51 protein-coding genes (1 of these 51 running past the window's edge) are annotated in these 57,671 nt (G+C 53.7%); 32 read left to right on the forward strand and 19 right to left on the reverse strand.

Features of this window, described 5'->3' with window-relative positions; translation table 11 throughout:
• Nucleotides 1-440: PD-(D/E)XK nuclease domain-containing protein (locus tag BR04_RS08905; RefSeq protein ID WP_496355648.1), on the forward strand; the 440-nt coding region annotated here is incomplete at its 5' end.
• Nucleotides 441-786: 346 nt separating this feature from the next.
• Here BR04_RS08905 and BR04_RS08910 read toward each other — a convergent pair.
• The 6 genes from BR04_RS08910 to pilM form a co-directional block, all read right to left on the reverse strand.
• Entirely contained in the window at nucleotides 787-2,760 is a 1,974-nt protein-coding gene (locus tag BR04_RS08910) for an Ig-like domain-containing protein (RefSeq protein WP_496355649.1), read from the reverse strand.
• Nucleotides 2,761-2,835: 75 nt separating this feature from the next.
• A complete protein-coding gene (locus BR04_RS08915) occupies nucleotides 2,836-5,502 on the reverse strand; it encodes a type IV pilus secretin PilQ (protein WP_496355650.1) in 2,667 nt (888 codons plus the stop codon).
• A gap of 21 nt (nucleotides 5,503-5,523) precedes the next feature.
• Nucleotides 5,524-6,318 (reverse strand): pilus assembly protein PilP, encoded by a 795-nt coding sequence (locus BR04_RS08920; RefSeq protein ID WP_496355651.1) that lies wholly within the window; start codon nucleotides 6,316-6,318, stop codon nucleotides 5,524-5,526.
• Between the two features lie 92 nt (nucleotides 6,319-6,410).
• Nucleotides 6,411-7,085, reverse strand: coding sequence for a type IV pilus inner membrane component PilO (locus BR04_RS08925; protein WP_496355652.1), 675 nt, complete (start codon nucleotides 7,083-7,085; stop codon nucleotides 6,411-6,413).
• 82 nt (nucleotides 7,086-7,167) lie between these two features.
• Nucleotides 7,168-7,719: a PilN domain-containing protein gene (locus BR04_RS08930; protein ID WP_496355653.1), complete on the reverse strand. Its 552-nt coding sequence runs from the start codon at nucleotides 7,717-7,719 to the stop codon at nucleotides 7,168-7,170.
• Nucleotides 7,716-8,771 carry a type IV pilus biogenesis protein PilM gene (gene pilM, locus BR04_RS08935; RefSeq protein WP_496355654.1) on the reverse strand — a complete coding sequence of 352 codons (1,056 nt, stop codon included), beginning with the start codon at nucleotides 8,769-8,771 and terminating at the stop codon, nucleotides 7,716-7,718. The genes BR04_RS08930 and pilM overlap by 4 nt, the downstream gene beginning before the upstream one ends.
• A gap of 709 nt (nucleotides 8,772-9,480) precedes the next feature.
• On the opposite strand from pilM, the gene BR04_RS08940 reads away from it, so the two are divergent.
• On the forward strand, nucleotides 9,481-10,962 hold the full coding sequence (locus BR04_RS08940) for a sensor histidine kinase (RefSeq protein ID WP_496355655.1): 1,482 nt from the start codon (nucleotides 9,481-9,483) through the stop codon (nucleotides 10,960-10,962).
• Between the two features lie 2 nt (nucleotides 10,963-10,964).
• On the forward strand, nucleotides 10,965-12,341 hold the full coding sequence (locus BR04_RS08945) for a sigma-54-dependent transcriptional regulator (RefSeq protein WP_496355656.1): 1,377 nt from the start codon (nucleotides 10,965-10,967) through the stop codon (nucleotides 12,339-12,341).
• A 381-nt stretch (nucleotides 12,342-12,722) separates the two neighbouring features.
• Here BR04_RS08945 and BR04_RS08950 read toward each other — a convergent pair whose 3' ends face one another.
• The 11 genes from BR04_RS08950 to BR04_RS09000 all read right to left on the reverse strand — a co-directional run bounded on the left by BR04_RS08950 (nucleotide 12,723) and on the right by BR04_RS09000 (nucleotide 24,890).
• A complete protein-coding gene (locus BR04_RS08950) occupies nucleotides 12,723-13,394 on the reverse strand; it encodes a tetratricopeptide repeat protein (protein ID WP_496355657.1) in 672 nt (223 codons plus the stop codon).
• 14 nt (nucleotides 13,395-13,408) lie between these two features.
• On the reverse strand, nucleotides 13,409-14,440 hold the full coding sequence (locus BR04_RS08955) for an adenosine kinase (RefSeq protein WP_496355658.1): 1,032 nt from the start codon (nucleotides 14,438-14,440) through the stop codon (nucleotides 13,409-13,411).
• A 148-nt stretch (nucleotides 14,441-14,588) separates the two neighbouring features.
• Nucleotides 14,589-15,053 (reverse strand): SH3 domain-containing protein, encoded by a 465-nt coding sequence (locus tag BR04_RS08960; protein WP_496355659.1) that lies wholly within the window; start codon nucleotides 15,051-15,053, stop codon nucleotides 14,589-14,591.
• Nucleotides 15,054-15,187: 134 nt separating this feature from the next.
• Nucleotides 15,188-16,198 carry a FeoA domain-containing protein gene (locus BR04_RS08965; protein ID WP_496355660.1) on the reverse strand — a complete coding sequence of 337 codons (1,011 nt, stop codon included), beginning with the start codon at nucleotides 16,196-16,198 and terminating at the stop codon, nucleotides 15,188-15,190.
• 113 nt (nucleotides 16,199-16,311) lie between these two features.
• The gene (locus tag BR04_RS08970) at nucleotides 16,312-17,493 is read right to left on the reverse strand and encodes a hypothetical protein (protein ID WP_496355661.1); all 1,182 of its coding nucleotides are present in this window, start codon (nucleotides 17,491-17,493) and stop codon (nucleotides 16,312-16,314) included.
• A 39-nt stretch (nucleotides 17,494-17,532) separates the two neighbouring features.
• Complete coding sequence (locus BR04_RS08975; RefSeq protein ID WP_496355662.1) at nucleotides 17,533-18,510, reverse strand: polyprenyl synthetase family protein; 978 nt, start codon at nucleotides 18,508-18,510, stop codon at nucleotides 17,533-17,535.
• Nucleotides 18,498-19,844 carry a 30S ribosomal protein S12 methylthiotransferase RimO gene (gene rimO / locus BR04_RS08980; protein WP_496355663.1) on the reverse strand — a complete coding sequence of 449 codons (1,347 nt, stop codon included), beginning with the start codon at nucleotides 19,842-19,844 and terminating at the stop codon, nucleotides 18,498-18,500. The genes BR04_RS08975 and rimO overlap by 13 nt, the downstream gene beginning before the upstream one ends.
• Nucleotides 19,845-20,004: 160 nt before the next feature.
• Complete coding sequence (locus tag BR04_RS08985; RefSeq protein WP_496355664.1) at nucleotides 20,005-20,823, reverse strand: crotonase/enoyl-CoA hydratase family protein; 819 nt, start codon at nucleotides 20,821-20,823, stop codon at nucleotides 20,005-20,007.
• 106 nt (nucleotides 20,824-20,929) lie between these two features.
• The gene (locus BR04_RS08990; protein WP_496355665.1) at nucleotides 20,930-21,967 is read right to left on the reverse strand and encodes an FAD:protein FMN transferase; all 1,038 of its coding nucleotides are present in this window, start codon (nucleotides 21,965-21,967) and stop codon (nucleotides 20,930-20,932) included.
• Entirely contained in the window at nucleotides 21,967-23,982 is a 2,016-nt protein-coding gene (locus tag BR04_RS08995; protein ID WP_496355666.1) for an ATP-binding protein, read from the reverse strand. The genes BR04_RS08990 and BR04_RS08995 overlap by 1 nt, the downstream gene beginning before the upstream one ends.
• Nucleotides 23,983-23,996: 14 nt before the next feature.
• The gene (locus BR04_RS09000; RefSeq protein ID WP_496355667.1) at nucleotides 23,997-24,890 is read right to left on the reverse strand and encodes a molybdopterin-dependent oxidoreductase; all 894 of its coding nucleotides are present in this window, start codon (nucleotides 24,888-24,890) and stop codon (nucleotides 23,997-23,999) included.
• A 161-nt stretch (nucleotides 24,891-25,051) separates the two neighbouring features.
• Between BR04_RS09000 and BR04_RS09005 the strand changes: the two genes are divergently transcribed.
• The 24 genes from BR04_RS09005 (at nucleotide 25,052) to BR04_RS09120 (ending at nucleotide 50,203) form a co-directional block, all read left to right on the forward strand.
• Nucleotides 25,052-26,116, forward strand: a complete 1,065-nt coding sequence (locus BR04_RS09005) for a tRNA dihydrouridine synthase (RefSeq protein WP_496355668.1) — start codon at nucleotides 25,052-25,054, stop codon at nucleotides 26,114-26,116.
• A gap of 221 nt (nucleotides 26,117-26,337) precedes the next feature.
• The gene (locus BR04_RS09010) at nucleotides 26,338-27,720 is read left to right on the forward strand and encodes a sigma-54 interaction domain-containing protein (protein WP_496355669.1); all 1,383 of its coding nucleotides are present in this window, start codon (nucleotides 26,338-26,340) and stop codon (nucleotides 27,718-27,720) included.
• Between the two features lie 10 nt (nucleotides 27,721-27,730).
• Complete coding sequence (locus tag BR04_RS09015) at nucleotides 27,731-28,096, forward strand: NifB/NifX family molybdenum-iron cluster-binding protein (RefSeq protein ID WP_496355670.1); 366 nt, start codon at nucleotides 27,731-27,733, stop codon at nucleotides 28,094-28,096.
• A complete protein-coding gene (locus tag BR04_RS09020) occupies nucleotides 28,089-29,843 on the forward strand; it encodes a sensor histidine kinase (RefSeq protein WP_496355671.1) in 1,755 nt (584 codons plus the stop codon). Before BR04_RS09015 ends, BR04_RS09020 begins: the two co-directional genes overlap by 8 nt.
• Nucleotides 29,840-30,211 (forward strand): response regulator, encoded by a 372-nt coding sequence (locus BR04_RS09025; RefSeq protein ID WP_496355672.1) that lies wholly within the window; start codon nucleotides 29,840-29,842, stop codon nucleotides 30,209-30,211. Before BR04_RS09020 ends, BR04_RS09025 begins: the two co-directional genes overlap by 4 nt.
• Before the next feature lie 337 nt (nucleotides 30,212-30,548).
• Nucleotides 30,549-31,766, forward strand: a complete 1,218-nt coding sequence (locus BR04_RS09030; protein WP_496355673.1) for a response regulator — start codon at nucleotides 30,549-30,551, stop codon at nucleotides 31,764-31,766.
• A 120-nt stretch (nucleotides 31,767-31,886) separates the two neighbouring features.
• A complete protein-coding gene (locus BR04_RS09035; RefSeq protein WP_496355674.1) occupies nucleotides 31,887-32,321 on the forward strand; it encodes a response regulator in 435 nt (144 codons plus the stop codon).
• A 123-nt stretch (nucleotides 32,322-32,444) separates the two neighbouring features.
• A complete protein-coding gene (locus BR04_RS09040) occupies nucleotides 32,445-33,920 on the forward strand; it encodes an SLC13 family permease (protein ID WP_496355675.1) in 1,476 nt (491 codons plus the stop codon).
• A 75-nt stretch (nucleotides 33,921-33,995) separates the two neighbouring features.
• A complete protein-coding gene (locus BR04_RS09045; protein ID WP_496355676.1) occupies nucleotides 33,996-35,507 on the forward strand; it encodes an ATP-binding protein in 1,512 nt (503 codons plus the stop codon).
• Nucleotides 35,507-36,952 (forward strand): sigma-54-dependent transcriptional regulator, encoded by a 1,446-nt coding sequence (locus BR04_RS09050; RefSeq protein ID WP_496355677.1) that lies wholly within the window; start codon nucleotides 35,507-35,509, stop codon nucleotides 36,950-36,952. Before BR04_RS09045 ends, BR04_RS09050 begins: the two co-directional genes overlap by 1 nt.
• Nucleotides 36,953-37,188: 236 nt before the next feature.
• Nucleotides 37,189-37,740 (forward strand): CBS domain-containing protein, encoded by a 552-nt coding sequence (locus BR04_RS09055; RefSeq protein ID WP_496355678.1) that lies wholly within the window; start codon nucleotides 37,189-37,191, stop codon nucleotides 37,738-37,740.
• 93 nt (nucleotides 37,741-37,833) lie between these two features.
• Entirely contained in the window at nucleotides 37,834-39,288 is a 1,455-nt protein-coding gene (locus tag BR04_RS09060) for an SLC13 family permease (RefSeq protein WP_496355679.1), read from the forward strand.
• A 116-nt stretch (nucleotides 39,289-39,404) separates the two neighbouring features.
• Nucleotides 39,405-39,848, forward strand: coding sequence for a response regulator (locus tag BR04_RS09065; RefSeq protein WP_496355680.1), 444 nt, complete (start codon nucleotides 39,405-39,407; stop codon nucleotides 39,846-39,848).
• 697 nt (nucleotides 39,849-40,545) lie between these two features.
• The gene (locus tag BR04_RS09070; RefSeq protein ID WP_496355681.1) at nucleotides 40,546-40,767 is read left to right on the forward strand and encodes a hypothetical protein; all 222 of its coding nucleotides are present in this window, start codon (nucleotides 40,546-40,548) and stop codon (nucleotides 40,765-40,767) included.
• Nucleotides 40,755-41,156 carry a type II toxin-antitoxin system VapC family toxin gene (locus BR04_RS09075; RefSeq protein ID WP_496355682.1) on the forward strand — a complete coding sequence of 134 codons (402 nt, stop codon included), beginning with the start codon at nucleotides 40,755-40,757 and terminating at the stop codon, nucleotides 41,154-41,156. The genes BR04_RS09070 and BR04_RS09075 overlap by 13 nt, the downstream gene beginning before the upstream one ends.
• A 376-nt stretch (nucleotides 41,157-41,532) precedes the next feature.
• Complete coding sequence (locus BR04_RS09080) at nucleotides 41,533-42,996, forward strand: SLC13 family permease (RefSeq protein WP_496355683.1); 1,464 nt, start codon at nucleotides 41,533-41,535, stop codon at nucleotides 42,994-42,996.
• 18 nt (nucleotides 42,997-43,014) lie between these two features.
• Complete coding sequence (locus BR04_RS09085) at nucleotides 43,015-43,254, forward strand: hypothetical protein (RefSeq protein ID WP_496355684.1); 240 nt, start codon at nucleotides 43,015-43,017, stop codon at nucleotides 43,252-43,254.
• A gap of 58 nt (nucleotides 43,255-43,312) precedes the next feature.
• Entirely contained in the window at nucleotides 43,313-43,756 is a 444-nt protein-coding gene (locus tag BR04_RS09090; protein WP_496355685.1) for a response regulator, read from the forward strand.
• 143 nt (nucleotides 43,757-43,899) lie between these two features.
• Nucleotides 43,900-45,564 carry a SulP family inorganic anion transporter gene (locus BR04_RS09095; RefSeq protein WP_496355686.1) on the forward strand — a complete coding sequence of 555 codons (1,665 nt, stop codon included), beginning with the start codon at nucleotides 43,900-43,902 and terminating at the stop codon, nucleotides 45,562-45,564.
• A 467-nt stretch (nucleotides 45,565-46,031) separates the two neighbouring features.
• On the forward strand, nucleotides 46,032-46,433 hold the full coding sequence (locus BR04_RS09100; protein WP_496355687.1) for a hypothetical protein: 402 nt from the start codon (nucleotides 46,032-46,034) through the stop codon (nucleotides 46,431-46,433).
• Nucleotides 46,430-48,166 (forward strand): sensor histidine kinase, encoded by a 1,737-nt coding sequence (locus BR04_RS09105; RefSeq protein WP_496355688.1) that lies wholly within the window; start codon nucleotides 46,430-46,432, stop codon nucleotides 48,164-48,166. The genes BR04_RS09100 and BR04_RS09105 overlap by 4 nt, the downstream gene beginning before the upstream one ends.
• A 63-nt stretch (nucleotides 48,167-48,229) precedes the next feature.
• Complete coding sequence (locus BR04_RS09110) at nucleotides 48,230-48,664, forward strand: response regulator (RefSeq protein WP_496355689.1); 435 nt, start codon at nucleotides 48,230-48,232, stop codon at nucleotides 48,662-48,664.
• Nucleotides 48,664-49,029 carry a response regulator gene (locus tag BR04_RS09115; RefSeq protein WP_496355690.1) on the forward strand — a complete coding sequence of 122 codons (366 nt, stop codon included), beginning with the start codon at nucleotides 48,664-48,666 and terminating at the stop codon, nucleotides 49,027-49,029. The genes BR04_RS09110 and BR04_RS09115 overlap by 1 nt, the downstream gene beginning before the upstream one ends.
• A gap of 10 nt (nucleotides 49,030-49,039) precedes the next feature.
• Entirely contained in the window at nucleotides 49,040-50,203 is a 1,164-nt protein-coding gene (locus tag BR04_RS09120; RefSeq protein WP_496355691.1) for a hybrid sensor histidine kinase/response regulator, read from the forward strand.
• A gap of 103 nt (nucleotides 50,204-50,306) precedes the next feature.
• Here the strand turns inward: BR04_RS09120 and BR04_RS09125 are convergent, their stop codons facing one another.
• Nucleotides 50,307-51,725, reverse strand: coding sequence for a transferase (locus tag BR04_RS09125; RefSeq protein WP_496355692.1), 1,419 nt, complete (start codon nucleotides 51,723-51,725; stop codon nucleotides 50,307-50,309).
• Between the two features lie 24 nt (nucleotides 51,726-51,749).
• Nucleotides 51,750-53,903 (reverse strand): SulP family inorganic anion transporter, encoded by a 2,154-nt coding sequence (locus BR04_RS09130; protein WP_496355693.1) that lies wholly within the window; start codon nucleotides 53,901-53,903, stop codon nucleotides 51,750-51,752.
• Between the two features lie 407 nt (nucleotides 53,904-54,310).
• Between BR04_RS09130 and BR04_RS09135 the strand changes: the two genes are divergently transcribed.
• The 5 genes from BR04_RS09135 to BR04_RS09155 all read left to right on the forward strand — a co-directional run.
• Nucleotides 54,311-54,532, forward strand: a complete 222-nt coding sequence (locus tag BR04_RS09135; protein WP_496355694.1) for a hypothetical protein — start codon at nucleotides 54,311-54,313, stop codon at nucleotides 54,530-54,532.
• Complete coding sequence (locus BR04_RS09140; protein ID WP_496355695.1) at nucleotides 54,522-56,264, forward strand: sensor histidine kinase; 1,743 nt, start codon at nucleotides 54,522-54,524, stop codon at nucleotides 56,262-56,264. Before BR04_RS09135 ends, BR04_RS09140 begins: the two co-directional genes overlap by 11 nt.
• Nucleotides 56,261-56,635 (forward strand): response regulator, encoded by a 375-nt coding sequence (locus BR04_RS09145; protein WP_496355696.1) that lies wholly within the window; start codon nucleotides 56,261-56,263, stop codon nucleotides 56,633-56,635. Before BR04_RS09140 ends, BR04_RS09145 begins: the two co-directional genes overlap by 4 nt.
• An 18-nt stretch (nucleotides 56,636-56,653) precedes the next feature.
• The gene (locus tag BR04_RS09150; RefSeq protein ID WP_496355697.1) at nucleotides 56,654-57,265 is read left to right on the forward strand and encodes a hypothetical protein; all 612 of its coding nucleotides are present in this window, start codon (nucleotides 56,654-56,656) and stop codon (nucleotides 57,263-57,265) included.
• Nucleotides 57,266-57,517: 252 nt separating this feature from the next.
• A protein-coding gene (locus BR04_RS09155) for a response regulator (RefSeq protein WP_496355698.1) crosses the window boundary here: on the forward strand, nucleotides 57,518-57,671 show its 5' portion. 1,061 nt of this gene lie beyond the right edge of the window; the window shows 154 of its 1,215 coding nt (coding positions 1-154); the start codon lies at nucleotides 57,518-57,520; its stop codon lies beyond the right edge, outside the window.

Below are 57,671 nucleotides of genomic sequence, written 5' to 3' on the forward strand. Positions count from 1 at the left end.
ATCCGCGGGAAGCCGCAAGAATCCCCCTCTATGAGAGCATTCTTCAGGGAGATCCGGATACCCTGCACAGGCATTTTCACGCCCTGCTCGCCTCCATCCCCCACGACTGGTACAGAAAAAACGGCATTGAGGCCTGTGAAGGCCACTATGCTTCCGTCTTTTACAGTTATTTCGCCTCCATGGGGCTGGATATCACACCGGAAGACAGGACAAACAAAGGAAGCATGGACTTAAGCCTGCGAACAGAAGACAAGGTCTATATTTTTGAATTCAAAATGACGACAAAGGGAAAAGGGGCAGAAACGGCCCTGCAGCAGATCAAAGACAGGGGATACCCTGAAAAATACCGGGGGGACGGCAGAAAACTCTATCTCGTGGGCCTGGCCTTTTCCGCAGAGGAAAGAAATATTGTGGAGTTCTGCTGGGAGCTTCTGGTATGAGTCAAAAAACAAACGGATTCGTATTTTGTTTCACCTATCAATCCTATGCTCCAGCGTGGGAATGCCGTACCGGGAGCTCCTTCCGCCAATGCCACCATCTACCTCAGCACTCCTAAAAAAAATGTTGAATATTCGATCCTGACGGGGTAGGGCTTCGGTTTATACGAAGAAACCGGAAGGGGCTTCCCCCTTCCGGCTGTTTTGTCACGTATTATCACATAAAAAATTTTGCTCGTTTGATACCTGAAACCAAACAGAAAAGAACGGTAGAGAAGGTAAAAGCCTGCAGGCTTTTTGTGTGTTTCATCACCACGCCGACATGGCTATACCAAAGCATCAATAAAACTTAGTTTCTAAAAGGTGATGGGGGCATATATTTTGCGTCTTTTTCAAGAATGGGCAAAACAAAAGACAGCGCTGACATGGTTTCTGTACCATAAACTTTTGTAGATGCCGAAACCTCAACTCCAAGCCAGACAGCATACATTTTCTGATAAATATAAGAAAACTGGGCAAGGCCATGCTCATCCGTTACAACAGAAAAAGGCACTGTTCCCGCAGTCGATGCTGCTGGATCCAGCTGACCGTTTCCATGTGCAGGATTTCCCCCTGCATCCTCACCAGGATCCAGAATTCCATTTCTATTCACGTCCTCATTCGGATAAGAACCTATCGAAATCACTTTGCCATCCGGATCCAAGCCATCAATATAATATTCTTTTGGCCAGACGGAAAGATACACGGTCTGTCCCTTTACAGGGTTTCCCTTTGCATCCGTAACAAGGACAGACATGGGCATGTCATACGCCGTATCCTCATGTTCCTTGGCCAGCAGAGCTCTGGCAATAGAGACAGAGCTTGCCTCTCCACTAATGACAACCCTCTGCTCTGCCGTACTCGGTGTTCCGTTATTTTTTAATACGGAGGCCACACAACCAACACCATTGGCGGAGGAGACAAGAGATCCTGCAAAGAATGTAGCCTGTGCTTCTCCGGCACTGTTTGTATACACCACAGCAGGATCGATATACTCTCCTCCTCCTGTTGTATCTTTCAAAGAAAACCATACCGGAGCCCCGGCAACCACCCCCCCTTTATCATCCTTTACCTTTGCGTAAAGAGTGGCCGTATTTTTCAGATCGACCCCGACACTGGGGGGTATACGATCCTGACTGGCCTGAAGTTCGACCGTATGTGCCCTGTCAGCCGATGAAACCATGGCAATCCGCACGGAATGGCTGCGTTCCTTAGCCTCACCATCCTTTGTGAAAACAGTTATAGTCGCCACACCCGCATTCTGTGAATATAGTGACAGCTTGGCAGCACCATTTCCATCCGGGGCAACTGTCCTGTTGGCAAGTCCTGCTGGAGAAAGAGCCTCCCAGGTACCAAGTGAGGTATAAAAATCAACAGGATTGCCATAGGGCGTTACCACCTCAATTTCTGAAACAAGACCGTTAGCCTGAATATTTTTTGTGATATTCTCTCCCGCAGGGGATGTTATTCTTAATGATGACTGGGCCGCCACAACCTCAATATCCCGTTTTGCCTCTGCCCCCAGGGCCAGGGCATAAAGGAAACCCTTCACAGCAGAGGCCCCTCCCTTGACAGTAAATCTGACTTCACCATTGATATCCGAAAAAATACTGCCTTTCAAACTGCCGCTCTCCGTTGCCTCAGGCTGCGTGGCAAAATCCCATCCAGAAACAGAAGAAAAAAGAATTCCTTTTCCCTCAAGAACAACTTCCGTCTTATATACGGGCGCGTCACTACCATCCTTCACAGTAAGCGTCACACTCTGTTCTTCCCCGATCTGAAGGGTTGTACTGGAAAGGCTCATTTCCAGTTTGGAACCACCAATCTTGATAGGGATGGATGCCTGCTTTCCATTGGTCGTTCCCGCTGTAACCGTAACAACCTGATTGGTCTTTTCAAAAAGACCCGTAGAAAAGGTTATCGAGGCCTTCCCAGACGTGTCTGTCTGTACGCTTGAAGCACTTATCTGGCCTCCTGTTGTAGAAAAAGAGACAGGGATACTGGCTAGAGGTACTCTTTTTTCATCCAAAGCGGTCACTGATATTTCGGTACTATCGTTCCCATCCGTCTTCAAAGAAAGACTTGAGGCCCCAATTGCAAGATATGCAACCGCTGGGCTCTCTGTTTGTCCTGGGGTCTCCCCACTGCCCGGGGTTTCCGGAACTACCGGAGACTGAGTGACAGACTTACTTCCATCCGCTCCACACCCAGTCAGCAATAAACAAATAAAAATGGTCAGCAAAAATGCAGCCCACTGTTTACATTCTTTCCCCATCGTATCCATAAGATCCCCTCTTCATTTATACCAGTTCTGCGATGCAGAAAAAGTGACAGAGCAAGTCTCAACCATAATGTTTACTTATATCTTTGAATTTTCCAGCTGCACAATCCTCGGTGTCAAAAAGATCAAAAGTTCCGACTTGGTTTCCTTTTTCGTGGAACTCTGAAAAAGCCATCCCAGAAGGGGAATATTACTTAAAAAGGGAATCCGGTTATTGGATGTTGCCAGATCCGAGGTCACGACACCACCGATCACAATGGTATCCCCATCATTAACCAGAAGCTCTGTCTCCACCTTCTTGGTTCTCAGGGCAGGGCCATCCGTAGTCATGGTATGGATGTCATTTTTATCAATGCTGACCTTCAGGGAAACACGGTTGTCCGCAGTTACATGGGGAGTTACTTCCAGCTTCAAATCCACATTTTTAAAAGCCGTGACCACATCCCCATCCTTGTTACGGGTGGTATAGGGATATTCAAAACCCTGATTGATGGTAGCGGTTTTATTATCCAGGGTAACAATACGGGGGGAAGAGACAATCTTTGTTTCCCCGCGCTGTTCACTGAGGTTCAACTGGGCATTCAGAGCCAGTTGGGATCCCGCAATGCGTGCAAAATGAAGCCCGATGTTCCCGGCGCCCGTGGGAGTGTTTAAAGAAACATTATAACCATACTTACCGGAAAGAGAATCTTTCTGAACTGTTGCATAGGGACTCTGATTCAATCCGCCCGTATTCCCCTGCCAGTTCACTCCCATGTCCCGTCCGAAATCATCACTGGCTTCCACAATTCTGGCTTCAATCACCACCTGGGGTGTAATTTTATCAATACGTGCAATAATGGCTCTGGCCTTTGCTATGGCTTCCGCCGTATCCGTCAGGATCAGCTGGTTGTTGCGTGTATCCGCACTGGCCTTTCCCCTGTCCGTCAGAACATTTTGGATATGGGGCATAATTTCCCCCGTCACATTGGAATAATTGATCAGAATATATTCTGTCATCAGGGGCGCAAGATCCACTTCCCTGCGTTCATTCTCAAGCCTTGCATTCAAAACTGCCTGACGGACGCTTTCCTCCCTGCGCAGGGTGTCCAAAGTGGCAATACGGACGATATTCCCTTCTTCCATCATACCAAGACCATTCATGCGCATCACAAGATCCATGATCTGATCCCAGGGGACAGGATGCTCAAGACTCATGGTTACCTTGCCGGAAACATCCTTATCAATGGCAAAATTGCGTCCGCTGATATGCTGTAAAATTCTGAATACATTTTTAATATCGGTTTCATAGAAATCAATGGAAATAGGCGTTCCTGAAAACACCTTGCCCCTGCCCCCGGACGCTGTCATGGGCGCATCCTGAACCTCGGGGACAATCCCTTCTTCCACAGAATCTTCTGCCGTCTGATCTGGAGAAGTCAGAATCTGATCCGGTAACATCACCTGAGAAACAGAGGCACTTTCGGAAGGATCTTCTGAAATCCCCCCCACAAAAGCCCCTTCAATATCACGGGGTCCTATGCCGCTCGCCTCAAAACGAAGCTCCAGGCGATTGCCCTGATGGTTAAGGACATAAGGGACAGCCTCTCGAAGCTCCACAAGAAAAACAGCGTCTCCCTTGGTTCCCACTGCTGGCACGACCTGATCCAAAGCACTTTCAAAACCTTTGGTGATCAGTGGGCGCTGATGCCTTGCAGGCAGTTCTGTATTGGAAAGAACAAGCCGAAGGCGCTTGGTATCCTCCTGTACAATCTCATGCGCTACAGGTTGGGTCGTCTGGATAAAAAACTGAGATCGTCCCTCTGGCAAGGGCGTAAACCCCATATCTTTCACCTCAGCCACTCCCAGAGGCTTTGATGGAAGAACAGATTCCGCTTTCAGTGCAGACACACCGGCAACAAAAACTGCATACCCATCCTCCGCAGTCAGGGCTTCATAAGCGGCCATGCCTTCTTTTGTGGTATCCAGAACCACACGCACCTTGTCGGGATACGCATAATGTCGCACCGTACGTACCTGGGGGGTGCCCACTTCAAGACGCTGTTCTCCCTTGAAGGGTGAAAGCAATCCTGCAATATCCAGAACAATTCTGGGAGGATCCGAAATGGTAAAGGCATGTACATCCTGAAGGGGCGCACTGGCAAGGATCTTTATGCGAACACCGCCTTCCTCCGCCCTTGCCCTTATATCCTGAAGCTGAAGAATCCCCCCCTGTGCCTGGGGAACAGGCTGTACCCCATCCGCATCCACGGTAAGCGGTACCTCCGTGATACCGCTTTGCCTATCCATATGAGAGACCGTATCCTGATGGCTCCCTTTTCCGGAATCAATCACAATGCGAAGGGCAGTATCTCCTTCATTTTTCACCTCGTAGGGAAATTCAGCCTTTAGAATAAGGGCAAGACGCACCTCTTCTTCAGAAATATTCTCCGCAAAAAAAGAGAGGACATCTCCACCATAGGTTTCCTGCGGTAAGGCATTGGAATCAAGAACGGTATCGGGGAAATACAGACGTAAACCCGGAGGATCATTTTCCTTGATTGCCGTATAGGCAAGATGGGCATTTGCCCGCACCAGAAGACTGGTCTCCCCCTCAACGACATGCAACTCCATTTTCTCTATCCGGGTAAGGGGTTTTTCAGGCTCAGGCTTCAGAGCGACCGCATCCCCTCCGGACTTTGGAGTACAGGCCAGCAAAAAACCGGAAACGAGAATACCTGCCATCACAACTATTTTTTTTTTCACCTTCTTCACCCCCCACATAATCTATTCTCCGGTCGGCTTCTGGAGTCTCAGTTCACGTCTCTCTTCACGGATTTCCCCGGAAAGCGTCTCAACAATTTCCGTAACCACAAGACGCTCCCCCTCAATGGCCGTAACCTTACCCGAATTCAGCCCCATATAAGTCCCCACCACCACGACATAACCACGCCCACTGGATTCTTCCACCATAGCCCTTGGCCCCATGGGGGAACGAATAATCCCCACAAGCTTCAACTGGCTTAAATCCACCTTTTCAAGGGGAGTCTGGGGTACCCGTCGCTCCACCTGCCTGTCTTCTTCCCGCTTCACCTCAGGTTTTTCCTGAATCAGGGTTCGAAAAGGATCCAGGCGACCCTCAGCAATATAGACAACCGCATCCGGGATGACGGCTGTCAAAACGGCTTCTTCACCTTCTCTCGCCTGATCTGGATGCGGCATGACCTTAAGTTCTCCAGAAAGACTTTCCTCTTCCATAATCAAGGACGCCATAGCAGGATGCGCCGGAGTTCCTCCCTCTGAGAGCATGACCTCATCCACCGCTTTTTTATCCACACTTCCAGCATCGGCTTTTTCAGATTTTTTTGCCTCCGGATCTGCCACCATGGAAGGATCCGGCAATACTACAACCCGATCCGGAATTTTCTCCCCGGAAACAACCGGAGCTTCCACGGAAGTCTTCCCTTCCGTTTCAGCTACCGCAGAAAGATTCTCGGAAGAAGGACGGACCGCATCCCGAGAGTCGTCCTCTTCAGATGCAAGAATAATACGACGGACAACGGTCGGCTTTTCTTCGGGCAAAGGCGGTGGTGCCTCCTCTTTGCAGGCTGAAAAAATTAAAAAAATCAAACCGATACAAATCGTAGTCAGGTTCTTTTTTTTTCCGAAACGTATCATTTTTTCCTGCCCCCCTTCGCAGGCGGCTGTATTTCCGGTTCCACAAAACGGTAGGTCACAATCTGACACCGTGTCCGCAGCATCCCTGCCCCATCTTTACCCCGCTGTACCTGCATATCCACATTGCGCACATTGACCACTCTGTGCATGCGGGCAAGAAAATCCAAAAAGGTAACCGTCTCATGAAAGCCCCCCTGCATCTCAACGGATACGGGAATTTCCGCATAGAAATCCCTGCGTGCTTCGGCTTCTGGTTTAAAAAGCAGAAAATCCAGCCCTGCCTCCCTTCCCGATGCAGAAATACTGGCAAGAAACATGGGGATTTCCCGACTCTCCGGCAGAGCACGCATGGCTTCCTTGAAAGCCAGCTCCTTCTCCGCCTTCTTTTCCTGCAAAGGTTTCAACTGACGCAGCTCTTTCTGTGCCGCCTGAATATTTCCATCCGCCTTGCGGATATCCTCTCCAAGCTTTGCAAGAATCTGCATCTTGGGCATATAAAAAAAATAAAAAAAGCCTCCACAGAGCAGACCTATGGTCAGAACAACAGCCAGAATCCGCTGGGATCGTGTCAGTCCATTGATCTGATCCAGCAAAGGCTGCAACTGGGCGGAAACCTGTGCCACCTGTTCCCTGAAAAGCGCACTGGCCTTCTTTTTCTGATCTTTTGTCATATTTTCTGCCTTTACGTAAGGAACCCTTCCAAAAGAGTCCCTTCCTTATAATAAAAGAAGAACCCTGCCCTGAATGCCTCTCTCAGGAATCATTCCTTTTCCTCTGACATACCAGAGAAAAAGCCCGTAAAGCCACCTTTCCCTGTATCTGCTGACGGACACTTTCAAGGCTTACGGAGGAAAAATATCCGTTCTTTTCAAGATTGGTCATAAAATCTGCAACAGTCTTATCATCCAGTGCAAGACCCGACATGTTCACCTTATTGACATCTCCCTTATACGATAAGAGCCACATCCGCTGGGGAATCACATCCTCCGTAAGCGCCTCAAAAATTTCTACGGGCAGTCTCCGTCCCTTTTCAAGGGATTCCAGGACATTGAGTTTTTTTTCAAGAACTTCAAGTTCTTTACGGATTACAGCAACCTGACTGGCCTTCTTTTTTAAATCGGCAGCTTCCTTCTGCTTTTTTGCCAAGGTGTCCCGTTGTTCCTGAATCTGAACATCCATACGGTAAACGACAACACCCATAACAAGAAAAACAAGCATCAGGGAAAGAAGAAACACCGATACCTGACGCCGGATATTTTCCTTTTTCCGTGCAGCCCGGAAGGGCAAAAGATTGATACGTATCATTTATCTTCCACCCTTCTCAATGCAAGTCCGATACATACGGCGGCCTGCGGCCCTATCCTGCGGACACTCTCTTCATCCAGGCCGGATTCTTCCATCTCAAGACTCGCAAAAGGATCCAGAACCGAAACATCAGAACCCGTCTGCAAAGCCAGTGCCTCCACAAAGGAAGCAACATGGGCCCCCCCCCCCGAAAGCACAATTTTCTCCACCCGCTCGCCAGGGTATGTTGAATAGAAAAAATCCATGGCACGGCCAATCTCTGTACACCACTGTCCCACCACCTCACCAACAAGAATTTCGTAGTCACTGGTCGAGAGTTGTGTGCCTCCGCCGGAAAGCTTCAAGGCTTCCGCCTCTTCTTCACTGCACCCTGTACGTGCACGGATTTTGGAATTGATCTGCCGGGAACCCAGAGAAACATCCCGCATAAAAATAGAATCTCCCCCTTTGACAATATTGAGAGACATTTTAGATGCACCCACATGCAGCAACACCACCTCCTCTGCCAAAGAACCATGAATCATCTCATGGACATTCTGTACGGCAAAGGCATCCACGTCCACAACCACAGGCAAAAGATCCGCAAGCTCCACCACATCGACATACTGGGTTACCAGATCCTTTTTTGCGGCAACCAGCAGAATATTCAACTGGTTGCTGTTGTTTTCCGAAGTCCCCATAACCTGAAAATCCATACGGATGTCTTTAATATCAAACGGAATATACTGTTCAGCCTCCACAAGAATACTTTTCTGAAGACTTTCTTCATCCATGACGGGCATGTGGATTTTCTTCACTATGGCGGAATAGCCCCCGATGGAAAGGGCAACCTTTTCAGTTCGAACCTTATGCTGGGAAAAAAGATTCCGGATAACACTGGCCACATGATCCGGATCCCGGAGAACACCGTCTTCCACAGCCCCCACATTCAGAGGCAACACCCCAAAATGCTTAAGCATCCTGCCTTTTTTTGAGGTCACAATCTCTGCAACCTTCACCGTGGAAGAGCCAATATCCAGCCCTACAAGATGATGCTTATCACCAAAAAACATGGCTGCCTTTCTTCTGCTCTTTTCGAGGGGATCATGTTTTTACAAAAAATCGTTGGGGCAAAGAAAACAAGCCTGGGATATACAAGCTGCTTTTTCCGGAAAAAGGGCTATTTTTTATCAAGGCATCCCTATAAAAACAGCCGTTACCCCATAATAACCCATACGATGTTGGCCAATATTCCGACAAAACATGGTTCAAGTCAATATCTTTACAAGAATTTCCCCCTATCCTGTCATAAATACAAAAAAAAAATTCTAGCAGTTACCATGCCACGAAAACAATTCGAGCACGACTCTTCCCCAGCCCTTGCAGCTCAGGTCTTCTTCGGTTCCAGCCTCCATCCCTCAGACATGAGATGAGGCGTAAAATTTATCTTCACAGACATTGAACCGATCTTTCCCGAGCTCCAGTCTGGAAAGATAAAAAAAACGATAGTTCCAGCAAAATAATCATCCATAAAAACAGGTATTGTTTGCACATTTTTTTCCGCTTGAGGAAAATAAGTCCGGACAAATTATCCTGCCCCACAATCTGCCTGAATTCATTTTGAACTTTTCAGAATAATTAAAAAACGTCTTTTTTTGTTAAAAAAAGACAAAATTTGACAAGATACTACCTTCTTCCTTGAGATTCACATGCAAATCCTCTACAGAAAGCTCAGATTCTCAGCTCGGCACACCGTGCCACAACAACAGGAAATAACCTCCCATGGGCAACTTCAAACTCATCTCCAGCCCTGAAGAAAGGGCAACAAACACCGCAACAACCCGACATTCTTTCACCCTGGTAAAATATTTTACGCTGAGCAGCCTCATCCTCATGTTCATCGGTGCCCTGATCCTCTCCACCCTGCATACCCACCTTGTACGCAATATCCTTGTCCAGAAAAGCGAAGAGTATGCCAGACTTCTGGTAGAAAATCTCAATCATCAGATCTTCATGCAGTTTCTGATCCCAGTTTATTTTCAGTACGGCCAGATCCAGCTCAAGGATCCGGAACAATTTCAGCGAATGGACGCCGTTGTCCGCAACACCCTGCACAGCTTTCATCCGGATATGGTCAACATATATGATCTGGATAACATCATTTCCTACAGCTTCAATCCCGAAATTATTGGTGAAAAAAATCTGGGGGGCACAGGGTATCAAAGGGCCATGGACGGAGAATCCACCACATCCCTTGTACAGATCGGGAACGCCTGGGAGCTTCTCCTGCGCTTCCCGGAAGTGACCCGCATCACAACCTTTGCCCCCCTTCGCATGGAAGGTGCAACGGCATCCCTTTCAGGCCCCATCATCGGCGTGGTTGAAATCATACAGAATGTTTCCGATGATTATAAAAAAATTTTCCGGCTTCAAATTCTGGTACTGCTGACAAGCAGTCTTGTCATGGGCATACTTTTTCTGATCCTCCGGGCCATTGTCAAACATGGTGAGACCATAATCGCGCAAAAAAACCAGGAAGAAATACGACTACGGGAAGAGGTTAACCAGAATCGCCATCTGTCAGCCATCGGCGAAATGACGGCTTCCATTTCCCACGAAATCCGGAATCCCCTTGGAATTATAAGCAGTTCTGCCGAACTGCTGAAAAAAAAGATAAAACGGTTCGAACCGGACAACCCCATTGCCGACGTTATCATCGAGGAAGCAGGACGTATGAATGCCATCATCACCGACTTCCTCACCTATGCCCGCCCGCGCTCCATGAATCCAAGACTATGCCATGCCCTCGATATTGTAAAAAAAAATCAGATTTTCCTTTCTCCGGAACTGGAAAAGGGGCACTATGACCTCCAGATTTACTGTGCCCCGAAAGTCAAAGAGTTTACCGCAGATCCGGATATGCTGTACCAGGCGTTTTTAAATCTCATACTGAACGCCATGCAGGCCATGCCCAATGGCGGAAAAATACGCATCAGTATCCACAATGCCACAAAAGAGATTCATATCCTCTTTGAGGACAACGGGCCTGGTATCCCTGAAGAGCTGCTCAGCAAAATACGGGAGCCTTTCTTCACAACAAAAGATAAAGGAACGGGCCTGGGACTGGGGCTTGTGGAAAAAATTCTTTCTGCACACAGTGGAAAAATGGAAATCACCAACAGGCAGGAAGGAGGCCTCAGGGTCAAAGTCATCCTGCCCGCCACAGCAACGGTATCCCTGAGGCCGGAAAGATTGGATCTGTAGCCATGGAAACCATACTCATTGTGGATGATGAAAAAAACTATCCCAGAATCCTCAGTGCAATACTTCAGGACGAGGGCTATGAAACCCTCTGCTGCCACTCCGGTGAAGACGCGCTACAGATTCTGGGACAATCCGATGTGGATCTGGTACTGACAGACATGCGGATGCCCGGCATGGATGGTATCTCCCTCCTTGCCGCAATCAAAACCAGAATACCGGATCTGCCTGTCATCATGATGACCGCCCATGGCAGTGTGGAAAAGGCTGTGGAGGCCATGCAGCAGGGTGCCTACACCTATATCCTCAAGCCCTTTGAAAATGAAAACCTGGTGCAGCATGTGGCCAAAGCCCTGGATCTCTACAGGGTGGTACGCGAAAACCGCAGGCTACAGGCCATGATCACCGAACGCTTTTCCTTTTCCTGTCTTATTGGCAAGAGCACGGCCATGCAGGAAATTTATGAGAACATCCGAAAAGTGGCCCCCTCCTCAGCCTCGGTACTCATTGAGGGAGAATCGGGAACAGGCAAGGAGCTTGTGGCAAGGGCACTGCATTTCAACAGTCCGAGGAAAGACCAGGCCTTTATTGCCGTCAACTGTGCAGCCCTCTCGGAAAATCTCCTGGAATCCGAACTTTTTGGCCATGAAAAGGGGGCTTTTACCGGTGCCATTGCCACCCGAAAAGGCCGCTTTGAAATGGCAGATGGCGGTACGCTGTTTCTGGATGAAGTCGGAGAAATCAGCCCTGCCATGCAGGTGAAACTTCTCCGCGTCCTCCAGGAAAAAACCATAGAACGGGTTGGCGGAACACGGAGTATCCCTGTGGACTTCCGGCTGATGGCCGCCACCAACAAAACCCTCAGGAAAGAAGTACCCGCAGGCAGATTCCGGGAAGACCTCTATTACAGACTGAATGTCATCCATCTTAAAATCCCTCCCCTGCGGGAAAGAGACAATGACATCCTCCTCCTTGCCCAGCATTTTCTACAAAAGTATGCCGGACAACGTCCTGAAGGAGAAAATCTGACCGGTATCAGTACCTCCTGCCGCAGAGCCCTTCTGGAATACACCTGGCCTGGCAATGTACGCCAACTGGAAAATGTCATGGAAAGGGCCGCACTTCTGGCACCTGGCCCCCTGATCGGGAAGGAAGATCTTCCGGGAGAACTGCGGAATATCGGTGAGAGTCAGGCCATTTCCATACAGCTTCCCGATACTTCTCTGGGAGAAGCCCTGGCCCATGCGGAAAGAATCCTCATCGAACGGGCACTGAAGGTCTGCGATGATGTACAGGCCCATGCCGCAGCCCGACTGGGTATCACCAAAAGTGGCCTGCATCAGAAAATCAGAAAATATGGCATTGCCATTGGACGCCGATAAGCCGGATCCAAAAGAGAGCGGTTTCCATGAAGGGCAGCGCCCAAAAGTTCATAAAAATAAACTTTATAAAAAGCCATTAAATTAAATCCTTACACAAAAACATCCCGCTTAGGAAATCCAAACGGGTTCATTTTTATGAACCCATCTCCAGACAAATCCTCCATACTTCCTTGTTTTCTGCCTGAATCCCCGCATCAAAAAAAGAATAAATGCTTGTTTTAAAAACATAAAAAAGCAATAAATCCAAACCCGGAAAGGTCTGGCATCTTTATTGCTTTAACAAAATACTAACAAACAGCGTGTTTTCTCCCAAGGAAAAGCGAACCGACTGACCCCGGTTCGCTTTCTTATTGCCCGCAGAATCTGCAAGTAAAAACCCGCCTATAGAAGGCCCGTATCTTTGTAGGGAGAATCGGGGTACTGCTCCAGAAGACGATCAAGGGCCACCCGTGCCGCATCCTGCCTTCCCAACTCAAATTCCAGGCGAGCAATATGAAACAGAGCAGATTCTTCCAGAAATCCCTTATGGCTTGAAGCCTTCCTGAAGTCCGTCAGAGCGGCTTCCCTGTTCCCCAGAGCCATATGCACATAAGCCCTTTCCCAGACGATAATGTCCCCCCAGGAGTTGTCACTTCCCAGTGTGGCAAGGGCCGTATCATAGGCCGCAAGAGCCGAAGACAAATCGCCCTCCTTAAGAAGAAGCCGGGCCTCATACAGACGGGCCATGCGCCCTCCCAGGGTTCCCGGTTGTGATGCGGCAAGATCCCGAACCTCCCCAAGAAATACGGAAAGGGCATCCTGTGTCCCCGCTTCCGAAGCCTGCTGGGCAAGACCAAGCCGGGCAAAAGCCTCCCGCTCTCCCGCCGCTTTCCAGTTGATATACGAAACGCCTCCTGACACGGCAAGAACCAGAGCCAGCCCTGTAAAAATCACCTCCCTGGCATGAAGATAACAAAAATCCCAGGCCCGTGTGAAAAGACGGGACATGGGATCATCCTGCACCAGGTCAAAGGGAATCTCCGGTGTATCGCCTTTGGATTTTTTCTCTTCCATATCCGATGCTCTCCTCAAGAAAGATTCAGAACCACCCCGCCATCCGGGGATAAAAAACGGGACCGGATCCGCTTCCAGCCTTCTTCTGCAATCTGTGCACCGATCACACAACAGACTTCATACCCGCAGGCCGAAGCCAGGGCACCGCAGGCCTGCAGATCAGCCCCTTCCACCAGGCCATACAAAAAGCCCGCAGCCCACAGATCACCGGCTCCCGTTGTATCCACAACGTCCTTTCCCGCGTACGCGGGAATCACAAACGTTTCATTGCCAAGCCGGACACGGCTGCCTTCTGACCCGAGCTTCAGCACCACCAGTTCTGCGTCGGCAGCCATGGCGTCCAGGGCTTTTTCCGGTTCCGAAAATCCCGTATAGGCCAAGGCTTCATCCTCATTGGCAATGAGAATATCCACAAAGGTCTTCACCCGCTCATGAAGAAGTGCCCCTGCGGCTTCAACCACCGTAAAACTTGCAAGATCCATGGCGATAACAGCCCCGGCACTACGGGCCTTTTCCAGCACAGCCAGCGCCAGATCCGGATTAAAAAAAAGATAGCCTTCCATGAAAACCAGGCTGACTCCCCGAAAAAGCTCCTCGGGAAGGTTCTCCGGAAGCAGTTCCGAAGAAGCTCCCAGAAACGTAAACATGGATCTCTGGGCATCGGGAGTAATGAGGGAAAGAACCCTGCCAGAGGATGTCACGGATGTGGAAAGAAAGGGTACCACACCTGAAGCCTGCAACGCCGACTCAAAGGATGTTCCCGTAGCATCCATCCCCCTTTTCCCCACAAAAAAAGCATGTCCCCCCAGACGGGCCAGTCCCTGCATGGTGTTGCAGGCAGCACCTCCGGGGACAATTTCCGGAATCTGGGGAATGCGGGACAGACAGGCATCCAGAAATGCCGAATCCACAAGGGTCATCCCCCCCTTTACCTCACTGATGCTGCGCAGCACCGCATCTGAAGTCTGTACAAGAATATCCGTAAGGGCCGATCCCACACCCACAATGCCCTTCCCTCTGGCCTGAATACGGCCTCTCACATCCATACGATCCCCTTCTTCCCATACGCCATGCTGAACAAGACGCCGACATACCGACATAAGACCCGACAAAAAACCGTTTCGCATTTCTGGTCATACCTGCGAAAACGCACCGTTCCGACAAAAAAACAGCTCCGGAAAACCTGCCCTGAAATCACCACACAAGGCTGCTATGGAGCCAGCCCTCATCTCCATCTGCATGCCGGACACGTATCCAGGCATCCTGCCTGCCCAGCACCCGAAACGGCACGCCCTTTTCCGAAGTAAAAACAACGGAGTGCTGGGTTCCCGGCCCGGAGCGAACATTGGCTTTGGGATTTTTCACAACCACGGAAGGGGTACGGCCCATCAGTTTTTCAGAAACCCAGCCTTCGTAGCCCTCAAAATCCCGAAAGCGTACCCAGCCGTTTTTCTTCTCCAGCACTTCCACAGGATAATTGGCCTCAGCCTGCCAGAGTACGGAATGCTCTGTTCCCGGGCCGGAGCGGATATTCACCATGGCTCCTTCCACCGTCATCCGCTCTGCGGCAAAAGCCATGGAAAACAAGCCGAAGAAACAAACGATAAGCCCTACAAACCGCCATCCTGTTCCTTTGTGCCTTTCCGTTTCCTGGGTCAAGATTGCCTCCTTTATGCCTTTTTCCGTTAAAAAAATATCTGTACGCCATGATTTTCGTCAGGGTAAAGGAATCACCAGAAAAATCAAGGCAAGGGGAAGAAATCCCCCAAAAAACAGCCCCACAGCCAAAAGGGCTATACAACCGTTGAGGTCTCTCCCCATTCTTTTTCCATCAGGATATGACGCGCCTCACTGACCCGAAGAGAAACGGGAATCCCCCGCACATCCACCTCCATGGGATTGCGCAGGGGAAGGTATTTTTCCACACGCACAGGAGTGCCCGGAACCAGCCCCATCTCCAGCATACGCCGCTGCACCATACTGCACCCGCCGACCCTGACAATCCGTCCCTGCTCCCCTTCCTTCATACTGGAAAGAAATACCTGACGGGCGTCTGCGGTCTCTTCCGGGAACCTGTGAGGGCAGTTTTCCCGTGTTATCAGGCCGGGAACCGGACAGCTCGTATCAGGCCTTGTCCTGCGTACAAGAATTTTCTCCGTAATACCTGTCCCCAGAGAATAGCGGCGTCCTTCCACAGCCACCACCACATGCCCCCGGCCCTGGCTGCTGATCACCTCGATGGGGTCTCCCACCCGGAGTCCCATGCTGAGAAGCCGCATACGGCAGGTACTGCCTCCAAGAAAGGCATCAATAAAAAGCCTTTCCCCTATTCTGGCCTGGGCCAGAGTCATGCCCCCATCCCTCTCCAGGTTACAGCTTTCGCAAAGCCCATAAAGCTCCATGCGATGCTGCAGCAGGATAAAACCATGGCGAGTTGCAATACGCTCCTGCAGGGCCTCAAGATCCGCATCTTCAAATTCAAGAATCTTTCCACAGCGGTTACAGATCAGGTGGTCATGGTGCTGCCCGATATGATGGTGCTCAAAGCGTAAGGGTTCACCTTCCAGATGCAGCTTGCGGACAAACCCGAAACGATGCATGAGATCCAGGGTTTCGGACACAAACAGGGGATCAAGATCCGGACGCAGGGCACGGACTTTCCGGTGCAACTCATCGAAGGTGGGATGCGTTTCCGTATCCAGAAAGGTATCCATGACAAAAAGACGCCCCTCAATCTGATCAATCCCTTCCTGAAGAAACAGCTTTTCAAGCTGTCGTTTTTCCTGATCATGGATATGCTTCATGACACCCTGTTCTCCGGCGGAGAGTAAGAAAGACAAAAAACATGATAATTCAGATTTTTATGGTAAATCCGATATTTTTTTTTACAGAAGCCCATCCTTGCTGACGGGCAGGCCTAAGGCGCGGCATGCAGTGTAACCCGCAGGCTGTTTTCTTCTACTTCAGAAATCTGAATCCCCAGACGGTCATATTTTTTCCCAAGAAGAGCTGCGGCAAGGGCAGCGGCACTCCCCTGATAACGAACCCGGATTTCCATCCCCCTGGCCGTGATCTCCCGCCTTTCGATGGAGACAACCCCTTCCGTCTCCGCAAGAATTTTGCGGAAAGAAACGAAACGGGAAAGATAATTGTCCCCCCGGATTTCCATACGAATCTCGGAAACCGCCGTCTTCAGGGCGGCTCTGTGCAACCAGGCCGTTTGCAGCTCTGTGGCCATACGGCTCCCAACCCTTGTTCCTGCCTGATAAAGGGCTTCCCTTTCCCCTGCAGCGGCAGAGGCATTGAGAACCACCTGAGAATCCTCCACCTCAGCCAGAATATCACCTGTCTCCGTATCCAGGGCAACCAGAAAAAGGCCCCCCCTGAAAGCTTCCAGCCCTTCCCCCATACGGCCTTCAGACACCGCCTCTGCCCGGCCCACAAGCACAACCGGTGCCCCGAAAAGGGCGGCAATACGCCGGGCTTCACGGTTGTCCAGCACGGCGGAAGGGCTGCTCCCATCCGCAAAAAGGGAACGGTCATCGGGTATCAGGACGTTGAATCCCGCATTCCCCATCGCCGTCACCAGAGCCTCCATGGAACGCCCCCCTGTCCTGGAAATTCGGGCATCCGGATCCCACCATCTGCGTGGCTCCGCATCTTCCAGCCCCTGTTCCGAAACCATGAACAGGATTCCCGGCAGGCGGGAAAAGCCCAGCCCCATATCCTCCATGCGCCGGGTCAGACCTCCCGCATCCACGGAAACCCTTGCCACAAGACGATAGCTCTCCCCTTCCTGAACCGTACCCAGAATACGAAAATCCCGGACATAGGTGCCGGGATCCTCCAGCAGAAGGGGAGTCAGGCGGCTCAGTCCCTCCTGCATCCGGTCTTCCGGAAGGTTTTCCAGAATAAAACGCTCCACAGCCTGGCGCAGGGCTTTCTGCTCCGCCTGATTTCTGAGATCCACAGCCCCCTGGCTTTGGGTACTGACCGTAACCATCACGAGAAAGGATCCGGTCACCTGTTCCTGAGCCGAAGCCCCCAAAAACCCAAGAAGAAGCAGTATCAGAATACATTCCCAATATTTTTTCACCATATTCCGCTCCGCTAAATTGAAAGTGATTACCACCTTCTCTCAGTTCCTGCGCAGGAGAGCATACTCCGCCAGCAGAATCAGGGTCTCCCTTTCCGCACTCTGGGGCAGACTCTCCAGCGCACGTTTTGCCGCATCCACATGGGCGCGGGCCCGTCTGTGGGTCCAGTCCAGGCCTCCTGAGGCCATCACCCCCGCCTTCACGCGGATAAAATCCTCTGCGGAAAACTCCGTTCCCGCAATCCTGCGCAAAAAGGCGGAGAACTCCGAATCCGCCGTTTCCAGGGTACGGATAAGGGGCAGGGTGGCCTTGCCTTCCCGCAGATCCGCACCGGGTCTTTTCCCCAGGGTCTGCTCATCTTCCGTATAATCCAGAAGATCATCCGCCATCTGAAAAGCCATGCCCAGTTCCCGGCCGTAGCAGGCCGCAGCAGCCACCTTTTCGTCATCCGCCCCGGCAAGCAAGGCTCCGGTCTTACAGGCACCTTCAATAAGAACAGCGGTCTTGCGGGCGATCACCCGGTCATACCGGGCTTCGGAAAGATCCAGATCTCCCTTGTTGCGAAGCTGCTCAATCTCCCCCTGAGCCATCTCTTCCGTAATGCGGGCAATGGTGGCAATGATCTCGGGGTTTCGGGTTCTGGCCGCAAGGTTCAGGGACCGGGCCAGAAGAAAATCCCCGGTCAGCACCGCCTCCGCAGCCCCGAAAACCGTATGCACTGCAGCCCTCCCCCTGCGGCGCAGGGCCTCATCCACCACATCATCGTGGATCAGGGTAGCGGCATGCAGAAACTCAAAAATACCCGCTACATCCAGAACAAAAGCCTCCCGTCCGCCAAGGCTCCGGTACACCAGTACACAGAGAAGGGGACGCAGCCGTTTTCCTCCGGAAAAAAGAATATGGCCTGCAATCTCCCGCACCAGGGGCAATTCCGGTGTCAGGTTTGCCTCAAGCCGCCCTTCGATAGCCTCCAGATCCTCCGATACAGCCGCTACAATCTTTGATTTCAGGTCTCCCATGGATCCACCACATTTCCCGCAAGGTCATAGTCAAAGGCATCGGTAATCAGGACATCCACCATATCCGCCTCCGCAAGCGACTCCCCGTCCACATAGGTAATGCCATCCACCTCCGGGGCCTGAAAGGGTGTACGGCCCTCGGCCATGTCCCCTTCCACCAGGGCCTCAATCAGAACAGGATAACGCTGCCCCAGCCGCTGCTGGTTTTTTTCCCAGGAGATCCCCGCCTGTACTTCCATAATGGCATCCCTGCGGGCAGCAGCCACCTCCGGTGCGATATGCCCCGGGAGGTGATGGGAAGGCAGGTCGTCCATATCGGAATAGGTAAAAACGCCCAGGTGATCAAAACGGATTTCTTTGACAAAATCAAGAAGGCTTAAAAAATCCGTCTCCGTTTCACCGGGGAAACCCGTAATCAGGGTGGTGCGCAGCGCAACGCCGGGAACCTTCTCCCGGATGCGGGCAAAAAGTGCTGTCAGAAACGCCCGGGTATAGGGCCGCCCCATGCGGCGCAGTACCGTATCCGAGGCATGCTGTACGGGAAGATCCAGATAGGGACAGATATTTTTTCTCTGCGCCATGAGATCCAGCAGACTGTCACTGAGACTTTCGGGATGGCCATAGAGAAGCCGCACCCAGATTCTTTCTCCCACCGCATCACACACCGCAGCCACAAGATCCGTGAGGGTATGGTCTGTCTTCAGATCCCGCCCCCAATCCGTTGTCTCCTGGGCCACCAGCACCAGCTCACGGATACCATGGGCCACCAGCACCTTGGCTTCCTCCACGATATCTTTCAGGGATCGGCTGCGCTGCACCCCGCGCAGGTGGGGAATAATGCAGTAGGTACAGTGTCTGGAACAGCCTTCTGCGATCTTGATATAGGCAAAATGGCTCTGGCTCACAAGCCTTGGCATAAAAGCGTTATGCAGAGGGGCGCTTTCCGGGGCAGGACAGCAGACACGGTTTTCCGCGTTCAGAAGAACTTCCTTTTTCTCCAGAAAATCGATGATGGAAAAATATGCAGCGGTTCCTGCGAAAAAATCCACCTCCGGAAGGGCGCTTTCAATATCTTCCTGAAAGCGTTCCGGAAGACAGCCCGCCACAATGAACGTCTGGCAGCTTCCTTTTTTACGGTATGGTACCAGATCTAAAATGGCATCAATGGAGCCGTCAATGGCGTCCTGGATAAAACCGCAGGTATTGACAATGATCGCCTCTGCATCCTCAGCCTCACGTGTCTTCACAAAGCCCGCCTGCAAAAGATGGCCGGTGAGAATCTCACTGTCCACCTGATTCCGGGCACACCCCAAGGTTTCGATATAAAATTTCATGGGCAGGAAAACCCGACCTTTCTTCCATAGAATAAAAAAAAAGACATGGCCTCAAACGAAAAAGCCCGTCCGGATCCAGCCCATTCCTTACACAAAAAAAACTGCGGTGCATACCCCGAAACCAGGGGCAACACCGCAGCCTTCACCTGCTGAAAAAGGTCTATTTTCCCGTAAACTTCGGTGCCCTGCGCTCTGCAAAGGCCGTAAACGCCTCCATCAGGTCATCGGAAGGCACAATATTGGCACTGATGGTCGCCACATAATCCAGGCCATCCCCCACGGTTCGGCCCCGGCCAAAATTCAGGACATCTTTAGAGGCCTGCACCGCCAGAGGCGAATTGCCTGCTATTTCCAGGGCCATGGCTTCAGCTGCGGCCATGAGGCTTTCCTGATCCGGATAGACCTCATTGACCAGCCGTACGGCCAGGGCTCTGCGGGCATCAATGGTTTTTGCTGTAAAGGCCAGCTCACGGGCAACCCCTTCTCCCACAATGCGGGGAACCCGCTGCAAGGAGCCCACATCCGCCACAAATCCCACGGCAGCTTCCTTCAGGCAGAAGGTGGCATCCTCGGTGCACAGCCGGATGTCGCAGGCACTGATCATGTCAAGCCCCGCACCGATGCAGAACCCATGCACCGCAGCAATCACGGGCTTGCGGCAGCGGTCAATGCAGGTCATGGTTTCCTGAAGCATCTTGATCTTGGGAATAAAACGCCACTTCACCCCGCCCTTCTGCTCTTCCATCAGCTCCGGCATGGCTCCCACCATCCCCATAAGATCAATGCCGGCACAGAAAGCCGGTCCCCTGGCCGCCACCACGATCACCCGGACTTCCGGATCCGCATCCAGCTCCGCATAAATGGCCGGTGCCTCTTCCCAGGCGGGAAGGTGCATGGCGTTCTTCTTTTCCGGACGATTCAGGTAAACCCAGGCCACAGGGCCTTTCTTTTCAACAAGATAATAGCTGCTCTCCGCCATCCCGTCTCCTTTGGATTCTTTTCATGTCGGTTGTCTTCACGTAAAAGGTGCAGCCCAGGGCCGCACAGATTCATGGTTCCCAGTACTATCCCATTATCATCATGCGTCAAGGCTCTTTTTCCATAAACCCAGGACTCATCCAGCTTTCCGCCGTTTTTTCACCCGTTTCCAGGACAATGAGCGCCTCCACCCCGTCCAGTCCCAGCACCATCTGCCGTGCCGCATCCATGCCCATGACCATAATGGCCGTTGCCAGACCATCGGCCACCATGCAGTCTGCATGGCGCACCGACGCACTGATGATACCTGTATCCACGGGCATGCCTGTCACAGGATTCATCACATGGGAAAAACGTCTGCCGCCGGATTCAAAAAAATTTCTGTAATCCCCGCTGGTGGCCAGAGCGCCCTCGCACATCTCCAGACGCGTGAAAATATCCGCAGGGGACGCGCCGGGCAGGGGACGGGAAATTCCCACCCTCCAGGGGCTGCCATCGGGTCTGCACCCGGATACCCGCACCTCGCCGCCAATTTCCACAAGGTAGTGCCGAATCCCCTGACTTTCCAGAGTTTCGGCCAGCATATCCACGCCAAAACCCTTGGCTATGGCCCCGAAATCCAGCTTTACCCCGTCCGTTTTTTTACCGATGCGTCCATCTTCATAAAAAACAAGCTTTTCAAAGCCCACCTGTCCCCTGGCCTCTTTCAGCGCCCCTTTTTCGGGAACCCTGCCCTGATACCCCTCCGGCCCGAATCCCCAGAGATTCACAAGGGGCAGCACGGTGGGGTCAAAGGCTCCTCCACTGATGCGGTGAAGTTCTGAAGAAACGGCCAGCACCCTTTGGAAAAGGACATCCGGCACCAGACTTTCACCGGCCTTCAGGCGATTGAACCGGGAAAGGGTGCTGTCCTTCAAAAAGGCGGACATGGAAAGATTAATCTGGGACAGTTTTTCTTCCAGCAGGACGTGAAGGGCTTCGGCGTTCCGGGAAGCAGGAAGCACACAGCGCAGATGCCAGGTGGTTCCCATGGTTTTTCCCTCAAAATCCACCATGGCCATACTGCGGTCACAGGCCCAGCAAGCCGCTGTTACGACCAGAAGAAACCAGACAAAGAAAGACCTTCCTCCCGTTTTCCTCTGCATCACAGCCTCCTTCCCGTCATAAAGCCTTCCCGCTTTGTCTGAAGTTTTTCGAAAACCATCCTGCGCACCTGTCCATATTTCAAGGGTTTCGACAAACAGAAATCATAGGAGTCTCCCAGAGAAGAGGTGCCGCTCCGGTACAGCCCCGCGGAAAGCAGCCCCCACAGCACCTCGCCCTTCAGGCCAGGCAGGCCCTCTGCTTCCAGCCGCTCGAACCCGCGCATATCCTCATCCACCAGAACGAGAGAAAAATACCCCATACCGGAAATCAATGTGACTTCAGAAGAGATTTCCACATCCGCCCCCCATTGCCGCAGCCAGGATTCAAGGCACTGGATCAGAAGGGGATGGGAAATCATCAGCAGGATCCGCTGACCGGCCAGAAGAGGCAAAGGGGGTTCCTCTGTATGTTCAGAGGGGGTCAGCACCAGGGTAAACCAGAAACTGGTTCCGCCGGAAGCATTGGGGTAAAACCCCATATCCCCCCCCATGAGCTGCACCAGCTGCCGTGAAATGACAAGCCCCAGACCTGTGCCACCGTAACGGCGGCTCATGGAACTGTCCCCCTGGGAAAAAGGTTCAAAAAGCTGCCCCCGGACATCTTCGGGAATACCGATACCCGTATCCGAAATCTCAAAACGCAGCACAAGATCTTTTTCCGTTTCCGCCACGGAAAAGACCCGGATGGCAACCTCCCCCTTTTCCGTAAATTTTACCCCGTTGCCCACCAGATTCACAAGAACCTGCTTCAAGCGGGCAGGATCTCCCAACAAACAGAGGGGAACAGACTCGGCAATCCAGCCCACAAGTCCGATCCCCTTGCCCGCAGCGGCCACAGCCAGTACATCAAGGCTTTCCTCCATCAGATCCCGCAGATGAAAAGGCTCCATGCACAGATTTGCATGACCGGCCTCAATCTTGGAAAGATCCAGCACATCACTGATGATTCCCAAAAGGGAATCTCCGGAATTCCTTATCATTTCAACATAATTCCGCTGAACAGGACTGAGACGGGTCTCCAGAAGCAGTTCCGCCATGCCAATGACCCCGTTCAGGGGAGTCCGGATTTCATGGCTCATATTGGCCAGAAATTGCCCCTTGGCCTGATTTGCCCCATGGGCTTCCTCGGCAAGAACCCGGGTTTTTTCCATCAGATGTTCCTGCTGGATAAAGTTATCCACCAGCTGACGCCGTATCCGGATAAAACCATCCCGCAGGGCCTCCATCTCAAAAATGCTGACCCTGATCTCCTCCGGTCGCATCTCTTCAAGCCGCTGTCGCAGCTCCTGGGGAGAGGCGGCATCTTCAAGGTAAATCAGTGTCTTCGTAAACTGGGCCAGGGGCCGGAGATGACGGTTCAGCACCAGGATGATGCCCCCCACCAGGACGATAAGCAGAAAAACCCCTCCGACTGCCACCAGCATATGCTGTTCGGCAAGCTGCCGCCGCAGTCTCTCCGACGAAAACCCCATGTGCAGATAGCCCATCAGGGTTTCTCCATAGTACAGGGGGCAGAAGGTATCCAGTACGGGCTGCCCCGCTTCTCCACGGTGTTCTCCCATATAGGCAACGCTTTTTTTCAGGCGGGTATGACGGATCTCCAGCTCCACATGAGAGCCATAGGGGAAAAGAGATATTTTCCGACGCTCCGCAAGCCGAAGGGCCGAAGGCTCCCAGGAAACCAGCTCCGGATCTTCCCTTCCCAGTACCCCCTCATCCTGGGCAATCAGGATATGGCCTTCGGTATCGGTCACAAAAAAATAGATTATTTCAGGATCATTGAGAAAATCATGGGAAAGGTTCACCGCAAGATTGGCCCAGTTGGCGTGGTAGAGAAGCTGGCCACTGCGACGGGAAATTTCATGAATGGAAGCCTGAATCTTGCGGTAAGCAGATTCCCTGAGAGCGCTTCCCAGTCTGCTGGAGATCAAAAAAGCCAGAATTCCGACCTGTATGAAAACCACAAGAAAAATAAAAACCAGCATACGGGTTTGCAGGCGCGGCTTAGAAGACATCTTGAAAGCCCTTTTCATTCCACAAGGATTTCACGTACAAAAAAGAGGGCATCCGGATTGGGAAGCCTGCCCGCCAGTTCAGGGTGCAGATGAACCGGTGCCCACAACGCCCAGGGGCCTCCGCAGGAAGAACGCAGCAGATTTCCTCCCTTGCGTGAGAACAGGAAAAAATCCATATTTTCCACTTCTCCCCTTGTCAGACGCAGCTCCCGGCCCACAAAGGGCCGCAGCACCAGGGTCTCCCAGGAAAGCTCCAGACTGCCCAAAAGATCCGCCAGTACAAAGCCTTCAACCGCTTTCTTGCTGGGATATACGGAAAGATGACGGTAACCCTTGGGAATGGGAGGCAACATCTCCCGGCTACGTCCCGGTGCCTGAAGAACGGCATCCTGTGAAAAGGCCCAGGTCTTCTTTCCCTTTACAACCCGCAGGGGAATATCCCCCGTTTTTCCGGGAATCAGGGCCTGTACATACCAGGCATTGGCCGAAGGATGCAGCCCGGACTTTCTGAAAACCACCTTCAGGGGGCCTCCCCTGTGACGGGAAATGGGCTTTCCGTCCTGTTCCCATGCCAGCATGGCCCCCTGCTCCCGCACAAAATCCGTATCAAAATGGGCCATGTACTGGTCTTCACAAAGAAGAATCAGGCTGCTTTCCCTTTCCTCAAGGGCATCCAGAAGCGTTGAAAGCAGCACCCCCCGAAAACGCGCCGGAGGCTCTCCTGAAAAATTGGGATCCTGACTCACCATTTCCGAGGCCATGCCCAGCAGGGTGGGAGAATCGAGACTCTCCTCTGCCCCACCATGCCGTATAAGGAGCAGGGAAGGCGGCGTCCCTTCGGCAAAGCCTGGGGCTGCCCAGAACCAGACAGGAAGGATCCACAGAAAACACCAGAAAACGATACGCATATTCTCAATCCTTTGATAAAAACAGTCCTCCCTGTGGGTGCAGCAAAGCCAGCTGGTCAGGGGAGAACTCTTCCGCTATGATCTTTGACTTTTGCAGAACGTCTGCAAGACCTGTGTGTTTTTTTCACTTTAACCCTGCCAGCAAGAAAGCGTCAAGCACCATGCCACACACCCTGCCACATTCCGGAACATCCTGGTATGCAAGGCCTCCGGAAACGCTCATCGAAAAACTGTCCCGCCCCCTGACAATCCGGAACCAGACCCTCACAAACCGCCTGGCCCTGGCACCCATGGCGGGTCTTGGCCATGTGGCCTTCCGGGAGTGTGTGGAGGATTTTGGAGGCTGCGGTCTTCTGTTCACGGAAATGTGCAGCGCCCGTGCCCTGCCCCACGAAAATCCGGCGATCTCAGAAATGTTCCGCTGGCGAAAGGAGGAACTGCCCCGCCTGGTCTGTCAGATTTTTGGTTCAGATCCCGATACCATGGCAAAGGCGGCACAGCGCATTGAAAAGGAAGGCTTTTTCGGCGTGGATCTGAATTTTGGCTGTTCCGTTGCCGCTATCTGCAAACAGGGCGCAGGAGCCGCCCTGCTGAAAACTCCGGACAAGGCCCTTGCCATTGTGGAAAAAGTGCGGGCGGCCATCCGCATTCCCCTCTCCGTGAAGTTCCGTACCGGCTGGGAAGACGAAAGCGCCTTCCCAAGAACCTTTGCCAAGCATCTGGAATCTGCGGGCTGCGATTTTCTCACCTTCCATCCCAGGGTCTCTCCGGATCGCAGATCCCGGCCCCCCCGATGGCAGCATATCCGGGCTGTCAAAGAGGCTGTGAGGATCCCCGTTTTGGGCAACGGGAACCTCTTTACCCCGGAAGACGGCCTGCGCATGCTGGAAGAAACGGGATGCGACGGACTCAGTATCGGCCGCATGGCCGTGACACGGCCCTGGATTTTTGCGCACTGGACAGGCAGGCTTTCCCAGCCACCAGCCCCCCTCCCCCTTCTGCTCCATATGCTGGCACGCTATCAGCATCACTTCGGAGAACTTCGGGGATTCCGGCAGTTCAAAAAAATGCTGCCCTATGCCATGGCCGTCTATCCCTTTGGTCACAGCATGTACGCCCGCATCCGGGTGGCAACGGACGGCGAAGACTTAAAAAGACGTCTGGTTGAAACCTTTGAAAACACTCCCCAGCCCACGGAAAGGCCCAACGGCAATCTCATGGTATAAGCGGTCTGCCCCCCGATCCCAAAACCCGGAACCTTTTCATACCATGTAGACATCCCCTTGCATCTGCATGGACTTTATACTAGGTAAGAGCTGAAAAAATCGTCTTTTTTCACGGATCCGAACCTGATCTGATCCGGCCTGACAGGAAACCGGAACCGCCCAGGGCGGCTATCAGGATTCCTTCAAAACCACAACCCACGCTTCAAGGGCCGGAGTCCGCCATGCCCACTGCCCATATCACCGCGCTCTTTCATGCACCCCTGGATTTTCAGAAATTTCTGGATCTCCTGCCCATGGGGGCGCTGATCATGGATCCTGACAGGCGTATTCTCTGCGTCAACCAGGGGTTTGAAGCCCTTACGGGCTTTTCCTCGGAACATGCCCTGGGCTTGCCCTGCCGGGATATTCTCCGCAGCCGCCAGTGCATGCTGCAATGCCCCCTCCAAAAAATTCTGGAGACACGGGAAAGCCAGAGCCTGGAAACGGATATCCTTTCCAGGGATCGTCAGCGTATTCCCGTACGCATGACCCTCTCTTCCCTCTGCGATCCCAACGGTATTCCCATGGGTTTTCTGGAAACCATCGAAGATCTGAGGCCCCTGAGGGAGCTGGGAGAAAAACAGCGGCAGGCCTACAGTTTTTCCAAAGTGGTGGGCCGCAGTCCGCAGATGGAAAAAATCTTTCAGATTCTGCCTGTCCTGGCCCAAAGCGATGCCTCTGTCCTGATTACCGGAGAAACGGGGACAGGCAAGGATCTCGTGGCCGAAGCCCTGCACCAGAATTCGGAACGCAGCCGGGGACCCTTCATCAAGGTCAACTGCGGTGCCCTTCCGGAAACCCTGATGGAATCCGAACTTTTCGGACATATGAAAGGGGCCTTTACCGGTGCCCATGAAAACAAACCGGGCCGGTTCCGCCTCGCCCATGGCGGTACCCTCTTTCTCACGGAAATCGGAGATCTGTCCTTAAGCCTCCAGGTCAAGCTCCTCACCTTTCTCGATGACCGCATCATCTATCCTTTAGGGAGTACCAAGGGCTTCCCCGCCAATGTCCGCATTGTTGCCGCCACCCACAGAAATCTGGAATCCATGGTCAGGGAGGGGACGTTTCGTCAGGATCTGCTCTTCCGCCTCAACGTGGCCCGGGTGCAGCTGCCCTCCCTGAGGGAAAGGGAAGACGACATCCGCCTTCTGCTGGATCATTTCCTCAATACCTTCAACCAGCACCTGAAAAAAAACCTCAAGGGCTATTCCTCCGAAGCCCTGAGAATTCTTCTGGACTACACCTTTCCGGGCAACGTCCGGGAGCTGCGGAACATTGTGGAATATGCGGTGCATGTCTGTTCCAGAAACACCATAGAAACCGATCACCTTCCCACCTATCTCCTCACTCCCGCCGTCAGCACCCATCCGGTACCGGAAAAACACAGTCCCCTGCTCTTTTCCCAGCAGAACAACGATGCCTCCTGGAATACGGTGGAAAGACAGATGATTCTCAACGCCCTGGTGCAGGCAGGAGGCAGAAAATCCAAGGCCGCCACCCTCCTGGGCTGGGGCCGCAGCACCCTGTGGCGCAAGATCAAGCAGTATGGCATCGACGCATGAGGACACCACCATGGAAAAAATACTGATTCCCATCTACGGTCAGGATGTGGCCCCCCGTTTTGATCTTGCCACGGAAGTGGTGATTCTCATCCGGGAAATGGGCAACCCCCAGCCCGAAGAACGCATCATGGTACTGCCCCAGGCTTCTGCGGAACAGCTCTGCCACCTCATCCTCAGCGACGGCATCGGCGTGCTCATCTGCGGAGGTATTGAAGAGGAATACTTTCAGTACCTTTCCTGGAAAAAAGTCCGCATTCTGGATTCCGTCATGGGCCCATGGCGCAAAGCCGTCACTCTTTTCATGGAGGGTCGGCTCACCACCGGTGCCGTTCTCCATCAGCGGATCCCAAACCCAAAGGATGCGGGCCATGCTTAAACGTCTCTGGCACAAGGCTGTGAATACCATGCTGACCTTTCCCGAGGACAGCATCTCCCCCCAGCGTTATGTCACCCTGAAACGCAACATCATTCTCATCATGAGCCTGGTCTGTGTCATCCCCCTGGCCCTCATGGCAGGCATCAACTACGGCCTGTACAGAACCAATCTGGAAAGCGAGATCCGCCGTCCCATCCACGTCATGGCCGAGGATACCCGGCACGCCTTTGAGCTTTTCATCGAAGAACGTCTGGCGACCCTGCGCTTCATTGCCGGTGCCTATACCTATGAAGAGCTCCGGACGGAAAAAACCCTGCAACGGGTGCTGCGCACCATGCGTTCCGAATTCGCGGGTTTTGTGGATCTGGGGCTGATCAGCAGTGAGGGCATCCTTGTGGGATATTCAGGGCCTTACGCCCTTCTGGGAAAGGATTATTCCCAGCAGCCCTCCTTTCAGGAAGCGTCCCTGCGCGGGATGTACATTTCCGATGTCTTCCTGGGCTACCGTAAATTTCCCCATGTGGTCATGGCCGTACAGCGCATGAGTGAAGAGGGACAGACCTGGTTCATCCGGGCCACCATTGATACGAAACGCTATGAAGCCCTCATTGCCAGCATGTCCCTGCATCCTGAATCCGACGCCTTCCTTGTGAACCACGAAGGCATCTTTCAGACCCACTCCCGGTTTTACGGGAAAATTCTGGAACCCTGCCCCTTTCCCATTCCCCAGGGTCTCCACGGCACCCACATCCTCCAGACCCGGGATATCCTGGGGCAGGATGTTCTCGTGGCCTTCGCCCCCGTACGCTCGGACTATACCCTGGTCATTGTCAAACCCCTTTCCGTTCTTCTCCAGAATTTCTATGCCCTGAAAATGGAAATGCTCGTCGTCTTCAGCGTGGGGCTTGTGGCCATCATTCTTGCCGTTGTGGGGGTGGCGGATGTGCTGGTGCAGCGTATCCGCAATGCAGACGAAAGACGTTCCACAGCCATTGAGGAGCTTCAGCATACCCAGAAGCTTTCCTCCATCGGCCGACTGGCCGCAGGTGTCGCCCACGAGATCAACAACCCCCTGGCCATCATCAATGAAAAAGCGGGGCTGATGCAGGATCTGGTCTCCCTTTCCGAACCCTTCGAGCGCCAGGACCGTTTTCTGGCCCTCACCAAAAACATCCTCCAGTCCGTGGAGCGCTGCCGTACCATCACCCACAGGCTCTTAGGCTTTGCCCGCCGCATTGAGGTTCACTTTGAAGAACTGGAGCTTAACGGAATTCTTACGGAGACCCTGGGGTTTCTGGAACGGGAAGCCATTTACCGCCAGATTGACACACAGCTCCATCTGGACAGTTCCCTGCCCACCATCGTTTCGGACAGAGGCCAGTTGCAGCAGGTCTTTCTCAACCTCCTCACCAACGCCTTTGCCGCCGTAGAAAACGGAGGCTGCATCCGGATACACACCCGCTTCGATACCAGAAAAAAAAATATCCTGGTCGCCATTGAAGACAATGGCTGCGGTATGAACACTGAAATCCAAAAACACATCTTTGACCCCTTCTTTTCAACGAAAAAAGACAGCGGCACGGGTCTGGGGCTTTCCATCACCTATGGTATCGTCAAAAAACTGGGAGGGGAGATCCAGGTACGCAGTGAAGACGGAAAGGGCAGCACCTTTACCATCTCCCTTCCCCTCATGGGAAACCATACCGATACGGAAAATGAAAAAATACCGCACAAGGAGGCAACATGAGGAAAGGCTTAAGCATTCTGCTGGTGGATGATGAAGAGGAATTTGTGGTGACCCTGGCTGAAAGGCTGGAACTGAGGGGCTACACGGTACGCACGGCCGAAGATGGGGAAGCGGCGCTTTCCTGTTTTGAACCGGGAGTCTTTGACCTTGTGGTACTGGATCTCATGATGCCCGGCATGAGCGGGCTGGAGGTACTGCCCCGCCTGAGGGAAATCCAGAAAGATATTCCCGTCATTCTGCTCACCGGACACGGCTCTACCCGGGAAGGCATGGAGGGCATGCGCCTGGGAGCCTTTGATTACCTGATGAAACCCCTCAACATTGAAGAGCTGATCCGTAAAATGCAGGAGGCGGTTCCTGCATCCTGACCGGCTCACTTTCAGGAGAGAAGGGAAAAACCAGAAAAAGGCCCATAATGTTTCAAAACAAGCACATTGGGATTGTTTCATAATGTTTTGAAATGCATCCCGTTTTTTTTATCCGGCCCCCTTCCCTCCCGCAGCATTCCGGCTCAGGCCTTCCCGAAGGGAAGCGCTCTGGGCCGGACAAGTATCTGAATCCAAAAAAACATTGTCATCCATACGGTCATATAAGACAGCAGAATTCAAAAAAAAACCTTCCCAAACAGGCACTCTGGCTCAGATATTGCTTTTTTTTCGAGGATTCCGGACAGCCCTCTGTCCACCGATGACTTCAGGAGCCGCCATGAGCATCCTTTCCCTCTTCAGCCTGCGATACACCGGAAGTGACATCCTGACAGACAGGCTCTGCCAGAAAACCCGATCCCGCCTCTTCCGGGATGCGGATATCATTGAGCGCTGTTCCCGCAACCACCACATCCGCCCCGCCATCCTTGAAAAAGCCCTGTATGCCAGAGCCAGTGTCTTCAACAGTTTCACCCATGAAAAGGAATATGTCGTCGCCTGCCTGAAATCCACCCTGGCCCACACCGTGGAAACCGAAGGCCAGATCTTCACCGGCCACACAGCCCTGCTCCTGCCGCCTCAGCTCCGCTACCTGCTGCGCATCCTCATCACGGCAAGTCCGGAGTGGCGCATGGCACAGGCCCGGAGCATGGGGGTTGCAGAACGGGAGGCGAAAGAAGAAATCGAAAAGGCCGATCACAGCGCCGCCCTCTGGACGGAACACCTCTGGAATGCGCCGCCCTGGCATCCGGATCGCTACCACAGCCTCCTTTCCATGGACACACAAAACGGGCATATCGCGGATATTCTTCTTGAAAAAATGGAGGATCCCGCTTTCCGGATCACGGAAACAGACCGCTGGCTTGTGGAAGACTTCCGCCTCGCCTCCCGTGTGGAAGTGGCGCTTAGCTGTGCGGGGCACTGTGTCAGCGTAGAAGCCTCGGGCGGCAAAATCCGTCTCACCGTAGACAAAAAAGCCCCCCAGCCCTCCGCCCTGGCCGATGCTCTCTACCACATTGCCTCGGACATTGCGGGGGTTCGGGATGTGGAAATCTGCCTCGGCCCGTCCTCTTCCAGCGTGGGCGCCTACCGCCAGTATGAACCATCCATCCATTTCAAACTGCTTCTTGTGGATGATGAACAGGAATTCGTCCAGACCCTGGCCGAACGCCTGCGGATGCGGAACATTCCCAGCCATGCGGTATTTTCCGGCAAGGATGCCCTGAAACTCCTGGAAGAAGATCCGCCGGATCTCATTCTGATAGACCTTAAAATGCCCGGTATGAACGGTTTCGAAATCCTTGCATGGGTCAGAAAAAACTATCCGCAAATCGGCGTCATTGTCCTCTCCGGGCACGGAACAGAGGAGGATCGCAACCGCTGCCTGGACATGGGCGCTGCGGCCTATCTCCAGAAACCCACGGATATCAACCGGCTCATTGAAACCTTAAAAAAAAGCTATGCAGACCTTCTCGAAAAACAGGAGATTCCGGAATAATCAGATTTCCTGAGTCCCCGTATGGCAAGCCCCCGCATGAAAAAAGCGGAAAAAAGATAAAAAAAGGCACCATCCCAGACCCCGGAAGGAACCCAAGGCCCTTCCATAAAGGAGAAAAAAATGAAAATCAAAGTCCTGCTCGTGGATGATGAAGCGCCCTTTGTGGACGCCCTCGCCGAAAGACTGACCCTGCGGAATTTTACCGTAAAAACCGCAGAAAGCGGCAACCGCTGCCTGGAAATCCTGGATGAAGCCCCTCAGGAAACGGATGTGGTGGTGCTGGATCTCCAGATGCCAGGGCTTTCCGGCCTTGACACCCTCAAGGGAATCAAGGAAAGAACTCCCCTCATCCAGGTCATTCTCCTCAGCGGCCATGCCACTGTGGAGTCCGCCATTCAGGGCATGAAACGGGGAGCCTTTGACTTTCTCCTGAAACCTGCGGAAACAGAGGCCCTTGCCGCAAAAATCGAAATGGCCTTTGCCATCAAGGCCTCCCATGAGGAACGCATCCGCAATGCGGAAGTGCAGAGCATTATCAGCCACAAGGGCTGGTAAGCTTCCCGCTGGGTACCCCCAGCCGGACAGCACCATAAAAAAATAAGGGGCAAAGCCCCCAGACCGTCATTTTAAACAGATTCTCATCCATAACCGCAACAAGCCTTTAAAGGAGTGGTCATCATGAATGCCTCCGCCGTAGCGAAAAAGACCGCCGTTGACTGGAACCGGCTCTTTTTCATGTTCTTAGGTCTTTTCCTTTTCTGCATCATCTACTGGGCGCCCCCTTTTCCCGATGCGGTGGATCCTCTGGGAAAATCCTTCACCCTCTCCCAGCAGGCCAAGGGAGCCATCGCCATCTTCATGCTGGCTGGCACCTGGTGGGTTTTTGAAGTGGTGCCCATCGGCATCACAAGTATCCTCATCGGTGTCATGCAGGTCATGTTCCATGTGCGCTCCGCCAACGATGCCTTCAAAGATTTCATGACCCCCTCGGTGCTCTTCATCTTCGGCTCCATCGTCATTGGTCTCGTGTTCACCAAAACAGGGCTCACCAAACGTATCGCCTATAAAATGCTGGGGCTTGTGGGAGAAAAGACCCACCTCATCATGCTGGGCTGCTTTGTTCTCACCGTGGCCCTTACCCATGTCATGGCCCACACCGCTGTAGCCGCCACCATGTATCCCCTGCTGCTCGCCGTCTATGCCATGTACTCCGACGACCCCAGCAAACCCACCAATTTCGGCAAAGGTCTTTTCATCGGCATGGCCTATGTGGCTGGAGCTGGCAGCATCATCACCCTTCTGGGTGCCGCCCGTGGCCCCGTGGCCTTAGGCTTTTACAAAGACATCGTGGGCCGGGAAATTTCCTTCTTTGAACTCACTTACTACATGGCCCCCCTGGGCTGGATCATGATGTTCCTCATCTGGGGCATGATCCTCCTCCTCCTTCCCCCTGAAAAAAAACGCATTGTGGGAGTGCGGGAACGGGCCGCCGAACTGGCCGCCCAGCAGGGGCCCATCACTGGCCGGGAAATCACCGCAGCCGTGGTGGTTCTCACCTGTATCGCCATCATGTCTCTTGGAAGCTTCATCCCGGCCCTGGGCAGCCTCAACAAAACCGGTCTTATGCTCATCACCACCCTCATCTTCTTCTGCTCCCAGATCCTCACCATTGAAGATCTTGAAGCCGTCCCCTGGAACATCATCCTCCTCTTCGGCGGTGCCATGAGCATCGGCTTCTGCCTCTGGCAGACCGGAGCGGCGGAATGGATGGCCGTGCACTGGCTGGCCCTCTTTGAAAAGGCCCACTGGTTCGTCTTTGTCATGGGCATGGCCGTCTTTGTCATGATCATGACCAACTTCATCATGAACGTGGCCGCCATTGCCATTTCCATGCCCGTGGCCCTGGTCATCGCCCCCTACCTCAAGGTTGCCCCTGAAGTCATCACCTTTGCCGCCCTGGTGATGGCAGGGATGCCCTTCATGCTGCTGGTGGGGGCCGCCCCCAACGCCATTGCCTACGATTCCAAGCAGTTCACCCCAGGTGAATTTTTTAAATATGGATCCATTACCAGCATTGTTCTCATGCTTGTGCTGAGCCTCTTTATCCTGGTCATCTGGCCCCTCATGGGCATGCCCATCAGCCTGCGCGGATAAGACGCTCTGGTCACAGTCCATCCCTGTTTCCGGGAGACGGCAGCTGCCGTCTCCCGGACTTTTTAAGGAGTTGCCATGCCTTCTCCACTACAGACTCTCACCAGAAAAGAAAACGGCATCCTCAGCCTGAGAAGCCGCCTCTACCTCTCCCTTGGAGGCATTCTCCTTCTTGTGAGTGCGGGAATCGGTATCATGGCCTGGTACACCCGCACCCTGGAAACCCTGGTCGTGGAAGAGATTCCAAGGGGCATCCGGGCCTTCCAGTCCGCCGAAGCCCTGGAAACTGCCCTCATCCACCAGAAAGGTTTTGTCACCTACTATATGACGGACAGGGATCCGGAATGGCTGCGCAAACTTGGAGAATACCGCCAGATTTTCCGGGAAAGACTGGAGGAAGCAGAAAAGCAGACACACAATCCGGCACAAAAACAGCTTCTTGAAGCCATCCGAAGCAGTTACACGCGCTATATCCAAATGAAAGACCAGGTCATTGGCCATTACGTCCATGACCGTCTCGAAGAAGGCCGATCCCTCCATCCGGAAATCCGGGCACTCTTTTTTCACATTATGAAGAACTGTGAAGACTTTAAGACCCTGCATACCCAGGCCCTCAGCAGCCTCCAGGAAGAGGTGGGCCAGAAAACAAGGCAGGTGCGCAACCTCACCCTCCTGATTCTGCTGGTTACCACAGCCCTGATCTTCACCCTGGGCCTTGAAATTTCAAGGCAGATTTTAAAGCCCCTGAGACGTCTTGCTCTGGAAACGGGAGCCATCGCCACCAGGGGAGGCAATGAAGTTACCGCCGTCAGCAAGGGGGTGGAAGGACTGATCCGCAACGCAGGGGAAGCCACAAAGGAACTCCAGCGCAGCCGGGAAAATCTGGAACAGGCCGAACGCATGGTGGTGGTGGCCCGTCTGGCCGCAGGCATGGCCCACTCCATCCGAAACCCCCTCACATCCGTCAAAATGCGGCTTTTTTCCCTCTCCCGTTCCCTGGATCTCGATGCGGATCAGAAGGAAGATTTTGAAGTCATTTCAGGTGAAATCAAACATATCGACACCATTGTCCAGAATTTTTTAGAGTTTTCCAGACCCCCCAAACTCACAATCCAGTCCATCAGCCCCTCGGATGTGGTGGATCGCACCCTCACCCTTTTAAGCCACCGCCTCGCCTCCTATGAGGTTTCCGTAGCCCTGAACCGGAAAGCCCCTCTGCCCCGGATTTCCGGAGATCCGGAACAGCTCAAGGAAGTCCTGGTCAATCTCATGGAAAACAGCTGTCAGGCCCTGGAAGGAAAACCGGGTCGCATTGAACTCTCTGAAAGCCTGGATCTTTCCGATACCCGTCCCCCCATGGTCTGTATCCGCCTTGAGGATTCCGGCCCCGGCATTCCCGAAAACCTGCTGCCCCGTATCTTTGACCCCTTTGTCACCACCAAGGAAGACGGAACAGGTCTTGGCCTCAGTATTGCTTACAGAATCATTGAAAACCACGGCGGTACCCTCACCGTCACCTCAGAACCGGGAAAGGGAGCCTGCTTTGAAATCCGGCTGCCTCCCATTTCCCAGGAACAAGGAGAGGCCTGATGGCCCACATCCTCATCATTGATGACGACGACCAGCTCCGCACAAGTTTTCAGAAACTGCTCACTCGGGAAGGCTTTCAGGTGCGTACCGCAGCCTCCGGTGAAGCGGGGCTGAGAATGCTTCGGGAGAGCCTGCCCGATCTTGTGATTGTGGACATGCAGATGCCCGGCAAGAACGGGCTGGAAACCTTCAGTATCATTCATAAAGAGCAGCCCCGACTGCCCGTCATCATCATGACCGCCTACGGCACCACGGACTCCGCCATTGAAGCCACCAAAGCCGGTGCCTTTGATTATATCCTGAAGCCCTTTGACATTCCGGAAATGCTGGATCTCATCGGAAAGGCTCTGGACGCCAGCCATTTCATGAAAACCCAGGCCAGCCTGGAAGCTCCCGAACCGGAAATCCTCAATGAGGCCATTATCGGTCGCAGCCCTGCCATGCAACAGGTCTACAAGGCCATTGGCAGGGTAACGGCCACGGATGCCACGGTACTCATCCGGGGGGAATCGGGCACAGGCAAGGAGCTGGTGGCAACGGCCATCTACCAGCACAGCAGCCGCGCCAGATGTCCTTTTCAGATCATCAACTGCGTGGCCATCCCGGAAACCCTGCTGGAATCCGAACTTTTTGGTTATGAGAAGGGAGCCTTTACCGGTGCCGTTCAGCGCCGTACCGGGAAAATTGAACAGGCCGACGGAGGCACCATCTTCCTGGATGAAATCGGGGATATGCCTCTTTCCCTCCAGTCCAAGCTCCTGCGCCTGCTTCAGGAACGCAGTATCGAACGCATCGGCGGCAGAGAAACCATCCCCGTGGATGTCCGCATCATTGCCGCCACCAACCGCAACCTTGAAGAAGCCATCACAGAGGGGCGTTTCCGGGAAGACCTCTACTACCGCCTCAATGTGGTCAGCCTCACCCTGCCGCCCCTCAGGGAAAGGAAGGGGGACATCCCCCTGCTGACGGATTATTTTCTCAAACGCTTTTCCAGAGAAGCCGGTATGAAAAACCCCGGCATCGACACTGCCGCCCGCCAGCGTCTGGAGACCCATGACTGGCCCGGCAATATCCGGGAATTCGGTAACACCCTGCACAAGGCCATCATCTTCAACCGGGGAGCGCCCATTTCCACCGAAGACCTGGACATGGACACGCCCCCATCCGCCTCCTTCCCTGAGGAAAAACACCTGCCGGATCTGGAGACGGGTTTCCGCTCCTGGATTCGGGCAGGCCTGGAAAAAGGCGGCAGCGAAAATTTCTTTGACGAAACCATGGATACCTGCGCGCGCCTGCTTGTCAGCGAAACCCTCAATTATACCGGTGGTAACCGCTCCCAGGCAGCACGGCTTCTCGGCATGTCCCGCCCCACCCTCCACGCCCGCATCGATAAGTACAACCTCAAAATGCAGACCTCCGTACGGGAAGAGGGAGAAGAAGGCTGACCCCCAGGGATTCCGGAACCAGCGTCCGGAGTTCTTACACTCCCCCTTCCAGTCTGCAAAACCCACAGACAGGCCAAAGCCCCCACACCATAAACATAAAAGCTTACTTTTCAGGCACTTAAAAACACAAATCCCCTTGGCACTGCCTTTGCAATCTCCTTCCGTCAGCATTCAGACACCGAACGGAAACGCTTCGGTGCATCCTTCAAACACCCCAGAGGGAGGAGATAAAGCCCATGCATCAACTTGTAAAAAACTTCATGGTTCCCACCGAAAGATTTCCCACCATCCTGAACAGCGCCACCTTCACCGAAGCGGTTCTGGCACTGGAAGAAGCCCAGGAAGCCTTTACTGCCGGAAAACAGGAACAGCGCATCCTCCTTGTTCTGGATGAAGAGAAAAAAATTGTGGGGAAACTGACCCCCATGGACATCATCCGAGGTCTTGAACCCAATTATGACAAGCTGGTGGACAAAGACACCGGAGCCTTCATCTCCAATGTAAACTATGTCATCGACTCCATGAAAAAGGCGGCCCAGCTCTGGGCCAGCCCCATTGACGACCTCTGCAAGACCGTAAAAGACGTCAAGATCCGGGATTTTCTCAAAAATACCCCCAAGTCCCAGCTCATTGATACGGAAGCCAGCCTCAACATGGCCCTGCATGCCTTTTACCTCTTCCGCCATGATGCCCTCTTTGCCATGGATGGAAACACCGTTGCAGGGGTTCTCCGTTTTTCCGACGTGTACAGGGAAATCCAGCGTCAGATCAAAACCTGCAAAATTTAAACAATAAAGACAGCAGACAGCTGTCTTTAACCATGAAAATCAACGCCATCCCAACAGGTTTTACCCCTTACCTTAGCCCAAGGAGAGCGAAATATGGCTGAACATGCAAAACCCGGCCCCAATGAGCTGGTCATTGATGAACACCCCGAAATCCCCAAGCAGTCCGGAGTCAGCATTCTCATCAAATGCGCCATCGCCCTTATCCTCGGCATCGCTGTCTACGCCCTGCCCACCCCCTCCAACCTCTCTCCCGAAGGCCACCGGCTTCTCGCCATGCTGGTCGCCGTCCTTGTCCTCTGGATCTCCGAGGCCATTCCCATCGGCGTTACGGCCCTCTGTGTGGGTGCGGGCATGATCGCCTTTAAAATTGTGGGCAGAAACGACGCCTGGACACCCTATGCCAACCCTGCGGTCATGTTTGTTCTCATGATCATCATGTTCGGGGTGGTGCTCAATGAAGTCGGGCTCGCCAAACGCATGATGTACCATCTTTTGAAAATCGCGGGCACCAATATCAAAAAACTGAGTTTTATTCTGGCCGTGGGCTGCACCTTTCTGTCCACCTTCCTCCATGATGCCACGGTCACCGTGGTCATGGTCTTCGCCTTTGTGCCTGTGTTCATGGCCATGGGCATGAAACCCGGTGGCGGACATAAACTTCCAAAATTCTTTCTTATGATTATCCCTCTGGCCGCATCCGCCGGCGGCTTCGGTACCATGATCGGCGGGGGCCGTAACCCGCTCGCCGTGGAAATGCTCTTCCGCTACACAAGGGACACCACCGGAGTGGGCAAGGTCATCGGCTTTGTGGAATACCTCATCATCCAGTTCCCCTTAAGCCTTTTCACCGGCATCGCCACCTGGGCTGTGGTCTACTTCTTCTTCCGTCCCGAAGAAAAGGAGCTGGTGGGGGTCAAGCTGGAAAATCCCGGCCCCATGAGTGCTGCGGAACTGGGGGTTGCCATTGTTTTCCTGGGTGCCTTCATCCTCTGGTTCCTCGGCGACATCACGGGCTGGCATGTGAGTGTGGTGGCCGCCTTTGCCATGGTGGGCTTCTGCGGCCCTGGCTGGGTATCCTTTAAAACCATCTGCGACAAATTCCCCTGGGAATCCTGGATCGTATTCGGCGCAGGGGTCTCCTTAGGCCTTGCCATGCTCAAAACCGGTGCCGGTCAGTTCCTTGCGGAAAGCTGTCTGCCCCTGCTTCAGGGCCAGGGTTCCTTTGTCACCTTCCTGGGGCTGGGCTTCTTCGGCTCCCTTCTTTCCAGCGTCATGAGCAACTCCGCCGCCGTGGCCCTGACCCTGCCCATCACCCTGCCCATGGCAGACCTGCTGGGCATGTCTCCCACAGCCGTGGCCCTGCTGGCACCCATCACCACCTCCTTCATCATGCTGGTCATCGGCTGCCCGCCCACCATCATCGCCTACAGCACGGGCTATTTCACCCAGGTGGAATTCATCAAGATTGCCATCCCCTGGTGCATCTGCCTGCTCCTCATCGCGGTTCTCGGAGTACTGCTCTACTGGCCCATGATCGGGGTGTACTGATCCCAAAGCCTTTGGATTCCAACATGCTTCGGGTGGCGTAAAACCTGCCTGAAACCCACAGAAACGAAAACCGGGCTGGCCCTCCCGGCCCGGATTCAAAAAAGGAGACAAACCCCATGGAACCCATTCGCATTCTCGTGGTGGATGATGAAAAGGACTTTACGGAAATGCTCTGCCTGCGTCTGAAGGAAGTGGGCCACAGCGCGGATGCCGTACACGATGGCAAGGCGGGCATGGCCATGCTGGATAAAAAACCCTATGACGTGCTGATTCTGGATATCCGCATGCCCGGTATGGATGGGCTTCAGGTATTAAAACAGATCAAGGCCGATCATATCTCAACGGAAGTCATCCTGCTTACCGGCCACGGCTCCACAGAAACCGCCGTGGAAGGCATGAAGCGCGGGGCCTTTGACTATGCCCTGAAACCCTATGATTTCAGTGAACTGCTGGAAAAAATCCAGGAGGCCAAAAATGTAAAGGAAGAGCGGGAAACCCGTATCCGCAAAGCCGAAGAACGTTCCCGCCTGGACAGACTGGAAAAAACCATGCGCTTTTAGCCCCTTCCTGATGGGGGTTCCGGCCCGTATCCCGGAATTCCTGCGGATCCTGCCTGGAACCCTTCCCTCCTGAACCAGGCAGAGTCTCCCCCCGAGACCGCAGGCAAGGCTCCTGTACGGAACCCTTCCCTCCGGAACCCCCATTTATAAGGACGCCGATATTTCGGCGTCCTTCTTCTGTTTTTACATGCCTCTCCCAACAACCCCATAAAAAAATCTGATTATCACCCTTCTTCAGCTATCGTTCCCATGCTCCAGCGTGGGAATGCATCTTAAGACGCTCCAGCGTCTTGAATCCCGGAACACTGCCATGGCCCAAAAGCCTGTAGGACGTCCAGAAACCGGACACTCCCCATGTTTTGGTCTGGATCGTCCCGGCGCTTCGGCAATACCCAATTCCCAGAGAAGGGGTTCCCGAGGATACTGGCCCTGGGCGCAGGAGCGCCCGGCAGTGCGTTCCCACGCTGGAGCATGGGAACGATAGCTGAAGCAAGATGGTAATCAGTTAAAAAAATATGCGGCTGCATGGCTGAGGTAAGGTGGTAATCAAATAAAAAAACAGAGAAACATTTGATTGTGCGAAAAAAAATATATAGTTTTCAAAAAGCACATTCGAAGTGCCTTCTCGCTCCATACCCGTCCACAAAAAAACTCTGCCCGAGAGATATGTCCAAAACCGAATCAAAAGGAGGCTCTCATGCTGAAAAGCTACGAAGCCATATACGAAAAAGGCCAGATCCGCTGGCTGAAAGAGTCCCCCCATGTTGCAACGGCTCATATCATCGTCACGATTCTCGAAGAGAATCCAAGAATCATGAAGCGACGAACCCCCCCGCCATCCCTCTCAGGGAAAGGCAGGACGCTTGGAAATATCATCAGCCCCATCACCGATGAAGGGGACTGGGAATGCCTGAAATAATCGTACTGGATACCCACATCTGGTTCTGGTTTATCAATGGAGACACAGACCCGATTTCGGTAAAACACAGGGAGCAAATCGAACAGGCGGGCAGGGTCGGTGTCTCACCGGTTTCCTGCTTTGAGATTGCACTAGCCCGACAGAAAGGGAGGCTTTCCCTTCCATGCGAAACGCACCTATGGCTAAAGGAAGCCCTTGAACCCGCAGGCATCGAAATATTCCCCCTGTCACCAGCCATTGCCTCACGCGCCGTAGCTCTGCCGCAGATCCATAAAGATCCCTTCGACAGAATTATCATTGCGACGGCTCTGGAATACGGAGCCATGCTTTCAAGCATGGACAGCATGTTTTCCAAATATCCGGAACTGGAGGACTGCCTGATACGATAACAAAAAGAATGAGGCGCTCCCCCCCCTCTTTTTCTACAGCCCTCAAAAACCTGTCCGTTTTCTTAACAGCCTGTAAAGCTCCCCTTCAGAATCCCCTCACTGCTTTACCCCCCCACCTTTCTTTTTTCACAAAAAATATACGCCGAGGCCTTTCTGGATGGGCTTTTCAGCTGCACCGTCCCCCTGCTCCACACATTTTTCCTTTTCTATCCCCGACTGCCAGCCGATTCCGGTACCCTATTTGCAAAAGAAAAGATTCGTTTCGTTTTGGATGAAAAAACAAAGAAAAATGGCGTATTTTACGCCCAAAACCCTTCACACCATCCCCAGACAGGGGATGCGACCTGCATCAGACGTAAAGAAAGGAGTTTTATTCATGGGAGCCCAGGATCACACGACCCAGACCCCCAACCGCCTTGTTGACCATCATGAGGAACCCCAAAGCCCCCCCCAGTCTGCAACAAGCATTCTCATCAAATGCGGTATCAGTCTTGCACTGGGACTTTTTGTCTTTCTTCTGCCCACACCGGACAACCTCACTCCCGAAGGCCACCGCCTTCTGGCCCTGCTCATCACGGTGCTGGTGCTCTGGATCACGGAAGCCATGCCCATCGGCGTCACAGCCCTGTGCGTTGGCGGTGGCATGATCGCCTTCAGGATCGTGGGCAGAAATGATGCCTGGACACCCTTTGCCAACCCTGCGGTCATGTTCGTTCTCATGATCATCATGTTCGGCGTGGTGCTGAACGAGGTGGGGCTGGCAAGACGGCTTATGTACCACCTTCTTAAATTCGCGGGCACCAACGTGAAAAAACTGAGTTTCATTCTCGCCATCGGCTGCACCCTGCTGGCCACCATCCTCCATGACGCCACGGTCACGGTGGTCATGGTCTTTGCCTTTGTGCCCGTTTTCATGGCCATGGGTTTCAAACCCGGTGCAGGCCACAAACTTCCGAAATTTTTTCTCATGCTCATTCCCCTGGCCGCATCCGCAGGGGGCTTTGGCACCATGATCGGGGGCGGTCGCAACCCGCTGGCCGTGGAAATCCTCTTCCGTTACACCCAGGAAGCCACAGGGGTGGGCCGGGTCATCGGCTTCATGGAATACCTCATCATTCAGCTTCCCATCAGCCTCTTCACCGCCGTTGCCACCTGGCTTGTGGTCTATTTCCTCTTCAGACCCGAAGAAAAGGAGCTGAAGGGCGTGGAACTCGACGATCCCGGCCCCATGAGCGTGGCTGAAAAAGGGGTGGCCATCATTTTCGGGAGTGCCTTTGTGCTCTGGTTCATGGGAGACATCACAGGCTGGCATGTCAGCGTGGTGGCCTGCATGGCCATGATCGGCTTCTGCGCTCCGGGCTGGGTTTCCTTCAAAACCATCTGTGACAAGTTCCCCTGGGAATCCTGGATTGTCTTTGGCGCGGGCGTTTCCTTAGGCATGGCCATGCTCACCACCGGTGCAGGTCAGTTTCTTGCGGAAAGCATCCTGCCGCTGCTGGAAGGCAGGAGTGATTTCACCGTCTTTTACGGTTTAGGACTTTTCGGCTCCTTCCTCTCCAGCCTGATGAGCAACTCCGCCGCTGTGGCCCTGACCCTGCCCATCACCCTGCCCATGGCGGACATGCTGGGAATGTCACCCGTAGCCGTAGCCCTGCTGGCTCCCATGACCACCTCCTTCATCATGCTGGTCATCGGCTGCCCGCCCACCATCATCGCCTACAGTTCCGGATATTTCACCCAGGTGGATTTCATCAAAGTTGCCGTACCCTGGTGCCTGATTCTCCTTGTGGTGGCCACCATCGCTGCCCTGGTTTACTGGCCCATGATCGGCGTATACTGATCATCAAAGGAGGCTCATATGGCCGGAAGCAAGGACAGACGGACACGCCCCGTTCCGGAAGGCATTGACACTGAAACCAAAACCGAGGCCGACCACCTCTATGACCTGCTCCGGCCCCTGCACCATCTTCCCAGGGGAAAGAATACCTGGAACCCGGAATTTTTAAAAAAATCCTGGTTCTGGCCCGCCAGTGTGGCGGTTCTGACGGTTTTTTATTATCTTTATCCCCTGCTCTGGGATGTTGTTGCAGGCCCCTGAAAAAGACCGCCTTCACAACACACAATACGGATTCATACCGTAAAAGAAGGAGAATCCCATGGAACCCTTGCGTATCCTTGTGGTGGACGATGAAAAGGATTTTACGGAAATGCTCTGCCTGCGCCTCGAAGAGGCAGGCCACCTGGCCCATGCCGCCCATGACGGAAAAGGCTGTATGGACATGCTGGACACCCACCCCTATGACGTGCTGATTCTCGATATCCGTATGCCCGGCATGGACGGGCTCCAGGTTTTAAGACAGATCAAGTCCGACCACATCTCAACGGAGGTCATCCTGCTCACCGGCCACGGTTCCACGGAAACCGCCGTTGAGGGTATGAAACGGGGGGCCTTTGACTACGCCCTGAAACCCTATGATTTCAACGATCTTCTGGAAAAAATCCATGAAGCGCGGGAGGTGAAACAAAAACGGGAAGCACGCATCAAAAAAGCGGAAGAGCGTTCCCGTCTGGATCGGCTGGAAAAAAGCATACGTTTCTGATGACAAAAAACGCAGGGAGACGAATCCCCGGGATTCCCGTCTCCCTGCAACACTTTTTTCTCACCACAGACTCGGCCTGACCCCAGTGCCCGACCTGAGCCTGCGTGTTTGGTTTTTATCCCAAGTCCATGGAGGCTTCCCCCATGTCTTTCCCCGTTTTTCAGCGCATGGCTTCGGCTTTCCGGCCAGAAAGCCAGATCCTTTTTTCGAGAACCTACGGTCGCAGCCATTTTTTTAAAGACCTCGGAGCAGGCATCACGGTGGGCATCGTGGCCCTGCCTCTCGCCATCGCCTTTGCCATTGCATCGGGCTGCTCGCCGGAACAGGGGCTGTTCACCGCCATCGTTGCGGGCTTTCTCATCTCCGCTCTGGGAGGCAGCCGCTTTCAGGTCGGTGGCCCCACAGGGGCCTTTGTCGCCATCATTGCCGGGATCATGGCCCAGTACGGATACGAGGGCCTCTGCGTGGCCACCTTCATGGCCGGCATCCTCCTTTTTCTCATGGGAATTTTCGGCCTTGGTCAGATGCTCAAATACATCCCCTATCCCGTCACCACGGGGTTTACCGCAGGCATCGCCCTGTTCATCTTCTCCACCCAGCTCCGGGAAGGGCTGGGGCTGACCTCTCTGCCGGAGGGTGCCGCCTTTCTCGACCGCATGGGCCATGCCCTCTTCCATATCCGGGAAGCGGATGCCCTCACCTGCGGCCTCACCCTTCTTACCCTCCTTGTCATGGTAATCGTACGCAGAAAAATCCCGAAAATTCCCGCCCACATTGTCGGCATCCTCTGCACCACCCTGGTAAGCGTCCTCCTTGAACTGGACGTGGCCACCATCGGTTCCCGTTTTGGCGGTATCCCGTCAGCCCTGCCCCGCTTCTCCCTGCCTGAAAATCTGCTCTCCCTCATCCCCACCATGATACCGGCGGCCTTCACCATTGCCCTGCTTGGCGGGATTGAATCCCTGCTCAGTGCCAGCGTGGCCGATGGCATGACAGGAAAACGCCACAATCCGGACACGGAACTCAGTGCCCAGGGCCTGGCCAACATCGCCTCGGCCTGCTTTGGCGGTCTTCCCGCCACAGGGGCCATTGCCAGAACCGCCACCAACATCCGGGCCGGTGCCCAGTCCCCCATGGCGGGAATGCTCCATGCCCTTACCCTTTTGCTCTGCATCCTTTTCCTCGTCCCCCTCGCCTCCCGCATTCCCATGGCCTGCCTTGCGGGCGTTCTCATCATCGTTGCCTGGGACATGGGGGAAATTCACAAACTGCTGGCCCTTTTCCATGCACCCGCAGAGGATATTCTCGTCATGCTCACCACCTTTATCCTGACCCTGCTTGTGGATCTCACCCTTGCCGTACAGGTCGGCGTCGTTCTCGCCGCCCTGCTTTTCATGCGACGCATGAGTACCATCACCCACTTCAACCTCCATCCCCACACCCCGTCCACGGATGAAAGCCTCCCCATCTCCGGTGAGGCCATTCAGGTCTATGAAATCGAAGGGCCTTTTTTCTTTGGTGTGGTGAACCGCTTCCTTGACACCCTCCAGTTTCTCAATACCCCGCCCGCCATCCTGATTCTGCGTATGCGCAAGGTGGAAAGCATGGATGCCACCGCCGCCCATGGCCTGGAGCTGGCCATTGACCGTCTCCAGGCCCAGAAAATCCGTGTCCTGCTTTCCGGTGTGCATCCCACGGTACATAAAATCATGAAACAGATGCAGATTACCCGGAAAGTGGGAGAGGACAACGTCCATGCCTCCTTTGAAGCCGCCCTTGAAACCGCCCGTTCCCTGCTCCGGCCATAAAACAGTCTGAAGATCCAATGGCTTAGCGACCGTTCCCCTGTCCCGGCATGGGAACGGCCCCCTGCCGTCCACCCCCTGACACCTCCCCTGCATCCTGCAAAGTCTCCGGACACCTTCCCCCCCCGCCCCTTGCCATGGAAACCGCAGCATAGCGCATCACGGGACATGGCACCTGCCTTGCATAGGCTCTTTCACAAGCCTTCCGGGCTTACCCAGGCCGTACCTGCCTCCTGAAACCATCCCTATGTCCGTTTTTTTGCCAGCCTGTAAAGAAACACATCTCTGTACGCAGCGCTCCCGGATGCCCTTCCAGGAGATTTTCGGAATAAACAGCCGAAAATAAAAAAAAATTAAGAAAAAGTTGAACTTTAAACATCCCGGCCCCGTAATTGCTAAATTATTTCAAGACCAGACAGGCTGGCACAAAACGGGGGAAACACACCCACCCCCACAGGAAGGAAGATCCCATGGTTCCATACCTTTATGTAATTTTTGCGGATCCCAGTCCCCATATCTGCCAGCTCCTGCAAAGGGAATTGCGCATGCTGCCCTGCAAAGCCCAGGCTTTCTGTACAGGCCATGCCCTGATGGAAAGAATACGGCAGGATACCAAAGAGGGCATCCGGCCGGATCTTGTGGTGCTGGATCCCGACCTGCCGGACATCCGCAGGGAAGATCTGCTGACGGCCCTGCACATGCAGCTTCCTGCAACGCCCATGGTGCTGCACTCCCTGCATTCCGGAGAACGGCACAGGCTGGATATTCCCTTACCGCCCCTGCTTATTTTCATGGAAAAAAATGACAGCAGCCCCATCCGTATCCGCAGACTGATTGAAACCCGTATCCGCTTACAGGACGGAATCCTATGACAGACAAAAAAGCCCCCATCCTGTCGTCGGCAACGCAGGAAGACGCCATAAAAGATCAGGATGCCTATGCCAATCTTGCACGGCGGATGGTCATCACGGCCCTTGTTATCAGCCTGACCCCCATCCTGCTGGTGCTGGGCATCACCCTGAATCAGTACGACCAGACCGTGATGGAAAATATCTACAACCGGCTCAGTGCCATTGTGGAGTACAACCGCATGGAGATGGACACCTTTCTCAAGGAAAGAACGGCCAACCTCCAGAGCCTCGCGCTCTTCTCACCGCCGGAAGAGCTACAGGATCCCAAAGTACTGGAAGCCCACCTGCGACGGCTCCGCCACATTTATGGCCCTGTTTTTGAAGACTTAGGGCTCGTCTCCCAGGAAGGTCGGCTTGTCAGCTATGCAGGCCCCTTCCGGCTTGGGGATGCGGATTACAGCAATACCGAGTGGTTCCGGAACATGAAGGATCAGCCCCACGCCATCAGCGATGTTTTTCTCGGACTCCGGGGAGTCCCCCACTTCATTATTACGGTCCGCACCGATGACAGCCGGGGAAAATCCTGGATTCTGCGGGCCACCATTGATTTCGAATCCTTCAACACCATGGTGCGGAACCTTAAAGTCGGCAAAAGCGGTTTTGTCTGCATCCTGAACCGCAGGGGGGAACCGCAGACCCGCGTCCTCCATGACATCACTCCCCATGCGGACGTATACAGGGAACTCCTCGAAACCCATTCTGGAGACGCCCTGATTTTTCAGCATTCCCGGGATAAAAACGGACAAAAACAGATTTATGTGGCGGGTTTTCTTAAAAATGAAAACTGGCTGCTGGTTTCCCAGAAGCCGGACAGCGATGCCTTCGCCGACCTGAACAGAACCCGGAAAATCGGTATTTTTCTTTTCCTTGGCTGCGGTCTGATCATTGCCTTTCTTGCCATCCGTTTTTCCGCACGTCTGGTGCAGACCCTCAAAAAAAAAGAAGCGGAAAAGCAGATCATGAACCGGCAGGTCATCGAAACGGGCAAACTCGCTTCCATTGGAGAACTGGCCGCAGGCATTGCCCATGAAATCAACAATCCCGTGGCCATCATGGTGGAGGAAGCCGGATGGATCGGGGATCTGCTCGGAGATGAAGATCCGGCCAAAATTAAAAATATTCTGGAGTTCACCTCCTCACTGAACCAGATCCGCACCCAGGGACAGCGGTGCAAGGAGATCACAAGAAAACTCCTGACCTTTGCCAGAAAATCAGACAACAGCAGTGAACGCCTTCAGATGAATGATATGATCCGGGAAATTCTGCCCCTCTGTGAACCCAGAGCCCGTTACGCCCAGGTAAGCCTGGAAACCCGTCTGGAACCGGAGCTGCACACGGTGATGGCCTCCAGAACGGAAGTGCAGCAGGTGATTCTCAATCTCGCCAACAACGCCATTGACGCCATGGAAAGCACGGGGGGGACGCTCTCCTTTGGCACGGTGAACCACGATGATTTTATTGAAATTCTTGTTGCAGATACGGGTTCCGGTATCCCGGAAGCCAATCTCAAACGTATTTTCGATCCCTTTTTCACCACCAAACCCGTGGGCAAGGGGACGGGTCTCGGCCTGTCCATCTGCTACGGCATCATCTCGGCCATGGGCGGTAAACTGGAAGTCGAAAGTCTGATGGGTGCGGGAACAACCTTCCGCATTCTCTTACCTGCGGCGTGCACACCAGAAGAAATGCCCTGAAGGGCACGGTATACCCTCACCCGTAAAAATGACCTGAACGCGAAAGACAAAAAGGAGAAGACCATGACCCAGCGTAAAGTTCTCTTGACAGATGATGAAACCGGCTTTGTGGAGACCCTTTCCAAACGACTGGAAAAAAGGGATTTCCGCCTGGCAACGGCCTCTTCAGGCGCTGAAGCCCTGGCCACGCTCTCGGAAAACCCCTGGATCGACGTGGTGGTTCTGGATGTCAAAATGCCCGGTATGGATGGCCTGGAAACCCTTTCCCTGATCAAGCAGCGCTTTCCCCTCGTGGAAGTCATCATGCTCACGGGCCATGCCACGGTGGAATCCGCCATCGACGGTATGAAGCAGGGGGCCTTTGACTATCTCATGAAACCCTGTGACATTGAGATCCTCACCGGGAAGGTGGATGAGGCCACGGCCCGCAAGCGTGCCCATGAAGAAAAAATCATCAATGCCCGTGCCCAGGGAATCGCCGCCCGGAGGGGGGACTGATGCCGGACTCCTGCCGCCTGCTCCTTGTGGATGATGAATCCGGCTTTGTCCGGGTTCTCGGAAATCGTCTTGAAAGAAGGGGATTTTTCGTTCTTCGGGCCACCAGCGGTACGGAGGCCATCCGCCTCCTGCGTCATGAGGAAGTGGATGTGGCCATCCTGGACCTGAAAATGGAAGACATGGACGGTATGGAAGTCTTGAAAATCTTCAGACGCATGGCACCGGAAACGGCTGTCATCATGCTTACGGGCCATGGCAGCGAAGAGGCCAGAAAAGAGGCTCTGGAAACCGGAGCCTCCGGCTATCTCACCAAACCCTGCGAACTGGAAATCATGCTGGATACCATCGAAAACGCCATGAAATAAGGACAGGCCCATGCCCAGTACCGCTAGACGTTATCATGATATTTCCCTCGTGCTGGTGGATGATGAAGCGGCTTTCCGGGAGACCCTGGCCAAGCGTCTGGAAAAACGGGAGCTGACGGTACACTCCGTAGCCTCGGCCAGGGAAGCCCTGGAGATCCTCAGCCATAAGCCTGTGGATGTGGTGATTTCCGATGTCCGGATGCCGGAAATTTCCGGCCATGAACTTCTGGCCCGGATTCTGGAAAGCTATCCGGACAAGGAGGTTATCCTGCTCACGGGACACGGAGACCTGCGGGACGGGGTGGAGGGTATCCGGGCCGGGGCCTTTGATTACATCACGAAACCCGTGGAAATCGACCACATCGAAAGCAAGATCCGCCAGGCGGCAGCTGCGGTACGCCGCCGTAAAGAACGGCAGATGGAAGGAGAAATCCGGAAACAGCTTGAAGAACGCGCCCTCCAGGCGGAAAAGCTGGCCACCGTCGGTACCCTGGCCACAGGCGTGGCCCATGAGATCAACAACCCCCTTGCCATCATCAACGAGGCCGCAGGCTGGATCGCCCAGGTGATGGCAAGACCCTCCATGCAGACTCTGCCGGAAAACGCCAGCCTGACCCGGGCTGCGGAAGTTATCCAGACCGCCGTGGATCGTGCCCGCCGCATCACCCACCAGCTCCTCGGCATGGTAAGAAAGGAAAACGAAGCCCCCTCCATCTGTGACATGCCCGGCTATCTCATGGAACTGGCCTCCCTGTGCCGCAGTATCCACCCGGAAAATGACGTCTCCGTCCTGGTGGATGAAGACAGTCCCTTCACCCTCGTCACCGATCCCCACAAACTTCGCCAGATCCTGGTCAACCTGGTGGAAAATGCCATCCACGCCACCCCCAGGGGTGGAAGCGTCACCCTTTCTGCGGCCCTTACCGGCCCCAACCAGGTGGCCATCCGCATTCAGGACACGGGCAGTGGCATGACGGAAAGCGTGAGAAAAAGAATCTTTGACCCCTTTTTCACCACAAAGCCCCAGGGCAAGGGAACGGGTCTCGGCTTATATCTCTGTCGGGATCTCGCCCACCATCTGGGCGGGGAGCTGGATGTCTTCAGCCGTCCCGGAGAAGGGGCCTGTTTTACCCTCACCCTGCCCAGAGCCCTTCCCAACGGCAGTGAAAACTAAAAAAAAAGCCCTTTTGCAAGGAAGAACGTCTTTTCCTCACAAAAGGGCCTTTCATTTTTCAGCGGTACACAGCCGCCCCTACAGTATCAGGGGCCAGGATCCCTCAGGGCCGGATATCAATGGTGGGAAAAAGCCCCTGATACCGTCCCGTCAGATAGGGCTGGATGGTATTGAAAGAAATGAAGCTGTCGTCCTGGGCATGTCCCGTGTTTCCGGTTTCCATATAATAGGCCCCATTGATATCGAGAACACGGTCGATCCGCCTTCTGAAGGCCTCCACAAAAAAACGGCCCCGGCCCCGGAAGACCATACCGCCAAGACGGATTTCACCCTTCACGCCCTCCAGTTCCTTCAGGGACATGCTGTGCAGCTTCAGATCCTCCGCGTTCCGGACAAGACCCCAGACAACGGTTTCCGGCGGAATTTCCAGCCCTTCCTCCAGATCAATGATGGTATGGGGCATGATGATACTTCCCCGTCCAATGCCAAGCGGTGCCTCCTCCGCCCCCCGCACAAAAGAATTGAAGCCGACAAAGACCCTTTCAGCAAGATGGGCATTGATGATCTTGGCGCCATGGGCGGTGACGTCATTCTTCTCCAGCCTGGAATTGATGATATAGGAATTCTCCTGGGCATTGGCCCCCGGCCCCATCCAGGCGTTGTCCAGATAGGCTCTCTGGGAAACCAGCACGGCCTCATTCACCACCGTCTGTCCCTGAATGACGGCATAGGAACTGACTGCGCTGCTTTCGGGAACCTCAATGGGCAGCTCAAGGTAGGGATTTGAAAAGACATCATCAAAGCCATCCTTCCGGCTTTCCACAAAATCCATGAAAATACCTTCCGGAAGTTTTCCCGCCTCAAAGGAAATATAGGGTCTCAGGTCTTCCGCCTCATAGGTATAGCGGAATTCAAAGGCTTCCTTTTTCATCCAGATGGTACCGTCCGGAATGTTCTCATGAAAAAGATCCCCTGCCTGCACATAGGAAAAGGTGCCGATTTTGCATCCGTGCAGGGTGCAGAGATCCACGGTGGCAAAGGGGCCGAGAAAACAGCCCTCCACAGGCGCACCATGGATATTGGCATAATGGGCCGCAGCCGTGTTCTGAATCAGAAATTCTTCCGGATGCTCCGGATCATGGGAATAATTGTGCACCAGGGTATGAAGGAGGAAACTGTCCCGGATACGGATGATCTCATCCTCCTCCAGGCTGATGGTGCCGCCATTGTATTCAAACACATCTCCTTTTCGTTTCAGTTCGTCCCCCCGGATATCGCACTTATGGAGGATGGAGTGATCCACATGGCACTTTCCGAGAAAATAGGTGCCCCCCACATTGGACTTGGAAAAATTGAACTGAAGGGGATGCTGGCTGGTCACCCCATAAAACCCGTAGAATTTGACAAGTTTTTCCATGGGAACCAGATCCCGCATGGAATCATCCGCCCTGAACTGGAATTCCCTGAGATTCAGATTCACCCGCGAAAGAATACGATCCATCAGAAGTTCAAGCTGCTGCATACCACCTCCATGCGCTTTGGGATTTCAGCCTGTCTGGCGCAAATGGGCATTGGGCTCCGGCACATAATTCACCAGAGGACAGGTGTAGACACTGCCATCCTTGTGGGTTTTACGGAAAACAGCCTCCACGGCATCCTGGGCATTGCCATAAATATGCTCTTCCCCGATTTTTTCCAGAAGATGGGTTCTTTTAAAGACAGCCATGACCTTTTCCTTGACACCGCAGAAGGAAATATCCTGCCCCCTGGCCCTCACCCTCTCAATGAGCAGGGCCAGGGCTTCCTCTCCGGAAGCGTCCATGTCGTTGATCCCGTCACAGACAATGAGCAGATGTCTCAGCTGGGGCTTATCCCTCTGAATCGCAAACACCTGATCTTCCAGGTAAGAGGCATTGGCAAAAAAGAGGGTACCATCAAAACGGATCACCGCCACATGGGGACATTCCTGCAATTCATAGATCCGGGCACAGCGCAGGGTCATGGTATCATCCATGGCAAGGCTGGCCACGGTGGGCCGCATGGTACGGAACAGGAAAACCAAAAGACTCAGCACCACCCCCACCATGATGCCCTTATCCAGATGGGGAGCAAAAATCAAGGTACAGGCAAAGGAAATAATACTGATGATACCGTCAGAGGGCTGGGCCTTCCAGGCATGAATAAAGCCGGACACGTTGATAAGACCGATAACGGCCATCATGATCACGGCCGCAAGGACAGCCTGGGGCAGATGGTAGAGAAGGGGCGTGAAAAACAGCAGGGTCAGCACCACCATGAGACTGGTCACCACACTGGAAAGTCCGGTGACAGCACCCGCCTGAAGATTGACCGCAGAACGGGAAAAAGACCCCGAGGCCGGATAGCTCTGGCCGATGGCTCCCACAATGTTGGCCAGCCCCTGACCGATCAGCTCCTGGTTGGGATCCAGCTTCTGACCTGTTTTGGCAGCCATGGCCTTGGCGATGGAGATGGCTTCCATAAAGCCCAGCAGAGAAATGATCACCGCATAGGGCAGAAGCTGGATCAGGGATGCAAGATTTACCTTGGGAATCCCCAGGGCGGGAAGTCCCTTGGGCACCTCTCCCACCACGGCCCCTGCACCCATCAGGTACAGGCCATCTTCAACCAGCGCCTTGTTTCCCACCTTCAGCCGCCAGATCCCCTTTTCCGCTGTCGTTCCCGGAGGAAGCATCCCTTCCTCATAAAAGGTACGTGCGCCGCTGGCGTCCGCTACCGCCTGGAGAAGATAATAGCGGAGGGCTTCACGAAGTTCATGCTGCCTTTCCATGGCTGCATTCATATTCATGGCAAGAAGGGTCAGCTTGTGCTGTTGATCCAGCAGGGCCACAGCTCCCGCGCCCTGACCCTCAAGGGCCTTCAGCTCAGTGTTCAGCCGTGCCCGCTCTTCTCCCATGTGCCGGATTTCTGTGGTCACCGTGTTGAATGTGGCAATCTTTTCCCGCATCGACGGCACCTGGATGGACGACAGGGACACCGTGCTGTCCTTCTGGAATCCCATTCCCCAGCTGATCAGGGTGGTCACCACAACGGCAACAAGCACATTGGGAATTCTGGGATTGATGCGCTTCAGCACCACCATGATGGCAATGGCAAAAATGCCCATGATCAGGGTCGGCCAGTGGGTATAGTGCAGGGCCGCCTGAATCACCCGAAGAATTGTTTCATAATGATGCTCCGCCTTGTCCACATAAACCCCGAACAGCTTGGAGAACTGGCTGGAGGCAATGATAATGGCAGCCGCATTGGTAAAGCCGTTGACCACGGGATGGGACAGAAAATTCACCACCAGCCCCAGGCGCAGCACCCCCAGCAGGAACTGGAAAATCCCCACGGTCAGGGAAAGCAGAATGGCATAGGCGATAAACGCCTCACTGCCTGCCGTGGCCAGGGGTTCCAGAGAAGCCGCCGTCATCAGAGACACCACGGCCACAGGCCCGGTCTGAAGCTGCCTGCTGGAACCGAAAAGGGCCGCCACCATGGGGGGCAGAAAAGCCGCATACAAACCGTAATATGCGGGCATTCCGGCCAGCTGGGCATAGGCCATGGACTGGGGAATCAGTACCAGGGCCACGGTAAGCCCTGCAATGAAGTCAATCTTGAACTTTTCCCGGTCATAGTCCCGGAACCACACAAGAAACGGAAAAATTTTTGTCAGCATACCCTCTTCCCTCATTTGTCACACAGTTCACTTGACTTGGTCACAGACCACCCCGCATTCTGCGGCAGGTTCGGCACAACCACCTTCAGCCAGATATTCCGGAAAATACGTTCCGAAATGTTTCAAGACCCCAAACACACAATATCTCTCAAACTCCATACTGAAACAAAAAAACACTAAAATTTTTATTTTTCTCTTCACCAAGGACAAATAAAAAAAATAACCGCACAAAAAACAGAAAGCCCGACAGGCCTTGAATTTGCTATAAAAACGAAAGACGCCATAACCTATATGAAGGCCGGAATTTCTGTCAATGTAAAATACAAGAGACTTGCTTCAAATGCTGCTTTATACTAGGTATACAAAAAATAAAAAAGAACCCTCCATTCAGGGTCAGGGAGTCGAACATGCCCCGCAAACAAAGCACAGATCCTGTGCCTATCCGCTGTGACCTTCCCAAACCGGCACAACAGAATCTTCTGAACCGCAAAGCGTTTTCAGGAGCCTCTCCGGCGTCCGGCAAAACCCCGGATACTGTCCTCTGCCCCCTTTCCGGGGGACAGGAGGCAGTCTACTCCGAAACCCAGCCAACGCGCAGCCCCCACATGGAGAACCAGAATGCTCCTTAGAAATCTCTGGCACAAAGCCGTCAATGCCATGCTCACCTTCCCGGAAGACAGCATCTCTCCCGAGCGTTATGTGACTCTGAAACGCAACATCATCCTCATCATGAGCCTGGTCTGCATCATCCCGCTGGCGCTGATGGCGGGGATCAACTACCGCCAGTACCGCAACAATGTCGAAAGTGAAATCAAACGGCCCATCAACGTCATGGCGGAGGACACCCGTCATGCCTTTGAGCTTTTCATCGAAGAGCGCCTTTCCACCGTACGCTTCATTGCCAGTGCCTATACCTATGAAGAGCTGGGAAACGAGCAGACCCTGCAACGGGTGCTGCGCACCATGCGGTCGGAGTTCGGGGGTTTCATTGATCTCGGCCTCATCAGCAGCACAGGAATCCTCATGGCCTACGCCGGGCCCTACGATCTTCTTGGCAAGGACTATTCCCAGCAGCCCTCCTTTCACGAAGTGTCGGTTCGGGGGGTTTACATTTCCGATGTGTTCATGGGCTACCGAAAATTTCCCCATGTCGTCATTGTGGTGCAGCACATGGGGGAAGACGGGCGGAACTGGTTTGTCCGGGCCACAATCGATACCGGACGCTATGAAGACCTCATCGCCACCATGGCCCTGAGACCGGAATCCGATGCCTTCCTCGTCAACCACGCCGGTATCCTCCAGACCAGTTCCCGTTTTTATGGCAAGGTTCTTGAAACATGTCCCCTGGAGGTTCCCACAGGAATTCACAGCACCTACATCACCCAGATTAAGGATCCTCTCGGTCAGGATGTTCTCGTTGCCTTCGCCCCCGTGCGCAACGACTATACCCTGGTCATCGTGAAACCCCTTTCCGTGCTGCTCCACAGCTTCTACGCCCTCAAAGGGGAAATGATCCTTCTTTTCTGCGTAGGGGTCATCGGTGTCCTTCTTGCCGTTGTGGGGGTAGCGGATGTGCTGGTGCTGCGTATCCGCAATGCGGACAACAGAAAAGCCAAGGCCCTTCAGGAACTTCAGCATACCCAGAAGCTTTCCTCCATTGGCCGCCTGGCCGCAGGCGTGGCCCATGAGATCAACAATCCCCTGGCCATCATCAATGAAAAGGCCGGGCTGATGAAGGATCTGGTCGCCCTGTCCGAGACCTTTGACAGACAGGAGCGCTTCCTGAGCCTGACGGACAGCATTCTCCAGTCCGTTGAACGCTGCCAGACCATCACCCACCGCCTGCTCGGTTTTGCAAAACGCATTGACGTACAGTTTGAAGAACTCAATCTCAATAAAGTCCTTCAGGACACCCTGGGTTTCCTGGAACGGGAATCCCTCTATCGACAAATTACCATCCAGAAGGATCTGGATCCCTCCCTGCCCGCCATCGTATCGGACAGGGGCCAGCTCCAGCAGGTTTTTCTGAATCTCCTCACCAATGCCTTTGCCGCTGTGGAGAACGGAGGCTGCATCCGGATGGCCACCCGTTATGACGAGCACCATAAAAGGGTGATCACGGACATTGAAGACAATGGCTGCGGCATGAATGAAGAGGTTCAGAAACATATCTTCGATCCCTTCTTTTCCACAAAAAAAGGCAATGGTACGGGCCTTGGCCTTTCCATTACCTATGGCATCGTCAAAAAACTGGGGGGAGATATCGAGGTTCGCAGTCAGGCGGGTAAGGGCAGCACCTTTACCATTGCCCTGCCGCTTCAGGGCCTTAGCGGAAGCAGGCAGGAAAGGGAAGAGATATGAAAATGCTGCGCCTCCTGCTCGTGGATGATGAACAGGAATTCGCCACAACCCTGGCAGAAAGGCTGGAGCTCCGTGGCTATACCGTCCGCACGGAAGAAAACGGGGAAACGGCTCTCTCCCTCTTCCCTTCCCCGTGTTTTGACCTTGTGATCCTTGATCTCATGATGCCCGGAATGAAGGGCCTGACCGTTCTGGCCCGGATCAGGGAAATCCAGCCGGATCTCCCCGTCATCCTCCTCACAGGCCATGGTTCCGCAGAAGAAGGCATGGAAGGCATACGCTTAGGTGCCTTTGATTACCTTATGAAACCCCTGCGCATTGAAGCGCTTATTGACAAGATCCAGGAAGCCGTCCCTTCAAACAAGGTCTGAGACGTAGAGGAGCAGCATGTGAACGACTTTGAGAACATTCATTTTTCCGGCAGAATCACAGCCTCCATGACCCATGAGCTGCGCAATGTACTGGCAGTCATCCGGGAAACGGGGGGACTTGTTCAGGACATCCTCGCCATGGATCCCCAGATGGCCACCCATCCCAGGGCAGACCGTATCCAGCAGGGCTTCCAGACCCTGCGCGATCAGGTGCTCCGGGGCAGTGAGATCATTGAACGCCTGAACCGATTTGCCCATACCGCCGACTTTCCGGAGCAGCATTTTGACCTTGGCAGCGCCGCACTGGAATTTTTTCAGCTCAGCGACCGCTTCTGCAAGCTGCGCCAGATTACCCTGCTCCCGCCCGAAGCCTCCCAAGAACTTCCGGTCTGTGCTTCCCGGTTTTATTTTTTTGCCTCCCTCTTCAAGGCCCTGGAATTCTGCCTCTCCCTTCCCGAAGGCAGCCGGATTCCCGTATCCTTTTCGCGGGAAAAGGGCGTCTGTTTCCATCTGCCGGACGCGTTTCCCCTTTCACCGCCCTCTCCTCCGGAAGGTTGCGGCACTTTCCGGATCCAGACAGGGCCGGGAGAAATCTGCGTGGGGCTGGACGGAAACCCCAACATCTCTTAATGTGCCGGAGAAGGCTGTCCCTTCCCTGAAAACAGACGGCTCTTTTCACGGGAAGCCCATAGCCGAAAACCTCCTGAACACCAGCAGGGGAAAAACGCTGCGTTTCCGGAATCCAGCACATGAAATGCCATTGAGACCCAGTAAAGATCAGCCGGAGAAAAGCAGGCAGGGTTCTGGCCCGGACTTTGCGTTGCGAATCAGGCGAATAAAAAAATCACCAAGGGCCCATGCGTATATCTTGAAGGAGTAACCATGACCATCCTTTCCCTCTTCAGCGGACGTTATGCCGGCAGCCAAGCCCTCATTGACACTTTCTGCCAGCAGACCGGATCCCGCCTTTTCCGGGATGCGGACATCATTGCCTGCTGCGCCCAGCAGCATGATATCCGGCCTGCGGTTCTTGAAA

It is taken from the genome of Desulfobotulus sapovorans DSM 2055 (genome assembly GCF_059569355.1).

Excerpts from the sequence above, each read along its gene's own strand:
- BR04_RS08910 (WP_496355649.1), bottom strand. The coding sequence starts at position 2,760 with ATGGATACGATGGGGAAAGAATGTAAACAGTGGGCTGCATTTTTGCTG.
- BR04_RS08925 (WP_496355652.1), bottom strand. The coding sequence starts at position 7,085 with ATGACAAAAGATCAGAAAAAGAAGGCCAGTGCGCTTTTCAGGGAACAG.
- BR04_RS08930 (WP_496355653.1), bottom strand. The coding sequence starts at position 7,719 with ATGATACGTATCAATCTTTTGCCCTTCCGGGCTGCACGGAAAAAGGAA.
- pilM (WP_496355654.1), bottom strand. The coding sequence starts at position 8,771 with ATGTTTTTTGGTGATAAGCATCATCTTGTAGGGCTGGATATTGGCTCT.
- BR04_RS08940 (WP_496355655.1), top strand. The coding sequence starts at position 9,481 with ATGGGCAACTTCAAACTCATCTCCAGCCCTGAAGAAAGGGCAACAAAC.
- BR04_RS08945 (WP_496355656.1), top strand. The coding sequence starts at position 10,965 with ATGGAAACCATACTCATTGTGGATGATGAAAAAAACTATCCCAGAATC.
- BR04_RS08950 (WP_496355657.1), bottom strand. The coding sequence starts at position 13,394 with ATGGAAGAGAAAAAATCCAAAGGCGATACACCGGAGATTCCCTTTGAC.
- BR04_RS08955 (WP_496355658.1), bottom strand. The coding sequence starts at position 14,440 with ATGGATGTGAGAGGCCGTATTCAGGCCAGAGGGAAGGGCATTGTGGGT.
- BR04_RS08965 (WP_496355660.1), bottom strand. The coding sequence starts at position 16,198 with ATGAAGCATATCCATGATCAGGAAAAACGACAGCTTGAAAAGCTGTTT.
- BR04_RS08970 (WP_496355661.1), bottom strand. The coding sequence starts at position 17,493 with ATGGTGAAAAAATATTGGGAATGTATTCTGATACTGCTTCTTCTTGGG.
- BR04_RS08975 (WP_496355662.1), bottom strand. The coding sequence starts at position 18,510 with ATGGGAGACCTGAAATCAAAGATTGTAGCGGCTGTATCGGAGGATCTG.
- rimO (WP_496355663.1), bottom strand. The coding sequence starts at position 19,844 with ATGAAATTTTATATCGAAACCTTGGGGTGTGCCCGGAATCAGGTGGAC.
- BR04_RS08985 (WP_496355664.1), bottom strand. The coding sequence starts at position 20,823 with ATGGCGGAGAGCAGCTATTATCTTGTTGAAAAGAAAGGCCCTGTGGCC.
- BR04_RS08990 (WP_496355665.1), bottom strand. The coding sequence starts at position 21,967 with ATGCAGAGGAAAACGGGAGGAAGGTCTTTCTTTGTCTGGTTTCTTCTG.
- BR04_RS08995 (WP_496355666.1), bottom strand. The coding sequence starts at position 23,982 with ATGTCTTCTAAGCCGCGCCTGCAAACCCGTATGCTGGTTTTTATTTTT.
- BR04_RS09000 (WP_496355667.1), bottom strand. The coding sequence starts at position 24,890 with ATGCGTATCGTTTTCTGGTGTTTTCTGTGGATCCTTCCTGTCTGGTTC.
- BR04_RS09005 (WP_496355668.1), top strand. The coding sequence starts at position 25,052 with ATGCCACACACCCTGCCACATTCCGGAACATCCTGGTATGCAAGGCCT.
- BR04_RS09010 (WP_496355669.1), top strand. The coding sequence starts at position 26,338 with ATGCCCACTGCCCATATCACCGCGCTCTTTCATGCACCCCTGGATTTT.
- BR04_RS09015 (WP_496355670.1), top strand. The coding sequence starts at position 27,731 with ATGGAAAAAATACTGATTCCCATCTACGGTCAGGATGTGGCCCCCCGT.
- BR04_RS09020 (WP_496355671.1), top strand. The coding sequence starts at position 28,089 with ATGCTTAAACGTCTCTGGCACAAGGCTGTGAATACCATGCTGACCTTT.
- BR04_RS09025 (WP_496355672.1), top strand. The coding sequence starts at position 29,840 with ATGAGGAAAGGCTTAAGCATTCTGCTGGTGGATGATGAAGAGGAATTT.
- BR04_RS09030 (WP_496355673.1), top strand. The coding sequence starts at position 30,549 with ATGAGCATCCTTTCCCTCTTCAGCCTGCGATACACCGGAAGTGACATC.
- BR04_RS09035 (WP_496355674.1), top strand. The coding sequence starts at position 31,887 with ATGAAAATCAAAGTCCTGCTCGTGGATGATGAAGCGCCCTTTGTGGAC.
- BR04_RS09040 (WP_496355675.1), top strand. The coding sequence starts at position 32,445 with ATGAATGCCTCCGCCGTAGCGAAAAAGACCGCCGTTGACTGGAACCGG.
- BR04_RS09045 (WP_496355676.1), top strand. The coding sequence starts at position 33,996 with ATGCCTTCTCCACTACAGACTCTCACCAGAAAAGAAAACGGCATCCTC.
- BR04_RS09050 (WP_496355677.1), top strand. The coding sequence starts at position 35,507 with ATGGCCCACATCCTCATCATTGATGACGACGACCAGCTCCGCACAAGT.
- BR04_RS09055 (WP_496355678.1), top strand. The coding sequence starts at position 37,189 with ATGCATCAACTTGTAAAAAACTTCATGGTTCCCACCGAAAGATTTCCC.
- BR04_RS09060 (WP_496355679.1), top strand. The coding sequence starts at position 37,834 with ATGGCTGAACATGCAAAACCCGGCCCCAATGAGCTGGTCATTGATGAA.
- BR04_RS09065 (WP_496355680.1), top strand. The coding sequence starts at position 39,405 with ATGGAACCCATTCGCATTCTCGTGGTGGATGATGAAAAGGACTTTACG.
- BR04_RS09070 (WP_496355681.1), top strand. The coding sequence starts at position 40,546 with ATGCTGAAAAGCTACGAAGCCATATACGAAAAAGGCCAGATCCGCTGG.
- BR04_RS09075 (WP_496355682.1), top strand. The coding sequence starts at position 40,755 with ATGCCTGAAATAATCGTACTGGATACCCACATCTGGTTCTGGTTTATC.
- BR04_RS09080 (WP_496355683.1), top strand. The coding sequence starts at position 41,533 with ATGGGAGCCCAGGATCACACGACCCAGACCCCCAACCGCCTTGTTGAC.
- BR04_RS09085 (WP_496355684.1), top strand. The coding sequence starts at position 43,015 with ATGGCCGGAAGCAAGGACAGACGGACACGCCCCGTTCCGGAAGGCATT.
- BR04_RS09090 (WP_496355685.1), top strand. The coding sequence starts at position 43,313 with ATGGAACCCTTGCGTATCCTTGTGGTGGACGATGAAAAGGATTTTACG.
- BR04_RS09095 (WP_496355686.1), top strand. The coding sequence starts at position 43,900 with ATGTCTTTCCCCGTTTTTCAGCGCATGGCTTCGGCTTTCCGGCCAGAA.
- BR04_RS09100 (WP_496355687.1), top strand. The coding sequence starts at position 46,032 with ATGGTTCCATACCTTTATGTAATTTTTGCGGATCCCAGTCCCCATATC.
- BR04_RS09105 (WP_496355688.1), top strand. The coding sequence starts at position 46,430 with ATGACAGACAAAAAAGCCCCCATCCTGTCGTCGGCAACGCAGGAAGAC.
- BR04_RS09110 (WP_496355689.1), top strand. The coding sequence starts at position 48,230 with ATGACCCAGCGTAAAGTTCTCTTGACAGATGATGAAACCGGCTTTGTG.
- BR04_RS09115 (WP_496355690.1), top strand. The coding sequence starts at position 48,664 with ATGCCGGACTCCTGCCGCCTGCTCCTTGTGGATGATGAATCCGGCTTT.
- BR04_RS09120 (WP_496355691.1), top strand. The coding sequence starts at position 49,040 with ATGCCCAGTACCGCTAGACGTTATCATGATATTTCCCTCGTGCTGGTG.
- BR04_RS09125 (WP_496355692.1), bottom strand. The coding sequence starts at position 51,725 with ATGCAGCAGCTTGAACTTCTGATGGATCGTATTCTTTCGCGGGTGAAT.
- BR04_RS09130 (WP_496355693.1), bottom strand. The coding sequence starts at position 53,903 with ATGCTGACAAAAATTTTTCCGTTTCTTGTGTGGTTCCGGGACTATGAC.
- BR04_RS09135 (WP_496355694.1), top strand. The coding sequence starts at position 54,311 with ATGCCCCGCAAACAAAGCACAGATCCTGTGCCTATCCGCTGTGACCTT.
- BR04_RS09140 (WP_496355695.1), top strand. The coding sequence starts at position 54,522 with ATGCTCCTTAGAAATCTCTGGCACAAAGCCGTCAATGCCATGCTCACC.
- BR04_RS09145 (WP_496355696.1), top strand. The coding sequence starts at position 56,261 with ATGAAAATGCTGCGCCTCCTGCTCGTGGATGATGAACAGGAATTCGCC.